Genomic DNA, 57,108 nt, shown 5'->3' with positions numbered 1-57,108 from the left:
CGTGCGGCTGCTTTGGCTTTCTGCTCTGCTTTCTTCTGCTCGGCCTTGGCTTTCTTCGCCAGCTTGCGTTCGTGATCACGCAATTTGGCTTTGAAGTTGCGCTCAGCCGTACGCAGTTTCTTCACTTCGCGGGCAACCACTTTCTTGGCGGCCTGGATCTCGGCACGAATCAGTTTTGCTTCGCCACGAATATCCTGAAGTTTCAGACGCGCAGTGTTCATACGCCCGCGTGCAGTTTCAACGGCACGCTTGGCTGCGGCAGTGGAGGTCTTTTGCGCTTTTTCACGCTTGGCGGCAACATCGGCACGCAGTTTCGACAGCTTGGCGTTCTCTGCGTCGATTTTGGCGCGATGCTTATCGAGTTTGGTTTGCGACTGGGTGACTTTCTTTTCAGCCTGGGCTACTGCCTTGTCCTGCAATTTAACCTTGGCTTCAGCGTTAGTAACAGACTTGGGAACGGCCGGTGCTTTTGCAACGGCGGCTTTCTTCGCTGCGGGTTTGCGCGCCGCAGTTTTCTTCGCGGCGGCTTTCTTTGCTCGAGCCATGATTGATCTCCTAAGCTATGGCATTGTCATCAGTACTGCGACAAGTGGAAAATAGCATAAAAAAAAATCAGTTGGTACATTATTTAATCAACCTACTTTTAATTTTTCTGATTTTTTTCACAGCCGTTGATCATCACTCTTTTGTTTCGTTTCTCTTTTAGCCTTCTGCGTTTTCTTTTTTAAGTGGTTTAATTTACTCGCCAGCGACGACGGAATCTTCTTGGGGCAGTATTTCTGCACGTTTTCTACGCTCTCTGTTGTGAACAATACGCCCTGTTTCACACAACAACACAAATCTATTCCCATGTGAAAAGGCGCTTTGCCAGGGCCTGTTAACACTACCGAGATAACGTCTTTACGTATAAAAGACACCGCCGGAAAGAAACGACGCCACCGCTATCGCGCCAAGAAAAGACAGATTCTCCCCGCCAAATACGCAGCCCTTGCCGGGCTATTCGCAGGAAACCGATAAGCTCGATTGTGTAGAACCGTTACAACGTGTCAGAAAAAACAGTCCCATTGCTTGGCGAGAAACGCCGTTCATTCTTCACTCTTCAAGGCCCGAGACTGAGTCGCCCCCTCCATGGGCTGGCTTTCTAAATAAGCAAAGACCAATCCCCGCACGAGCTTCTTTCTTCTTGCTCAAGGCACTCGCAACAGGACGCCAACCCTTTTCTGAACGCGGAAGAAAATACCAACACGCCGCAATGCGGCTTACTAAAGAAGGTTCACTGAAGGGAGAAGGCTTCATCTTCGATATACGGCCCACAAGGCCCTGCCACTTGCTGGCTTAATGGATTTCGGAGCAGCGACGGCGAAGACCGTCGCCAGCGCAGGGGTGATATTCACACTATGAAGGGCCGTGAGGGCGCTACGGGGAAATCATTACTACCGGGCCTCATGGGGCCAGGCTCGCTCTATCCGCCACAGTGCGCGCGCATAAAAAGGCTCATCGCAGAATTAGAGAATGGTGAGGATATTTGATGTCTTGCCAGACGAGTACACCGCACAGAGGCGCTGGCGCCTGATACCCGGTGCCTGCCTGAGAGAATAACCCCCTCCGCTTGACGGTGAGCAATGAGGACACTTTCCCCGTTGCTTTAATCGCCAGGCAGCGGTGATCAGGCAGGCGCCCGACGTTATCTGCAGAACAAGCCAGCCTGCTGGGAATTCCCTCGCTTCGCGAGGTTCGGCCCTCAAGAGGAACGCCTACAGCGGCGCGGTAGCAGGGTTTGGTTTCCTGTTTGTGTGGTTTTCGCGTCTGGCATTCGGCGTTGAGCGTCCTACGCAGTGCGAGAGGCTGGAACGTGCTTTTCGCTCTAATCCGCGATACACCCCAAAAAAAACGGGAAGCCGAAGCTTCCCGTTTTTGATCATCAGCACCTGATCGGTACTGACAAGCGGATAATCAGCCTTTCAGGGCGGACAATACCCGATCGCGGATGTCATCCACGGAGCCCACGCCAGCGACGCGCACATAACCCGGCGCTTTTGTCTCAGCGTTCTTGGCCAGATCCTGATAGAAATCCACCAATGGGCGAGTCTGCGCCTGATAAACCTCGAGACGCTTGCGTACGGTCTCTTCCTTGTCATCATCACGCTGAACCAGCTCATCACCGGTTTCGTCGTCTTTGCCTTCCACTTTCGGCGGGTTGTACTTGGTGTGGTACACACGGCCGGAAGCAGGATGAACGCGGCGACCGCTCAAACGCTCAATGATTTCCTCGTCGTCCACGTCGATTTCCACCACAAAGTCGATATCGACGCCCTGCTCCACCAGAGATTGCGCCTGGGGGATGGTGCGGGGGAAGCCGTCGAACAGGAACCCGTTGGCACAATCATCTTCCGTAATACGCTCTTTCACCAGGCCGAGGATGATATCGTCGGAGACCAAACCACCCGCATCCATCACTTTCTTGGCTTCCAGGCCCAGTGGAGTGCCTGCTTTGACCGCAGCGCGCAGCATGTCACCGGTAGAAATCTGAGGAATATTGAACTGTTCCTTGATGAACTGCGCCTGGGTGCCCTTGCCCGCACCGGGGGCACCAAGCAGGATGACACGCATAGGATTCTCCATCTTACTGTCGTCAGAAGAGGCAAAAAGTCCCTCTGATTTATTCACCCCCATCGCCACGGCCAGATGCCTTACGGCTCTGGATACGGCCCACGCTCACCCCACGAGAGGGCGCAATGCCCGCTGCAGACAGCGTAAACTGGCGTAATTTCCAAGCGTATGGGTGTACAAATCAGAGGAACCCTGCCTCCGAAGGGGTGCAACTTTACCTTGAGGCCCCCTTCATCACAAGGGATAGGGGCTGCGACCTAGGTCGCAGCCCGGGGCGGCAAGCCCCTATTGGCGGGACAAATTGAGGGTTGCAGGCTGCGCCTGGGGAAGTTGTAACGAAACTGGTACGGCGGTAATCGCCGCCTGATCCACCGAGGCACCCGGCGCTGGCGTATAGCGGGCACCAATGACCAGGTCCGCCTGCTCGTCTGGATAGCCCTGCAGCCAGTTGGCCGCGGTCAGCGACACCGTGATGGGGAAATGCGTGACCACTTTGCGTTGCGCCGCCAGCGGCTGGCCGGCACTGCCGGCCTTGCGCAAAAACACAAACAAGGTGCCGCCAGCCGGCAGGCCTTCACCGTTGACCGTAGCCGCAAGGTTGGCAAAAACGCCTTCCCGCTGCTTCTGTTCCCGGGCCCGATCCAGACCGCGCTGCAACAGCTCTGCGGTTTCACCTTCGCTGTGCCGCGACAACAGGGATGCCCAGGCCTGCTCTGACAGCGCATAACGCCCGGCCCGGTCTGCGGACATGGCGAGCAACATCCAGGCACCATCGTGATTCGGTTCACGGTCCAGCACCCAGCGGATTTCCTCCAGCGCCGGATCGGTCAGCCGTGCTTCGTTCTTTTCGATCAAGGCGCGAGCCAGCAGCAAGTGCATGGCGGCATCATCCGGGTTCAGCTGCAGGGCCTTGCGAGCCGCTTCTTCGGTCTGCGCCGGCGCGCCCAGTTGATCGTACAGAGCGCCCAGGGCGTACCAGCCCACGGCAGAGGGCGTCTGGGAGAGCTCGGACTGCAGCACCCGCACCAGCGCCCCGGCGGGCACTTCCGAGGCCGCTTTCTCCGGCGGCTGGCCGGCAATAATCTGCCGGGCCACCTCACCGTATTCCTGCTGGTGCTCCAACCAGGTGGCGGTGTGTTCGTTAAGGCCGATCAGCCCGTAACCGGCACCGGCCAGAACCGCCATGACCAGCGGGATACCTAGCGCCCCCTTCATATTCTTGCCGGCCTTGCGACCTTCACGGCGCCACATCATCCACAGCACAGCGGCCATCACCAGCAACAGAACCAGCGCCATTACCCACAACATCATTTCGTGCCCTCTTCCGGTTCTTTATCCTGGGATGCCTCATCGTCTGCTGCCGCTTTACGGCTGGCGTTACGCAGCAAAATGACGATCAGTACAGCGCCCCCCAGTAACAGCAAAATAGGCCCCAGCCACAGAATGGATGTACCGGCATTCACTGGCGGACGATAGCTGACAAAATCACCATAACGGGACACAAAGTAGTCGACGATGTCCTCATCGCTTTTGCCTTCCAGGATCATGGTATGCACTCGCGTTCGCATATCCTGGGCAATGCCGGCATCGGAATCCGCGATGCTCTGGTTCTGGCATTTCGGGCAACGCAATTCCTCAGAGAGGATACGAAAACGCTGTTCCTGCTGTTCATTATCGAACTGATAAACATCAATGGCCGCAAAAGCCGGCATGGACAGCATCAGCAGCAACACAATACGCAGCATTATTCTTCTCCCTCACCCTGCCCCGGCGCTGGCGCCTGTGTGGGCAATAAAGGAACAAACTTTTCGTCCCAGACGCGGGCGTTCAAGTCACCCGCATGGCGTAACACGATCTCCCCTGCCGGGTTGATCAAGAAGGTTTCCGGGGCCCCATAAACCCCCAGATCCAGCCCCAGTTGACCGTCGGCATCCACAATCACATGGGTGAAGGGATTGCCCAGATTGGCCAGGTACTCGCGGGCAGCCGGCAGCTCGTCCTTGTAGTTCAACCCGGAAATGGCCACACCTCGTGCCGCCAGTTCCAGCAGGTACGGGTGCTCCACATGGCAGGTCGGGCACCAGGTGGCCCACACATTCAATAACTGCCAGCGCCCTTTCAGGGAATCCTCGGTATAGGTTTCTTCGGTCAGCAAGGACGGCAGGGAAAATGACGGCACCGGCTTGCCCACCAGGGCTGAAGGCAGCTCCTGCGGATCACGGCCCAGGCCACTGGCCAACAGCACCGCCAGCAGCACAAAGCCGACCAGGGGCAGAAACACCCAGGGTGAATTAGCTTTCATTGGCAGCTCCTGCGTCGTTGGTCGCAAAACGGTTGCGGCGATAACGTTTGTCCGTCAACGCCAGGGCGCCACCGAGAGCCATGATCAAGGCGCCCAGCCAGATCCAGCGAATCCCCGGTTTGAAGTAAATGCGCACTGCCCAGGCATTGCTTTTATCCAGCGGCTCACCCAGGGCCACATAAAGGTCGCGCCAGAAACCGGCATCAATCGCCGCCTCGGTCATGACCTGACGGCTGGCGTGATAGGTGCGTTTTTCCGGGTGCATCACCGCCACCGGGTCACCGTCATGGCTCACGTGGAAATGACCACGGGTGGAATCGAAGTTGGGGCCACGGTATTCATCCAGGCTGTCGAACACAAAGGTGTAGTCCCCCAGTTTGGCTGTATCCCCCGGCGCCATGCGAATATCACGCTCCACTTCGTGGAAGCTGACCAGGGTAATGCCGGCAATCAATACCGCCAGGCCGCAATGGGCCAACACCATGCCCCAGTAGCCGCGGCCCAGTTTGCCCAGCCCGGAGACAAAACCTTGCTTGTAGGCACGGGCCCGGCGAACCACATCGTCCACGTGGGCAAACACCAGGAACAGCGCCAGCATGATCGCCAACACGCCCTGCCAGGGGCTTGGCTCTGGCAGGCGGGAGCCAAACCAGCCGGCAATAATGGCAGCGGGGGCCAGCAACGCCATGCGCTTGAGCAGGGTGTTGCCGTCCTGGCGTTTCCAGTTGCTGAACATGCCCGGCACCATCAGCAGAATCAGCACAAAGGCCAATGGCACAAAGAAGCCATTGAAATAAGGGCTGCGGATGGAGATTTTCATGTCCAGTGCTTCGCCGATCAACGGGAACAGCGTCCCCATCAGCACCACAGAGGTGGCCGTAAGCAGAATCAGGTTGTTACCCAACAGGAAGGCTTCCCGGGATACCGGCTTGAATCCGGTATTACTGCGCAACGCCGACGCCCGCAGGCCAAACAGGATCAATGCCCCACCGGCGACCACAATCAGGAAACCGAGGATAAAGGCCCCTCGGGCCGGGTCATTGGCAAAGGCATGGACCGACGTCAGCACCCCGGAGCGCACCAGGAAAGTCCCCAGCAAACTCAGAGAGAAGGTAATGATCGCCAGCAACACCGTCCAGGCGCGGAACATGTTGCGCTTTTCGCTCACGGCCAGGGAATGAATCAGGGCGGTGCCCGCCAGCCATGGCATCAGGGAAGCGTTTTCCACCGGGTCCCAGAACCACCAGCCACCCCAGCCGAGTTCGTAATAGGCCCACCAAGAGCCCAGTGCGATCCCCACGGTCAGAAAGCTCCACGCCACCGTGGTCCACGGCCGCGCCCAGCGGGCCCACGCCGGGTCCAGATTGCCCATCAGCAACCCTGCCACCGCAAACGCGAACGCCACGGAGAAACCGACATAGCCCATATAAAGCATGGGCGGGTGAATAATCAGCCCGGGGTCTTGCAGCAGCGGGTTCAGGTCGGCGCCATCCAGCGGGAACCAGGGCAGGTTGCGGTCAAAGGGGTTGGAGGTGAGCAGCATGAACAACATGAAGCCCACGGAAATCATCCCCATGACCGCCAGCACCCGCGCCACCATCGGCAATGGCACACTGCGGCTCAACAACCCGACCATGGCCGCCCAGCCGGACAGCATCCAGCCCCACAGCAACAGGGACCCTTCGTGGCCGCCCCAGATAGCAGACAGACGATACTCCAGCGGCAGCGCAGAGTTGCTGTGTCCGGCCACATAGGCCACGGAAAAATCATTGATATAGAAAGAATAGCCCAGCGCGACCATGGCAACGGTCATGGCCAACCACTGCACCCAGGCCAACGGACGGGCATACCACTGCCAGGCAGGCAGGTTGCGATAAACGCCAATCAGGGGAAAAACTGATAGGCACAGGGCAGCAGCCAGTGCCAACCACAGGGAAAGATGCCCGATTTCTACCGCCACGAGAGCTCCTTACTTATACGACTGGATATACGACTTGCGTTTTTGACTGGTCAAGGGGCGGCCGGACGCGGCTATTTGGCGCGATCCGGCGCGCATAGCATCGGTAGATGGTCCGGCAATTGCAAGTCCGTGGCGGTGCCGCAATGAAAAGACCCCCTGAGCGGTACAAGAAGATAGACCACGGTCATTTGACTCCGTTCATCGGTCATTTTCGGTAAAACGGCGCCAAGACATATTTTGAGACGGTTGCTATTCGTATGCTCTCACTTCGCTTTGCTACTATCAGCGCTTACATGACAGGGTGTCACCGCGCTGAAGATAAAACGTCACAAATAATCCATATACTCAAAATGCGCCGCCCTGGCCTGCATGGAGTAAGACTTTGAGCACTACGACAACACAGAAATCTTCCTATTCTCGCGAGGACCTCCTCGCCTGTGCGCACGGTGAGCTGTTTGGCCCCGGCAATGCGCGACTGCCTTTACCCAACATGCTGATGATGGACCGCATCACCCATATCAGCGAACAGGGCGGCAAATACGGCAAAGGCGAAATCGTTGCCGAGCTGGATATCCGGCCGGACCTCTGGTTCTTTGATTGCCACTTCGAAAGTGACCCGGTGATGCCGGGCTGCCTGGGCCTGGATGCCACCTGGCAATTGCTGGGCTTTTTCCTGGGCTGGGTGGGCAACCCGGGCCGTGGGCGCGCTCTGGGCGTGGGCAATGTGAAGTTTTCTGGCCAGGTGCTGCCCACGGCCAAGAAACTGACTTACCGAATCGACCTGAAACGGGTCATTTCCCGCAAACTGGTGCTCGGCCTGGCCGATGCCACCGTGTCCGTGGACGGGAAAGACATCTACCAGGCCGACGACCTGAAAGTTGGCCTGTTCACTTCCACCGACGGTTTTTAGGAGCGACTCATGCGCCGCGTAGTAATCACCGGGATGGGCATTGTCTCCTGTCTGGGCAACGACACAGACAGCGTCACCCGTTCATTGCGGGAAGGCCGCTCCGGTATTCGCTTTAAAGAGGAATACCAGGAAATCGGCATGCGCAGCCAGGTAGCAGGCACACCCACTATCCAGCTGGACGACTTCATTGACCGCAAGCCACGCCGCTTTATGGGCGATGCGGCTGCCTACGCCTACGTGGCCATGCAAAATGCCATTGCCGATTCCGGCCTCAACGACGAACAGGTCAGCAATGAACGCACCGGTTTGATTGCCGGCTCCGGTGGCCACTCCTCCCTTAACCAGGTGGAAGCCGCCGACATTGCCCGCAACCGGGGCGTGAAACGGGTTGGCCCCTACATGGTGCCCCGGGTGATGGCGTCCACCGTGTCGGCATGCCTGGCGACGCCGTTCAAGATCAAAGGGGTGAACTACTCCATCGCCTCCGCCTGCGCCACCAGTGCTCACTGCATCGGCAACGCCGTAGAACAGATTCAACTGGGCAAGCAGGATGTGGTCTTTGCCGGTGGCGGTGAGGAAGAACACTGGACGCTCAGCTGCCTGTTCGATGGCATGGGCGCCCTGTCCAGCAAGTATAACGACACGCCGGAAAAAGCATCGCGCGCCTACGACGCCACCCGCGACGGTTTCGTGATTGCCGGCGGTGGCGGCATGGTAGTGGTGGAAGAGCTGGAACACGCCAAGGCCCGTGGCGCGACCATCTACGCCGAAGTGCTCGGTTACGGCGCTACCAGCGACGGCCACGACATGGTCGCCCCCAATGGTGAAGGCGCAGCGCGCTGCATGCGCCAGGCGCTGGCGACAGTCGAAGGCTCGGTGGATTACATTAACGCCCATGGCACCAGTACGCCGGTGGGGGACGTGGCAGAGCTGAAAGCCATCCGTGAAGTGTTTGGCGATCAGTGCCCGTCGATTGGCTCTACCAAAAGCCTGTCCGGCCATAGCCTGGGCGCGGCCGGGGTACAGGAAGCGATTTACTGCATGTTGATGATGCAGAATGACTTCACCGCCATCAGTGCCAATATCGAAACACTGGATGAAAAAGCCGAAGGCATGCCGGTGCTGGTGAAAGGCAAAGACAGCGGCCCGACCACCGTACTGAGCAACAGTTTCGGTTTCGGCGGCACCAACGCCAGCCTGGTGCTGCGTAAATGGGAAGGCTGAGTTCGACCTTGTGCAGTAATGGCTGACGATGCCAAAAGCGTTATTCGGCCCTCACCAAAAAAGCCCGGCACTTACCGTAGCCGGGCTTTTTTGTGGTTTCCGCTCCCAGTGGGACAGGCGCCGAATCAGAACTTGTGGATCATGCCCACGGAAAACGCCATGCCGGACTCGTCCACGTCATTGATGGTGCCCGCCGGATCGAAATCCGTGTCTGAGGCAGAGACCAGGCCATAAGCAGTGGTGAAATCACCCAGCTTGTAGTCAGCCCCCAGCGTCAGCGTGGCCACATCCAGATCCAGATCGCTGCTATCGAGCATACCCGCCTGCGCCTTCAGGGCCACACGCTCAGAGACACCAAACTTGCCACTCAGCAGGTACGACATCAGGTCGCCGTCAGCGCCACCATAAGGATCCAGATTGCTGCGTTCTACAATGGCACCGAGTGCCACATTGCTGCTCACGTTCAGGCCCAGAGAGCCACGCATCGTTTTCAGGTCAGCACCAACGCCAAGCGGCCCGACGGCCACCTCTGTATAGCTTTTTTCATACGCCAGAGCCGCATAAAGCGCATCTTGCTTGTAAGTGGCAGACAAGCCCCAGGTATCGGTAAGACCATCCTTGGTTTTCGTGTTGGGAACGCTGCCCACCACATCGTCTTCACCCGGTGCCACCTGTGCCCGCACCACAATGCCGCCCAGATCCATGCTTTCCCAGTTCAGGCTGTTGCTGTTGCGGCGCTGGCCGAGAAACACGGTATCCATATCCGCCACGGTATCGTTGAACTGGTCAATTTTTCCTTCTGCCAGTTTCACCACGCTGTCGTAGCGGCCGGCAAAAATCTTGCCCACCTGGGTGCCCAGACCAAGAAAGCTGTTCCGCGTGGAAAAGGTCGCACTGCTATCACCGTCCGCGTCGTAGCCCACTTCCATCTGATAGATCACCGACAGGCTGTCGTTATACAGCGGCTCTTCACCTTTCACCCCCAACCGGGAGTTGTTGCTGGACACAAACCAGGCATCAGACAGATCATCCTGACTAAATACCAACGCGCCATCCGGATAATCACTGGTTTTATCCACGCTCAGATTCAGCTTGCCATAGAAGGTCGGCGCCGCCATGGCCCCCACAGGCAACATGGCCGTAGCAACCGAAGCCGCAAGTAGCATTTTTTTCACGTTAATTCCCCGCTCAATGAGTCGCTCGCAATTCATGACGACTATATGACTGTTTTGTGTCACCAACAAGAACAAGCAAGCACGGCGAGCCCCTGGTGTTGCGTGTTGTGTGAACTCCGTTGTGGCCACAGAGCGGCAAAAAAACGGCAAAAAAAAAGCCCCCTGGCGGGGGCTCAAAAATACCGTCATAGCATCTCCTGCCAAAGGCAGGTCCCGAGCCTGATGACGATAGGCACACTCGGTTGGTCCAGTGACCACGGCAAAGCCATGATCAGGACATAATCAGAACCAGCCTGGATCCATCTCCATAAAGGTATCGTCGCCATTAATCAGCTGTTGAGCATCCCATTCCACCCGGGGCAACTCCCAGCGGAAGAAATAACGTGCAGCCTGCAATTTTCCTTTGGCAAAAATCGCATCGTCAGGATTGCTCAGCGCCACCGCCGCATTGGCCTGGCGTAACCACATCCACGCGGCCACAGTATGACCCAGCAACTGCAAGTAGGCGTTGGCATTGGATAATGCCGCACGCGGACCATCGCTGGCCATTTGCTTGCCCACCGCCTGGGTGGCCTTTTCAATGTTCGGCAGCATGGCCTGTAACGCCTCGGCCATGGGCTTGCAGCGTTCATCCGTGGTGGCTTGCACATCGGCCATGATGCGACTGGCCAGCAGCATCATGCCCTTGCCATTGTCCATCCACACTTTACGGCCCAGCAAATCCAGCCCATGCACACCCGTCGTACCTTCATGAATCGGGTTAAGGCGGTTATCACGCCACACCTGTTCCACCGGATATTCACGGGTGTAACCCGCGCCCCCGAAGACCTGGATCGCCATATCATTGGCTTTCAAACCAAACTCAGAAGGCCAGGTTTTCAATACCGGAGTCAGCAAATCAAGCAGTAGCTCTGCCTCTTTGGCGGCCGCCTCTTCCCCGGTCTGGATCTCGTCAACCAGACGGTAGCCGTACAGGCTCATGGCAATTGCCGCTTCCGCATAGGCTTTCTGGGTGAGCAGCAGCCGTTTCACATCAGCATGCTCAATGATCGGCACCTGTGGCTTGGAAAAATCGGCATCATCCGGATGGCGGCCCTGCACACGGTCACGGGCATAATCCAGCGCAAACCGGTAACCGCGATAACCCAGCAATCCCGCACCAAACCCTACACCCACACGGGCTTCGTTCATCATCTGGAACATGTAACGCAGGCCCTGATGAGGTTCACCCACCAGATAGCCATGGCAATCATCGCCGTCACCAAACGTCAGAGCGGTGCTGGTGGTGCCACGGTAGCCCAGCTTGTGAATCAGTCCTGCCAGAATCACATCGTTGCGCGCATCCGGATTACCGTCGTCATCAAGACGGTATTTGGGCACCACAAACAGGGAAATTCCCTTCACCCCTTCCGGGCCGCCGGGAATCTTTGCCAACACCAGATGGACGATATTATCCGCCAGTTCATTTTCACCGCCGGAAATAAAAATCTTGTTGCCCTTGAGCCGGTAGCTACCGTCATCCTGGGGCACCGCACGGGTGCGGATATCGGTAAGGGAAGAGCCGGCATGGGGCTCGGTCAGGGCCATGGTCCCGGTGAAACGCCCTGCCATCATTGGTTCCAGGAAGCGGGTTTTCAGGGTGTCACTACCGAAGTTGCGGATCACGTTGGCCGCCGCCGCTGTCAGGAAAGCGTAGCCGGTAGAACTGGGGTTCACGCAGGTGAACATACCTTTACAGGCCGCAGCAGCAATTTCAGGTAGCTGCATCCCGCCTTCTTCAAAGCTGGCCCGGGAAGAGAGAAAACCGGCGTTGATATAGGCGTCGAAAGCCTCCTTCACTTCCGGGCGCATTACCACTTTGCCATCCACAAAAGTAGGCTCTTCCTTGTCGGACAGCGCGTTGTGGTTGGCGAATTTTTCCCGTGCCAGTTTTTCTGCGGTATCAAGTGCCGCTTCGATGGTCTCGCGGCTGTGATCTTCAAAACGCGGGCGGGCGAACAGGCTGTCGGTGTCCAGCACCTCAAAAAGCTGAAAGCTCAAGTCACGGCGGTCGAGAATCACATCACTCACAATAGCGCTCCGGTTATTTTGGACAACAGCTTGCCATCGTTAGGCTGTGTCTGGCATTGTCGCCTATGACTAATTCATGGTGGAACACGACATATGTTCACGGTAGCAGTATTAGCCTTTGACGGCGTTTTTGCCTCTGCCCTCACCGGGGTGGTAGATCTCCTCAATCTGACCGGGGTGACCTGGAACCGCATCCACGGGCAACCCCTGGACCAGCAGTTCAAGGTTCAGATTGTGTCTCGCGGCGGCAACCCGGTGCGCTGCACCAATGGCATTCGCATGGCCGTGAATTGCTCCCTGGAACAGATGGATCAGGCCGATCTGGTGGTGGTGCCGACCATTGGCGGAAAAATTGAAACCGTGCTCGCCCAGGAACAGGATGCACTGCCCTGGCTGCGTTTTCTGCATCAAGGCGGCGCCGATCTGGCCAGTAACTGTACCGGCGCTTTCCTGTTGGCTGAAGCCGGTTTACTGGATGACAAAACGGCCACCACCCACTGGGGCTTCAGCCAGGAATTTCGCCATCGCTACCCGCAGGTGAATCTGAATGAACGGGAATTGATTACCCGCGACGGCAACATTTTCTGCGCCGGGGGCGGAACCGCCTGGCGTGACCTGACGATCCTGTTGGTAGAACGTTTTTGCGGTGCCGATCTGGCCCGGGAACTGGCCCGGGCGTTTGTCATCGATGTGCGTAACGATCTGCAAAGCATCTACGCCGGGCTGCCGGCACATACCTATCATCAAGACGATCAGGTGCAGGCCATTCAGGGCTGGATTCATGAGCACTACAAGGAAAATACCAGCCTAGGGCAATTGGCCGAACGCGTGCATTTAAGTCCGCGTCAGTTACAGCGCCGCTTCACCACCACACTGGGCGAACCACCATTGCAGTACCTGCAACGAGTGCGCATCGAGGCTGCCCGAAAAATGCTGGAACGAGGTACCAACAACCTGGCCAAACTCTCCGAGCAAGTGGGCTACCAGGATGTCAGCAGTTTTTCACGGTTATTCAAACGGCATACCGGCCTGTCCCCCAGCCACTACCGACAGCGCTTTGCCCGCACCGGCGCCCTGAATGACTAAGGAACCTCTGAATAACTCCTTGGTGCTGTTTCTGTTCGACCGTTGATCGCCTGCGGATTGCGCGGTGGAAAGAAACCGCTGAAAGTGGACCGATCGATGCGCGTGAAGACAATTGACGGAACCTTGACGCGCAAGCCGTGAGGATACTCACAGATAAACAAGGAGAGTCCTGTGAATAACCTGTCCATTCTACTGGTAGAAGACCATCGCCAACTGGCCCAGACCGTACTCGAATACCTGGAGCAGGAAGGCGCCAGTGTGGATTATGCCGGCAACACGCGGCTGGCCCGGGAGCTGGTTCAGGAACATCACTACGACCTGATGCTGCTGGACGTCATGCTGCCCGGCGAAGACGGTTACAGCTTCTGCCAGTACCTGCGCAAGGAGCTGGCGCTGGATATGCCGGTGATTTTCATGACGGCCCGGGATCAACTGGAAGACAAGCTGGAGGGGTTTGATCGTGGCGGCGACGATTACATCGTCAAACCCTTCGCCCTGCCGGAGCTTTCTGCCCGTGTTGCTGCCCTGGTACGCCGGCAGCGCAAGGAAGTTACCGCCAACACCCTGCAGATTGCCGATCTTGAACTGGACCCGGCCCGCCAGGAAGTACGCCGTGACGGCCAGTTGCTGAAACTTTCCCCCACCGCCTTTCGCATTCTGCGCATTCTGATGCGCGAATCCCCCAAGGTGGTCAGCCGGGAACAACTGGAGCACGAACTGTGGGGCGACCTGGTGCCCGACTCCGATGCCTTGCGCAGCCACCTGTATAATTTGCGCAAAGCCGTGGACAAACCTTTCGAGCATGCATTGCTCAACACCTTGCCCGGTGTCGGCTTCAGCATTCAGGCAACACCGGAAACCGCACAGTAAGGCGCTGCGCACTTGCACATTGATAGGAACCCGGCTGAGAATAGGGAAAAAGCCATTTTCCCTATTTATGCCAGCCGACCAAACTGACACACCGTTAGCCAGCTATTCTTCCTGCCAGGAATTACTGGACGCCCACCTTGCCGAACTGCAACAGCGCTTCGGCATGGCCCTGTGGATGATCACCCGCCTGCGCGACGACGATCTGGTGATACTGCGTGCCCGCGACGATCACTATGGGCTGGCACAGGGTCACCGCCTGCAATGGCAAAAAAGCTACTGTGTCCGGATGGTGGAACTGGGCGCCCCCTGCATTGCCACCGATGCTCAGCATACCCCCAGCTACAACGATGTCCCCATCAACAGCGACCTGACCATCGGCGCCTACATCGGGTTGCCGCTTGTGGATCGGGACAACCAGCTGTTCGGCACCCTTTGCGCGCTGGATCCCAACCCTCAGGATCCGTCACTGGAGCAGGCTCTGCCCGCTTTGCAGCACGAAGCCCGCCTGATCGGTTTTCTGCTCAGTAATGCCCTGCAGGAAGCACAACAACAGCGGGTCAGCATTTTTGTGGAACACCCTGATCGCTGTGCCGATACCGGCCTGCCCGGAGAACAAGGCTGGGCGGACATCAAGGCACAGGAGCAACAGCACAGCCGGGATTTCGGCATGGAATCATCAACGCTCTACCTGCAAGCGCCAGAGGACAGCGACAGCATGATGATCGCCGATTCCCTGGCAGCGCTGCTGCGCGAGCAAGACAGCATCGCCCATCTGGGCAAAAACCATTTTGGTATTCTTCTGGCCGACACCAACGAAGAAAAAGCCCAGCGCGTGATTCATCGTATTCGCGACGCCCTGAACGCCAAGCAATTACTGGTGCGCATTGATCCTTCATCACAGGCTTCGGCGCAGTAACGTTAACGGTGTGCTGAAACGCGCCTCAGGAAAATTGCACCCGAACCTCGGTTCCCTTACCCGGCTCACTGGCAACCATCAGCTCCCAGTCATAGCGTTCACACAAGCGCTGCACAATGGCCAGCCCCAGGCCATGCCCCCCTTCCAGGCTTCCGCCGCGCTCAAAGGGTTGCAGCACCCGGGCCAGTTCATCCGCATCCATGCCCGCGCCATAATCCACAACCTGCACGGCCTTATCCATCACCACGATGGTGACATCACCAGAACCACTGTAGTTGATGGCATTGCGGACCAGGTTCGTCAGCACGATCGTGAGTGCCGCCTCCGGGCAGTTCACGCTCAGTAGCGCCGTCTGCCTGACCTGCAAGCGAATTTGCTTACGCTCGGCCAGCGGGTTCAGGCGTTCAATCAGGTTCACCGCCAGATCGTTGACGATCACATCCTCACTCTGCTGGCTGTGTTGCTCCGTGCGCGCCAGCATCAGCAATGTTTCCAGGGTCGCTTCCATGTCATCGACGGTATCATCCATACGCCGAATCAGAGGGCGGTCACCCACCTGTGTCACCAGTAATTCCAGATTGGCGCGAAACACTGCCAGTGGCGTGCGTAATTCATGGCTGGCATCGCGGGTAAACTGACGTTCACGCTCCACAAATGACACCAGCCGGTCGGCATAGCCATCCAGCGCCGCCACCAATACCGCCACTTCACTACCCGAATCCGCAGCAATGTCACTCAGGTCCGGGCGGGCCACACTGGGGTCATTCACCGGGGTATGCCGCAACGCATCAGAAAGCTGCACAAGAGGGGACAATAAATCGCGGGATTTTTTCCAACCGAGAAACGAGGTGATATAGATCACCAACAGCACACCGGTTAACGGCAGGATGCCAAACAGGAACGCCAGCACCGACACCCGTTTTTCATCAAAAATCAGATACAGCCGGGCGCCGTCGCGATGCTCGATATACACAATGGGCCGCTCACCGGCCAGATCCACACGCTGATAGCCATCGGGCAAATCCGCCAACACGTCAGGAACCGGGTCCTGCACCGCATCACTGCTCAGCAGGCCAAGCAGATGCCGGGTATTGGGACGCGGCTGGGTGGGATTTTCCTCCACCAACGACCAATAGTGGTCGGCTTCCTTGATCAGTGCCTGCTTGACCAGCACATGCTCGATGATATTGGCCGTCGCCCACACCCCCAGCACAGTGGCCAGGCTGATCAACAGCAATTGAACCAGATAGACGCGGGTAAGACGGTGCTGAACGCCGGTTTTTTTCATGCCTTGCTCGTTTTATGGCTATTCACCATGGCTCGCGAAAACAGCGCTCAATTCGCCACAGGCTTGGCGAAACGGTAGTGCGCAACGAACCACTCTTCGCCCCCACCATAGTTAAACAGCTCCGCACACGCCATGAAAAACATACGCCAGCGTTGCAGCCATACCTTCCCCTGTCCTTTACCGTAAAGGTCGTCCAGCAGCCGGGTCAGCGCGGCCTGTTTTTCATCGGCTAGTACCAGCCAGGCCTCCAGAGTGCGCGCATAGTGGGTGCCATTCACTGCCCAGCGCTGCTCCTCCTGAAGATCACCGGCACAATGTGGCAGCCAGTCATAGGCCGGCATCATGCCACCGGTAAAGAAGTACTTGGCCATCCAGTCCTTGCTGCCCTCGGTTTCGAACAGGTAGGTCAGATCACGATGGCAGAACACATGAATGAAAAGCTTGCCACCCGGCTTCAACCAATCATGAATACGCGACATCAGGGTTTTGTGATTACGCATGTGCTCGAACATTTCCACCGACACCACCCGATCATAGGGCTGCTGCGGCTGGTACACGGAAGCATCCGCAGTGATCACATCCACATTGCTCAGGCCCCGCTCTGCGGCACGGCCAAGAATAAAGGCCCGTTGGGATGACGAATTGGAAATCGCGGTAATCCGGCTGTTGGGATACTGCTGCGCCATCCATAATGTCAGCGATCCCCAGCCACAGCCCATTTCCAGCACGTCCTGGCCATCTTCCAGCTCTGCCCGCTCACAGGTCATTGCCAGCATGGTTCGTTCTGCGTCTTCCAGGGTGCTTGAGGCATTCGGCCAATAACCGCTGGAATATTTCAGATAGGGGCCCAGCACCTGCTCATAGAAACGGGCATCCACTTCATAGTGCTGCTCATTGGCCTCGTCCTGCCCCACCGCAACAGGCCCCTGTCGCAAGGCCTCTTCGAACGTCTGGCGGTTACTGCGTTGTTTTTCCTGTTCCAGGCGCTGCCCCAGCAGGCGGCGAATACCAAAACGCACCAATCCATCGGGCAACAGCCCGGATTCCGCCATTTGAATCATCATGATTTGGGTCTCCAGGGAAAGAACGCACTGGTTGTGCGCTGATAATCGCGGTAGTCATCGCCGCGGGATTTGAGCGCCTGCTTTTCGGTATAAGGAATCCCCGTGACGAACCACAGGAACACGAACATGGCCAGGGGCAATACCCACAGCCAACCCGCATGCGGCGCACCGATGGCAATCACCGGGTAACTGACCCAGTGCAACCACTCGCAGAAATAGTTGGGATGGCGACTGTAGCGCCAGAACCCTTCACGGCAGGTTTTGCCCTTGCTGTCCGGGCGCTTTTTGAAAGCTGCCAACTGTTTGTCTGCCAGCGCTTCCCCGGCGATGGCCAGCAATCCGATCGCAACGCCCAGCAGCACAAGGGGGGGCGCAAACTGATCCTGCTCGGCCACTACCCAGAAAGTAAGTGCAAAACCCCAGGCCAGTAGTGCCTGACCCCAGTAAAACACCAGAAACACCGGCTGCGCCTTACTGCCCAGCGCCTCGCGCATGGCGGCGTAACGGCCGTCCTCCGCGCTTTCCTGGCTAACCCGCTGAAAAATATGGCTCCCCAGACGCAATGACCACAACAATAACAGCACGCCTGCCGCCACACGGGGAACCAAGGCTCCGTTTCCGGTCACCAGAAAACTCATTCCGACAATGCCCACCGACCAGGCCCAGAACACATCCACCCAACCGGCGTTGCGTGTCTGGCGTTGTTGCAGCCACAGTACGGTGGACACAATCAGCAAGGCGATAAGCAACAAGTAATGGATTTCAGGCATGTTTGGTTCCCTGTTTTGTGATCGTCGCAACCTGCGCCAGCAACGGTACCGCTATCGCCCAACTGACACCGTAAACCATTGCCAGCAACAGCCAGCCCTGTGGCGCAGTCGCCGCCCCCAGGCGAATGCCCATGGTGACGGAAAACACGCCTCCCAGGGCGCCTAACAACGCGGCCAGTACCGGTCGGCCACACAGCCAATTCAAGCTATAGCGAAAACTCACCGCAAAGCCCAGCCACAACGTCCATACCCAATGTGGCGCCCACCAGTGTTGCTCCCAGTTGCGGTACTGCAATACCTCCGGCCGTAACCACAGCGGCTCCATCAACACACACAACAGGCCACCGGCAGCGATCAACAGCAGGTCCTGGCGCCACTGGCGTGTCAGCGCGACTTGCGCGACAACCATGACGCCCAGCACGCCCCAGGCCAGCACACTCACACCCTGCGCCGCCCCCAACACCGCGGCCGCCCAGAGCAACTGGAACGAAATGACGTTAACGATGACGGCGCGTGCATGAAGTCTCATCGCCTTACATTGCGGCATCCCTCGTCAAAGCGCTGTGAATCGTGGCGCAACGCCTGTTGCCAGCCCCACTCCTGACTTCAGCGTTTACAGCTTCACAACCGATTCACCACCCCCGCGCCAAAGTCAGCTTATGAATGCTCCCATGACATTATCGTTGTCACTGCTGCTGACGCTGCTATTAACCGCCTGCAGCAGTGCCCCCAAAGGCCCTTACGGGTATACCGACCGGTATCAACAGGCGCTCACGTCTGCCCCCAGCGGCCACCCGGTTGATTCAGCGACAATTGATCGCTTTATTGCGTTCTTCAACCCACTGGATGCCAGCACCATCCCTGCACAGATCGACACCCTCTATGCTGATCCCCTGTATTTCAACGACACCCTGGTCACGCTGACCGAGCGCGACCAGCTGGCAGAGCATTTACAAGCCACCGCCGAAGGGCTGAACAGCATGTCCCTGACCGTCAACCACATCATCAAAGACGGTAGCGATGTGTATCTGCGCTGGGTCATGGAGGCACGCTTCAGCCTGCTCGGCAGCGAACGTCTGTCTCGCACCATTGGCATCAGCCAGCTGCGTTTCAACGCGCAGGGGCAAGTCGTTTTTCAGCAGGATTTCTGGGACAGCAGCCAGGGCGTGGACCAGCATTTGCCCGTAATAGGACCGATGACACGATGGCTAAGAGAGCACGACTAACCCCGGCCGCGCTGCTACTGGCTGGTGCGGCAACTGCCGCACCAGGTTATGCCAACGCCAGCGACCAACCCTGGCAGGTTTGCACCCGCAGCGATGTGAAAGCCCTGCGCTTCATCACTGTGGGCGAAGCCACCCTGTCCCGGCACGACTGCCAGACCGACGACCTGCAGTCACCGCCGTTGCGGCTGACTTTCCGTTATTTTCGCGACGTTCCTGGCGATGCCTTTGCCAAAGCCGCACTGAACTTTCTGGAAAAAAACCTACAGGCAACGGAATTCAACCGGTACCAGGCCCGTTTCCAGGCATTCAACAGTCATTACCAGGACATCACCGATGGCGACGCCTACAGCCTGACCTATCGCGAAGACGGCCTGACCCTGGCCCTGAATAACCAGCCCCTTGCCAGCGAAACAGGCGCCACGTTTGCCCGCTACTACCTGCGTATCTGGTTTGGCGAAACGCCCTATTCCCAGTCGCTGAAGGAAAACCTGCTGGATCAATGACCTCCCCTGCCTGCTATTGCACGGCATGCACGCAAACGTGATACTGAGAGGCATAATAATCAGCACGTTTATTGGGGATTACCGAGCATGGCCAAGCTTTTTCATGTGGTAGCGACGTCCGCCAGACTGGTCAGTCGTAGCGACCGCCGTTCCGCCCTGAAAGGCACCGCCGTCATCACCTTGAGCTCCATTCTTGTCTCCCTCGTGCTTACCAGCATCGCCATCATGCTGGTGGGTGAACGCGACTGGCTGTCACCCCTGGTACTTGCCGCCCTGCTCCCTCTGTTACTGGTGGCCCCGCCACTTTATCTATTCAGCTGCCGATTGATCGCACTGGACCGGTACAACCATCAGCTGCAGCAGCTGGCCCGCGAGGATCACCTCACCGGCCTTTTCAACCGCCCCCATCTGCTGGGCATGTTGGAGCGGGAGCTGGCCCTTAGCCAGCGACACAATTACACCGTCTCTATCCTGCTCATTGAAATCGAGGATTTTACCCAGCTGCTGGATAGCTACGGCCGCCACACAGGGGAAAAAGCGCTTCGTCTGTTTGCCGACTGCATTCGTGAAAAAATCCGGGAAAGTGATCTTTTTGGTCGGTTTGATGGGGCCCAGTTCCTGCTGGTACTTCCCCACACCAATTTTGATGATGCCGCCCGCATGGGTGAGGGCTTGAAGGCCCTGGCTGGCAATCTCAAGCTTTCCAGCCCGGGCACTGCCGCACAGCCCGAGGAAGCGGTTACCGTATGCGCCCGTATCGGGGTCGCCAGCACAGAAAACAGTGGACGCAGCCTCAACCCGCTACTTAACGAAGCGGACTACGCGCTTTACCAGAATCGCAACGAAGGACGTGAAAAAACGTCGCCGCCAGCGCTTTCCTGAACAGCCATCAACCGGCGACGTGACCAGCCTAAGCCCGCCCTAGTATTAAGGGCCCACCAAACCTTACCCCGTTAATACTTTCACACTACAACATTACAAAAAAGTGTCTTCCCGCTACCAAATAAATTCCATATTTGTAAATTTTTTTATTAATCTCTGTAGTGAGGATTTACATGGGAGACAGGCTAGCCAACACTGGCACCGTGTTTGATCTGCCTACTGAATAAGACAAGGAAGGAGCTTATGAACGCTAAACGCTTTTTAGCGGCGAGCATTGCTTGCGCATCGGTCACCGCGACCACCACTGTCATTGCTGACGAGATCCCCGAACAGTACTTCTACTTCGGTGGGCACATCAGCGAAAACTGGCTGGATGTGGGCGACCACATTGACCAAAACACCAGCGAAAACGAAGTTACCCTTCCCGGTGCCCAAATGGGTTACCGTTTCAACCGTGACTGGTCTGTTCAAGGTTGGTGGGAGCGTAACAACTCCAACACCGATCTGCTTGGCGACGCGGACATCAACATTGCTCACGGCGCTATCCGCAAACACTTTGCCGGCAACTCCGCATTCGAACCCTACGTGGGTATCGGTGCCGGTGAGTTCCGCACCGAGCCGAACAGCGACAGCTCCAACGATTTCAAAGAAACCATCGGTACGCTGGAAACCGGTTTTCAAACCATGCTGCACCCGCATTTCCTCTTGGACGTGGGCGCTCGCCCTTACTATAGCTTCCGCACCGAACGCTGGGATGCAGAAGTCTATGCAGGCCTGAACTTCATCATTGGCGGTTCCAGCGAGAAAGAAGAGCCGGCGCCGGTTGAAAATGTCGTTTCCGACAGCGACGGCGATGGTGTACCGGACGAGCGTGATCAGTGCGCCAACACCCCGGCAGGCGCTCAAGTGGATGCGACGGGTTGTGAGCTGGACGACGATAACGACAGCATCGTCAACAGCATGGACGAATGTCCCAACACTCCGGCCGGTGCACTGGTTGACGACAAAGGTTGTCAGAAGTACCTGGACAAGGACGTAAAAGAGACCCTGTACGTTGAATTCGGCCACGACAAAGCCGAAGTTCGTCAGACCTCTTACCCGTCTCTGGAAAACCTGGCCGAAGGTATGCGTCAGTACCCGTCCGCCAACCTGGTACTGGAAGGTCACACTGACAGCACCGGTTCTGCGGCTTACAACAAGAAACTGTCCCAGCAGCGTGCAGATGCTGTGAAGACCGTACTTGTTGATCACTACAACGTAAGCGCGGACCGCATCACCACCGTAGGTTACGGCGAAGAGAAGCCCATCGCTGACAACAAGACCAGCGAAGGCCGCGCCGAGAACCGTCGCGTGGAAACCATCATGAAAGCCACCACCAAGGAAGCGCAATTCCAGTAAGGAATCACGCTGACTGAAAAAAGGGCCGGTTTTTACCGGCCCTTTTTTTGTGCCGCGCTGCGGCCGCAACACGCTTCACGCGGGCATGCAACACGCTAAAAACGTGGCGGCCATCCGCGTTGTGGGAACGAAGCCGCTAACCGGTTTCGCTCAATCTCACCTATCGCTACTTTTTCCGGCGTTCAGCAAAAAAACCTTTGAGCAGTAGCGCACTCTCTTCTGCCAACACGCCCCCCTCCACGTCCATCCGATGATTGTAGAAATCCACCGACGGCAGTTGTAGCTGGCTTTCGCACACCCCTGCACGCGGCTCACTGGCGCCATACACAAGCCTGCCGATACGCGCATGAACCATGGCACCAAAACACATGGTGCACGGTTCCAGGGTGACATAGAGCGTACTGCCACTAAGCCGGTAATTACGCTCCGCTTGCGCAGCGCTACGCATGGCCACTATTTCCGCATGGGCGCTGGGGTCGCTGGCGATAATGGGCTGGTTATACCCTTTACCCAGTAACCGGTTATCCCGGACAACCAGGGCACCCACCGGCACTTCCCCGTTATCTGCAGCCTGGCGCGCCAGGGCCAGGGCTTGCTGCATCCAGTATTGATCGTCCACCCGCTCTCCTTATCCTGTCTCCAGGCCCGCAAATGCGCGCTTGGCACCGCACAGGCGAAGTGTACCGCAAGCCCTACCTGCACAGAACGTGGCGCTCCATTCCCGACGACGCCGTCAGCCGCTGGCACCGGCTCCGCTTTTCATTACAATCAGGGCACCGAACATATTGAGACCTGTTATGACTGTCATTGGCACCCCTTTCACCGACAACGCCACCCGCGTCATGCTGCTGGGCTCCGGCGAGCTGGGCCGCGAAGTCGCCCTGGAATTGATTCGCTATGGCTGCGAAGTCATCGCTGTAGACCGCTACGCCCATGCCCCCGCCATGCAGGTGGCGCAACACAGCCATGTCATCAACATGCTCGATGGCGCCGCCTTGCGGGCACTGGTCGAACAGGAGAAACCGGCACTGATCGTTCCGGAAATCGAGGCCATTGCCACCGATGAACTGGTCAAACTCGAAGAGGAAGGCTATACCGTGGTGCCCACTGCCCGGGCAACCCAATTGACCATGAACCGCGAAGGCATCCGCTGTCTGGCCGCTGAAGAGCTGTCACTGCCTACGTCCCCTTATCGCTTTGCCGATAACGAAGCAGACTATCAACAGGCCGTACGCGAAATTGGGTTTCCCTGCGTGGTGAAACCGGTCATGAGTTCGTCTGGCAAGGGGCAAAGCACGTTAAAGAACGACGACGACGTTCTACCCGCCTGGGAATACGCGCAATCCGGCGGCCGCGCCGGCCAGGGTCGGGTCATCGTGGAAGGCTTTGTGGACTTCGACTACGAAATCACCCTGCTGACGGTTCGCCACAAGGCCGGCAACGAAATAAAGACCAGCTATTGTGCACCCATCGGCCACCGGCAGGAGAACGGCGACTACCAGGAATCCTGGCAACCCCAACCCATGAGCGAAGCCGCCTTGCAGGGCTCCCGCGAGGTGGCGCTGGCGATTACCGATGCATTGGGCGGCCAGGGCATCTTTGGGGTCGAGTTATTTATCAAGGGAGACAAGGTGTACTTCAGCGAAGTCTCACCCCGCCCCCACGACACCGGCCTGGTAACACTGATATCCCAGACCCTTTCCGAATTCGCCCTGCATGCCCGGGCCATTCTCGGCCTGCCTGTGCCGGCGATCGAGCAACGGGGCCCTTCAGCGTCATCCGTGCTACTGGTACAGGGCCAATCAGCGGCCATGCGTTACCGTGGCCTGGACACCGCCCTTGCCGACACGGATACCGAAGTGCGCCTGTTCGGCAAGCCGGACATCAACGGCAGCCGCCGCCTGGGTGTAGCGCTGGCCAAAGCTGACAGCATTGAAGCCGCACGCAATAAGGCAAACACCGCCAGCGCTGCACTCAACGTCGACCTGTAATCCCTACTAACAACAAGGAATCGCACATGCAGAATCAGGACACGCACAGCAAGGTGATCGGTTACTTACTCTGGATTTTCGGATTCATGGGCGCTCACCGTTTTTACTATGGCCGCCAACTCACCGGCACGCTCTGGTTTTTTACTCTCGGGTTGTTCTTCATCGGCTGGATCATCGACCTGTTCCTGATCCCCGGCATGGACGACGCGGCCGACACACGCTATGAAGCCGGTAGCGTCGATTACAATATCGGCTGGATTCTGCTCACCTTTCTCGGCATTTTCGGCATCCACCGCTTCTACATGGGCAAGGTCATCACCGGTATTGTCTACCTGCTGACTGCCGGGCTGTTCGGGCTGGGGATTCTCTATGATTTCTGGACACTGAACGGCCAGATCACAGAGAAGAATCGTCTGGTCTAATGCATTTCGAGGCCTGATACCAAAAGCCCGATGCCTGACGAAGAAAAGAACGGACGAAACCGTCTTATCTTTTAGCGTCCTGCATCGGGCTTGTAGTCATACAGCGTATTAATCAGTTCTTCATGGCGTACTTGCCGGCCCCCAGAAAGACCAGCGCGGCAGCGGTGAACAGATAGAACGCCTGCAACTCGATTGCCCAGCCGCCAGTGTTACTCAGGCTGAACAGTTCGCCCATATGGGCCAGAACCAGGGCGACCAGCATATTGCCGACAATCAGCGCGGCGCCAATCCGGGTCTGATAACCCACAATCACCATCACCGGCGCAATGACTTCGCCAATGAATACCCCATAGGCAAGAAACCCCGGCAAATGGTGTTCCGCCAGGACACCTGAAATCCAGCCAACGCCAGCATGCAGTTTGTGCACACCGTGTAGCAGCATCATCAGCCCCAACGACAGACGTAAAATCAACTTCCCTATATCCGGGTTATTCAGCATGGGCAAACTCCATCCGTTGCGCTTTCCGAAGAGGCCATTCTTCCCGTTATTTCTGCAAAAGAAAAGGCCGCCCAAGGGGCGGCCAGAATGGTACAAAAGTACAATTACCAAGGTCTGCGCTAGGTCGGCGTCCCCGTTACTCGGTAAATGTGGTTATCGTTCATGCTGCTGAACAGGGCGTCCTTTATCTTGCGCACTGCATACACCCGCTGCGCCTCGATACTGGCATCCTGCACGCTTTCGGCGATCAGTGCGGCAGCCACCGTACTGTTACCGTTCACGCCATTGATCTGGACCTGCAGGTTCTGTTCTCCGGCCCCGGTGCGGCCCTGAACATCCACTCGGACCAGCCCTTGGTTGACGATAGTGCCGGCACCGCGCCAAACATCAGCAAAGTCGATGGCATTAATGGCAAGCCGGGCATCATGCCCCTGGTTTGCATTCATGTTGCCAAACGCATTATTAATATTGCCCATACGTTGTACTTGTAGCATAGCCGACTCCTAGCGGGGGTTAACCACCCAGTTAGTACCCAGACCAATCACCGTGCCCCAGTTACTGCTGGAGGTGCAGGTAATGGTTTCGCCATCCACTTTCACCGTGCCCTTATCGCTGTCGGAACCACCAGCGCCACCAAACTCAAACGGTCCGATGAAGAAGCCACCTTCACCGCGAATGGTTTCAGTCACTTGCTGGGCAAACTCGGAACCGGCATTGATAGTGATGGTTGGGCGATAACCAACGATCATCTGTGACACGATACGTGCCAGGTTGCCGCCCTTACCAAAGTAATAGGCATCGTCGCCGTTTTTGAAACCGGAACGACCCGGCATGAACGGACCATTCAGGTAGTTGGCCGGCATGGCCGCGTTAAACCAGTTGCCCGGGGTCACCGTGACGATGGAGACATCTTCAAAGGCAAAGCTGATGTCGTACTGGCTGGAGAAGTGTTCTGTCGACACTTTCTTGTATTCGCCCCCGGCTTCAAAGCCAAAGAAATCGAACAGCCCGCCCAGTTCTGTTTCACCATAGACGGTGCTGTCTGACCATTGCTTGGTGGAGGAATCCAGAGAGAAGGTTTTGGCAGAGCCGGCGGTAGCGGATCCACCAAAGTTGTTACCGGTAATCCGGTTAACATAGTCCCAGGGCGTTTCACTGATTTGAAACGCCGACTGGTCTTTCACCGGGTTACCATCCTGCCCCATCACCGTCACCAGGTTATCGTCATAACGTTTGGTCGCGTCCTTGATCGGGCCTTGCAGCTTCTGCAAGTATTCCGTGTAATTGCTGTTGGCTTCCTTGAGTTGTGATTTTGCCTGATTCAACTGCGATGCGGATGCCAGCCCTTCGTTGGCCAACCAGTCATCGAATGACTCGCTGCTGCTGGTCTGCTGTTTGAAGTTCTGATAAGCCACATTCACGCTGGACTGGATCTGAAACAGGTTGTGCGAGGCATCCGATATCTTCTGCTGCAACGCCTGACCTTCTTCACCGCCATCGGCCATCAGGCAGTTCAGAAACATGCGGTACTGGTCGCCGAATCCCTGCTTCATGCCATAAGTATTCGGGTCCACCTGCGGGCTGGCGGGCACAATATTGAGAAACTGTACTTGCTGATACGGCAGCGAGCCCATCGGCGGGTTCTTGCCACCCCAGTTCCACGGGGTCGGCCCGGTCAACATTTGCGGTACGCCTTCGATCTTGATCTGATCCTGGAAGGCGGTCATGAATTGTCCCCAAAGCGTTTTCGTCATATCGCTCATAATCATTCTCCTGATGATATTTTTTATCGGGCATTTCCATGCCTCACGATGTGCCATTTGGCGCAATCAGTATCAGAGCGAAATATCAGCGTTGGGAAATTATGGATGGTGATGAAATCCATCATCACAGATGCATTATCCGCGATGATCACAACCATCATTAACGATAATGAATCGGGGAAAAATTACCGGGTAGGATGGAGACTACCCGGCAACCAGGGAAGCGATCCACAGCGTACCTTGGGGGGAGCCGGCAATAAAAAGAGAACAAGGACGATTCATGAGCCTCGACGCATCTCTGGTACCCGAGACCCTGCTCAACGCGCAACGCATCATGGCGCTACCTGAAAACCCCGATCATCTGCCTGCGGTGGACTGGAAGAACCTGGGCGCTCCGGATAGCCGGATCCCTCATACTGAAACAGCCACAAACCACCAACCCGATTCTCCCTTACCCAAAGCCGACGTGGTCGTGATGACCTGGACCCTGGCAGAGTGGGCCGCCATGAATCAGGTACTCACCAACCGGCGTGATCCACTCACACCGGATCAGTTGCACAGCCATGAATGGCAGGAAGGCTGGCTGTCTTACCAACGCGACTACTACCAGATTTATCAATATATGGTGGATGTCTCCAAGACCTTCCAGGGCGGCGCGCCTTCGTTGTACAACGAAAGCTGGGGCAGCTTCCGCCAGGTCCGCATCGGCGACTTAAACGTCTTGCTGGTCAAATCCGGCATGCACCTGGCCCAGGATGGCAGCCAGCTACCGCTAATACGTTTTGTTGAACAGATCTGCCAGGAAGCCCGACCCTCATTGCTGTTGTCCATCGGTACCGGCGGCGGCGTACGCAGCGAAGACGCCCTGGGCAGCGCCTTGATTACCAACCAGGCCTATTTCCATTGCCTGAAACACTTTGCCAATGCCCGTTTTAATCACAGCACGGTGACGTCCACCTGGCAGCCAGATAACCGTTATCTGTCCCTGGCCCAGAAAGCAGTACTCCAGACTCGTGGGCCACAGATCCTGCCAGTGAGCCCACAGTACCCCGCCGGTTCCCACATTGACCCTGACCCGGCCGCCGCTCAACTGAAAGTGGTCACGGAACAGCCCATCATCACCACCGACACCTTCCTGTTCGGCACCACCGATAACGGCCTGGAAAAGCTGGGTTGCCTGGTGGAAATGGACGATGCCGTGGTCGGCATGGCATGCCAGCAACAAAAAATCGCTTTCGGCTTTGTGCGCAATGTGTCCGACCCGGTTATCAATGGCGCCCTGCCCGCCTCACTGCAGGACAGCTGGGCCGGTTACATCTACCGGGAGCAGGGCCTCTACACCAGTTACAACGGCGCACTGGCCACCTGGGCCTTGCTGGCCGCCGAAGCTGACCGAAAGGAGAAAGGATAATGAGTACAGCAATTCAATGGTTTTCCGCGTGTGCCCAGGAACAACGGGACCGGGTCACCCTGACGCCACTGGCACCCTTCAGCGGCGAACAGATTCTGGGCAACGCCAGCAGCCTGTGTGCACGTGGCAGCGAGCTGTTCATCAGCCAGCACAATGGCATGCTGTCCATGGTTCTGGTGGATGAAAAAACACATACCTTTAGCCCCATTATCGAGCTGGATGCGGAGAAACCGTATCAACAACTCAGCCCTTTTATGCTGGGTAACCAACTGCATCTTCTCGCCTACAACGATTCAGACGGTATTTTTGATTTCTTCCGCGTGATGCCCGACCACTTCGCGCACCAATGTCGCTTCCAGAAAACCTACGGTGACATTACCGCCGGATTTAGCACCGTACATGCCTTTGCTTACAGGGATAGCTGCCAGTTCATGGCCTACAATAAAAGCACCGGCACCAGCCGCCTTTATCAACTCACTGTACCTCCCAACACCCCGCTTGGCGTGGACATGACCTGGCAAAAGGAATGGGCAAAAGGCTGGGAGAATTTCAGTTTTTTCACGTTGGGCGGGGAGAATTTCTTCTTCAAGATGAACCCACGCTACAACGCGGTGAACATCGACCATTACATGGACGATCCCTCCCAGGGATCGCACCCGGTGGGCACCAAGCTCCCCTTGTCCATGGACACCACGCAGACCGCTACGGTTGCCCTGCAGGAAGGACCCGGCTTTATTGCCTATGAGACCGGTAATGGCCAGCTCACCGTTAATCGTTTTCACACGGACTGCCAGGGCTGGACCTGTCAGGCCAAACAGGCGGTGAACGCGGGAAGCAGTCGGCTGCTGGTAATCAACAGCATACAGGGGCCATTAATCGCACTGATCTGATCAGTGTGTCATGTCGAAAAACCAGTCGATTACCTGTTCCACCCGGGATGGGTAATCGTGGCCTTTAATGGTGGTGATATAGATATTGTTCATCAGTGGCTTGCCCGTTTCCACGCGATGAAGGGTCCCGTCTTCCAGCTGTGAAGCAACGCAATGGCTGGGCAGAACAGCAACACCCAGGCCGCCCACCACCATATCAATGGCACCGTGAATCGAGTTAATTTCCCCGGCATAGGTCAACGAATAGGCATTCAGGTTACAGCGCTCCGGCAGAGCATGCTTGAGCCAGCGATCATAGTAATACCCTGAGCCTGGATAATTGATAAATGCCTGCTCCAGTATCACGCTTTCGCTGGGCCGTTTGCCATCAGACGGATCACGGCTTACCAGCACATATTCTTCCTGGCAGAACAGCCGGTACTCCAGCAACGGGTGATCATTTTTTTCCGTCACAAAACCAAAATCGGCCCGGTCATCCAGCACCATCTGCACCACATCCTGGGTGGAGGTAAGGGAAATTTTCAGCTCGATATCCGGGTGTGCAAGGCGTCGCTCCAGCAACATGGGAAAGTGCGGCGACATCAGGCAACTGGGCGGCATTGCATAGGACACCAGCCCCACAATTCGGGTTTCCATGGCATGCACTTCATCCATGAACTGCTGGGTGGTGAGCATCTGGTGGCGAATGTACTGGGTCAGCGCATCGCCCGCATCGGTGAGCACCACCTTCTTGCCGATCCGCTTGAACAAGGTGACCCCAATCTGCTCTTCCAGCTTGGCAATATGCTGGCTCACCCCGGATTGCGTCATGTGAGCCCGCGTGGCCGCGTGGGTAAAACTGCGCGTTTCTGCTGCTGCCATAAAGGCCTTGAAAAGACGCGTGTCCAGCAAGGTGAAATCCCGGTTGGAGAACCCCATCAGCCGGTCTCCTCCGACGGCGCAGACACCGCGAGACGCGTGGCGAACTGCAGATTCAGGCTATCGCCTGCCTGCACGTGCAGCCCGGCATAGCGAGCAAAGGGGGAAGGTGGCACAGAGCAAGGCACGGATTCGCTCAGCAACGCTCGTTCGCCCAGCCCCTCGGCCAGCGGTTGCGGGTTCCTTGTCCAAAGCGACCAACAGACACAGAGATCATCGTCCAGGTACAGGAACACGCCAGACAGCCCTGTGGGCAATACCTCCCGCAAGCCCGTAAAGCGGTTACAGACCGCGCCCCGGAATACCTCTGGCGTCTGCTCTGTACGCACCATCACTTCGCTGATGACCCGCCCGGATTGCCAGCTCTCACCGTGATCAAGAACCTGCATGGCCCCGGTCTGGGAGGGGTCACCGCGAAACTGCGCCGGGAATGCACTGTGGCTCGCCGGCCGGCCCGCCTCTGTACTGAAACTGAAAACCGTACTGTGCAGCGATGCATAGGCACGCCCGCCACAGCTTTCATGGCACGCCGACTCGTAGGTCGCCTGGTCCGGGTAAAACACCAGGGCAATTTCGTCAGGCACCACCGCATGGCGGCTGGTCGGTACGATGGAAGGAATATAGGCCTGTAATCCCAACGGCCCCATAAACTGAACCGTGGCCGGAATAAAAATCTGGCCAAGCTGGTCATACAGTTTCTGCCGATGCGGAGCCGGAGCCAGTGTCGGCAAGGCATAGCCCAGCCAGACGCGCACCGCTCGTCCCTGTGGCGACGTTTCCATGTCGTTATTCTCCTTGTTGTCCGCCGGCAATCGGCTGACATAGATCCAGGGTAAAGACTGACATGAAGAAACCTAGGCAACAAGATGAATATGCAACGTATGACTCCCATTCTGCGGAGAGCTTGAACAAGCCCAGCCCCTGAATCCCACACGCATTGAGCCCCAGCCTGCGGCACCGCATACTGAACGTTTCACCGTCGGAAACCACCATGCCAAAGGTAACGGTTTGGGAAACGCCCAAGGCAGGCAGCTTGGCCAATCTGGTTCAAAAACAGCGGCCATTGCCTCCTCTGTCCGCCGGGCACCTCCGGGTGCAGGTTCATGCCGTGGGGCTGAATTTTGCAGATATTTTCGCCCTTACCGGTCTTTACTCCGCAACCCCGGAAGGGGCCTTCATTCCCGGGCTGGAATTTGCCGGCACGGTCATCGGCACAGGCTCTGACACCGACAATACCGACAGCGCCTTCCAGATTGGCGACCGGGTGATGGGCGTCACCCGCTTCGGCGGTTATTGCTCCATTATTGATAGTGAACCGGATTACCTGATCCCCCTGCCCGACGACTGGAGCTTCGCTCAGGGCGCCGCCTTCCCGGCCCAGACCCTCACCGCCTGGTATGCTCTGACCACCCTCGGCGCCATCCAGCCGGAGCAGCGTGTGCTGATTCACAGCGCCGCCGGCGGAGTCGGCCTGCAGGCCATGAAACTGGCGACACTGCTGGGCGCCAACCCTGTTGGAACGGTAGGCAGCCCCGACAAAGCCGCGATGCTGCAGGAAATGGGTTTTGAGAATGTGCTGGTACGCCAACCGGATTTTTCCCGACAACTCACCGAAACCGGCCACCGTTTCGATCTGGTGCTCGACGCCATCGGCGGCACCGTCCAACAAGCCAGCTTTGCCGCACTCAAGCCGATGGGGCGTTTGGTGGTTTTCGGCGCTGCGGAATTCACCCCCACCGGCAACCGTCCCAACTACCTCAAAGCTGCCTGGCGCTACCTGCGCCGCCCCCGCTATGACGTTATGGATATGATCAGCAGCAACCGGTCGGTGATGGCCTTCAATCTGATCTGGCTATGGGAACAGAAAGCCAGCATGAAGGCCTTGCTCAGCGAACTACAGACCATTGCCCTGCCCCCACCCCATGTGGGCCATCGCTTTGCCTTCGACGATGCCCAGACGGCATTGGCGCTACTGCAATCGGGGAGATCGGTGGGCAAGGTGGTGCTCGAACGTTTGTGACACCAACAGCTCTGAATTTCTGCCCTCTTTAAACTGCCACAACGATCACACCCTCTGACATTAACGTGATGGCCTACAGCATTGTCCGATATATCGCACATTCCCGGCCCTGGCGATTCCTATACTCCTTGTGACACCGGTATCAAACCAGACCAAGACCACACAAGGGGGAACGATGAAACTGACGTTAATGAGCCTTTTGCCTTGCATTCTGGCGCCCGCAGTTGCCACAGCAGGAAGTGCAATTCACCTCAACAGCGAACCAGGGGATTATATTGGAGGCGGGATTACGCAAACTCTCTCTGACAGTACCGGAACCATCAGCCTGGATTACACACAATCCCAGCTGACCCTGGGATACGAAGATACGAACACCGACCTGGACATGGTTTTTTCTTCACCGGACAACCAGGTACTGGAAGAAGAGCACTATTTGAATGCACAACGAAATGCCTTTAAAGGTGCCTTGCGAGCAGGCCTTTCCGTCTCCATGGATCACCGCGGTTGCAACACCATTGACGGTGACTTCTTCATTCATGAACTGGATCTCGCAGCAGCGAATCCGGTCATAGCACTGGACTTCGTACAGTACTGCGGCAATAACGATGCCCCACTGAACGGTAGCATCCGCATCAACTCCACCCTGCCAGAAAATTTACCGCATCCCGTTGCGGTTATTGAGCGCCCCATGCGCCAGCTCACTGACGACATCCATGTAACCCTGTCTGCCGAAAAATCCTATTCCGATAGCGGTGTTATTGCCGGCTACCAGTGGGAGCAATTGAATGGCCCGGCCATTACGTTGACGAACACGAACAGCGCAACACCATCTTTTACCGTTCCTTCCCTGCCCCTGGATGGCGAAGAGCTCACACTAAAACTCACCGTCACTGACAGCCTTGGGCAAAACAACTCCCAAACACTAACGCTTCCACTGGTGAGTAAAAGTGCGCCATTAACCTATATGCAGATTAACAGCCCTGAAGGTGACTATATCGGGCAAGGCGAACAGCTGTACTTCGATGATGCTTTCAGCACCTTCAACTCCAGCATTAACTACGACAATGGAGTGTCCGTACACATTGATGATGGCGATAACTGGCGGGCCGATTTTGCCGCGCCCTACAACGCGGCGTTACAACCTGGCAACTATCAGGCCGAGCGCTTCCCCTTCCAGAGCGATGGCCTTGGTGGACTCAGCATTTCCGGCGACGGCCGAGGGTGCAACACGATTTCCGGTGGCTTTACCGTTCATTCCATTGAACAACAGGAAGACCAGGTCGACAGCTTCATGGCCAGTTTTTCCCAGCACTGTGGAGGCACTCAGAACCCTGCCCTCCTGGGAACCATTGCGCTTAATGCTCGCCACCCCAGCGTCCCGACAGCCAATGCTGGCCCTGGATTCTCAACAGGCCAGAACCAGACGTTCACCCTGCACGGGCAATTTTCCTCCGACGACAGCAACATCGCAGAATATCAATGGACACTGGATCAACCTGATATTGATATTACCGGCGCAGACCAGGCCGTGGCACAGTTTGAAACGCCCAACCTTGGTGCCAATGACGATGACATCATCATAACGGCGACGCTGACCGTGACAGATGACGAAGGGTTTAAAGACCAGGACTCCACCACAATCACCGTCTCCTACCAAAACAGTGCCCCCCAGGCCAATAACGACAATCTCTCTATCGGCTATTGGGGCTGGCAGTACCTGAGCCCACTGGAAAACGATACCGATGCGGAAAACAACATCGATCCAGCGTCTCTTGAGATTACACAAGGCCCGAGTCGGGGCTACGTAGAGAATCTTGGAGATGGCCAGCTACGGTATTTTCCCTTCTTCTTTGGCAATAAAACTGACTCGATTACATATCGGGTGAAGGATCAGGCGGGCGCCTGGTCCAACACGGCCATCATCACGCTTAGCCACTAAGTCACACGGCGGGGCCCTGCCCCGCCATCTTGCTCGCGTTCAACAGCTGCGAAGAAACTCCTTCAGATCTTTCTCACTCTCCGGCCGGACAATACGCCCGGTTTCTTCACCGTCCCTGATCAGAATCAACGTCGGCCAGAGCTTAACCCGGAAACTACGCCCCAAGGGCCTTCCCGGCCCATCCGCTATTTTTATATGCGGAAGCTCGCGGTGCTCCGCAAGCGCCGCTTCGATATCCGGCTGGGCCGCAATGCAGTAACCACACCAGTTGGCGCCGAATTCAAGCAGTCTCAACCCGTCACTCTGATCCAGCTGCTCGCGGGTAATGCTCTCATCTTCGTACTCACGCACATACGCCATCACCGTCTCCAACAAACTCGCCCGCTACCGGCAGACATACCGGCAAGTCTTATGCTTAGATGTTCCCACCTGTAGAGAACCCCACTGTAATGATTCCCCTGTGGCAGACAACCAAGGTGACCTTGTGAGCGACCCGGTTTTAACAGAACAACGCGACGGCCTTTATATCATCACCCTGAATCGCCCGGAAAAACGCAACGCCGTCGACCGGCCCACCGCCGATGCGCTGCGTGCGGCCTTCGACCACTTCGAGCAGGACCCGACTCTGCATGTGGCCATTCTCCATGGCGCTGGCGGTAATTTCTGTGCCGGGGCCGACCTGTCGGCCATGGGCGACCCGGCACTGCGAAATGAGGTGGAAGCCACAGGAACAGGCCCCGGCCCCATGGGGCCGTCGCGCATGCTGTTAAGCAAACCGGTAATCGCCGCCGTATCCGGCTACGCGGTAGCAGGAGGACTTGAACTGGCCCTGTTCTGCGATCTGCGCGTGATGGAGGACACCGCCACCTTCGGCGTATTCTGCCGGCGCTGGGGAGTGCCTCTGATTGATGGCGGCACCGTCCGCCTGCCCCGCCTGATCGGGCATAGCCGCGCCATGGACATGATTCTCACCGGCCGTCCGGTTAACGCGGAAGAAGCTCTGCAGATTGGCCTCGCCAATCGGGTAGCCCCGGAAGGCAAAGCCCTGGACGAAGCCATCACCCTGGCCCGCCAGATCGCCGCCTTTCCACAACGCTGTCTGCGTGCAGACCGGCTATCCGCCTACCAGCAATGGGATAAGGACCAGGAAACCGCCCTACGTGACGAAGGTGCCGGAGGGTTCCCGGTAGTGTTTGAAGAAGCCCTGGCCGGCGCAGAACGCTTCGCAAAAGGCGCAGGCCGCCATGGAAGCTTTGAAAAAGATGACACGTAAAGCGTCTTAAAGTAGGTCGGATTAGGCGTAGCCGTAATCCGACAATCGGCTTTATTTCGGGCTACGCAACAACCCTGTCGGCTTACGGCTACGCTTAAGTCGACCTTGTGTCTCTCCGGCGGAAGGATTTGCTACCCTTTCGCCACTGCTGGCGGGCAACCCGTAGTCGACCTGAGGCCCTGAGCCTGTGATGTAGATAGGTCCCGCCAGCATTTCTCTCAAAACTTGAACGGTATCCGAGCCCGCCGTTGACCGGATGAGGCTGCACGAACAAGGAGAAGTGGAGAGATGGCTACCATCGGTATTGATGTCAGTAAGAAAAAGCTCGATCTATGCTGGTTGCGTGATGCACAGGCCGGCAAGGTAAAAACCCGGGTATTTCCCAATGCCCACGATCACTATCCCGCGCTGCTGGCTTGGTTGCTCAAACAAACCAACGAGGAGGCAGGCGACCTCCAAGTGTATCTGGAAGCGACGGGCATCTATCACGAACCCCTGGCGTACTGGCTGCACCAATCTGGCGTGACGGTCTACGTGCTGAACCCTGCGCGCGTGCGTTATTACGCCCGCTCCTTGGGCGATCAAGGCAAGAGTGACAAGAAAGACAGCAAACGGATCGCTTATTTTGCGCAGGCCAACCCTGAGCTGACACCTTGGCAGCCTGAGCCAGAGGAAGTGCGAACCCTCAGGCAGCTAGCCAAACGCCTGGAGACTGTGCAGAAGGACATTCAGCGCGAACAGAACCGGTTAGAAAAGGCGCAGTTCAACCGTGACACGCAAGCGGAGCACTCGATTACGCATGTGCTGGCGTTGCTGCGACGGGAGGCCAAAAGGCTGATCAAGGAAGTGGATGATCATATTGATCGCCATGACGGCCTTAAGCGCGACAGGCGCTTGCTGGAAAGCATTCCGGGTATCGGCGAGGTGCTGTCGGTGCATTTACTGGTGACGCTGCGATCAAGGCGCTTCAAAAGCGGCCGACAAGTGGCAGCCTTCATGGGTCTAGTGCCGGTGGAGTGGACCTCGGGCAGTTCGGTCAGGCACGCACCGCGACTCTCGAAAAATGGAGGTCCAGCCTTGCGGCAGAAATTGTATATGGGTGCCGTTGTGGCGATGCAGCATAACCCCAGCATCCGGCGGCAATATCAACGGCTGTGTGCTGCAGGCAAACGAAAGATGTCAGCACTGGGCGCGGCGATGAGAAAACTGGTGCACATTGCTTATGGCGTGCTGGCACACCAGAAAGAATATGAACCACAACCCACTTGAGAGGGGTTGTGGCTCATTGGGAGAGACGGTATCTACGAAAACTGGAACGCCCACAAAAAAGCCGGCAATTAATGCCGGCTTTTTGATACAGCTTATATGGTTAGTCGATCAACGTACCACCACAAAGAACACACCGCCGTTGCGGTTAACCCGCAGCAACAGAGCCGCTTCTTTATCGTTCACGGCCTTGCGTAACTCGTCCATGGTGTCCACGTCCTGGCGGTTCACGTTAATGATCACGTCACCATTACGCAGCCCGGCGCGCCAGGCCGGGGAGCCTCGCTCTACTTCATCCACCAGCACGCCGGCGTCGGCATGTTGCAGCTCGCCCTTGCGCAGGTCGCGCAGGTTGGCGCCTTCCAGGAATTTGGAGACAGCCTCACCGCCAGCGGTTTCCCGTGATGACTCACTGATCACGGCGGTGACGTCTTTTTTCTTGCCATCACGCAGGATGCTCAGCTCGACCTTCTCACCGACCGGCGCCATGCCCACCTTGTTACGCAGGTCGGCCGCGCGGTTTACCGGTCGACCGTCCACGGCGGTAACTACATCACCGCTCTTCAGGCCCGCTTTCTCTGCCGCACTGTCTTCCACCACCTGAGTGATCACCACGCCGCGCTGGCGCTCAACACCAAAGGCTTCCGCCAACTCCGCCGTCAGGTCCTGAATGGTGACACCGAGCATGCCACGGCGCACTTCACCGTGTTCGATAAGCTGCTGCATCACGTTCTCGGCCATCTCGGTGGGGATGGCAAAGCCGATGCCCACATTGCCACCGGCCGGCGCCAGAATCGCCGTATTGATACCGACCAGCTCACCACGCAGGTTGACCAGTGCCCCACCGGAGTTGCCCGGATTAATGGACGCATCGGTCTGGATAAAGCTTTCATAGCCTTCAATGCCCAGGCCTGTGCGACCCAACGCGGAAACGATGCCGCTAGTCACCGTCTGGCCGAGCCCGAAGGGGTTACCAATGGCGACCACAAAATCGCCAACCCGCAGACCGGTGGAATCGGCAATGGCAATTTGGGTAAGTCGGTCCGACTCTTCCAGCTTCAGTACCGCCAGATCCACTTCCTCATCCACACCCACCAGTTCCGCTGACAGTTCACGGCCATCGGTAAGGGTGACTTCGATATTGTCCGCGTTCTTGACCACATGGGCGTTGGTCAGCACATAGCCTTCAGCAGCATCCACAATTACCCCGGAGCCGGCACTGGCAGCGCGGCGCTCAGAGGGCCGCTGGCGTTCCGGCATGTCGAAAAAGCGACGAAAGAAAGGATCATTCATCAACGGATTGCGCGCCGCCCGTACCCGGGTTTCGATGGCAATATTCACCACCGCCGGCGAGGTTTTTTCCAGCATGGGCGCCAGCGAGGGAAGCGCGTCCCCTTCTGCCGTGACAGCAGGCAAGGCAGCCTGAACCGGGGAAAAGGCAACGCATAACAGCGTCAGCACCCAGACGACGGGAAGGATTGGTTTTTTTTGCGTAGACAACGTTTTTTCAAACAACGGTTGTTCCTCCTGTTTCAAGGAAAACATCATCGATAAAAGGGATGATGGGCTAAAAGTCCAGTACCGGATGCCACCCAGAAATGCCCGGCCCCCAATCGCTGGTACCGGGGATTGGGCGTCACCCACTTTTTTCTGACCAGCGCAAGCGTCTACGGTTCCGAAGCAAACAGACGAACGCCGTTATACTCCCGCGATTCCCCCAGATCCGGCCAGGTACAGGACTGCCACTCCCCTAGCAGTCGGTAGCCCGGAGGGTTCAGGTCCGGTACCCGGGAATCCGCCAACAGCACCGCACCCGCGGCCTGGAACCGGGCCAGTAACGGCAGGTTATCGCGGTCATAGAGAATATCTGCCGCCGTCACCAGGTCCGCCTCTGCCAAGGCGGAGTCCAGATCATTGCTCAGTACCACCTCGACGCCGTTCTCCCGGGCGTTCACGGCCGTGGCGGTGAGCGCATCCTCGTCCAGATCACAGGCGATGACCTTGCGTGCCCCAGCCAGGGCCGCAGCAATGGCAACCACTCCGGAACCCGGTCCCACATCCACCACACAGCGCCCGGCTACCTGCTCGGGATTGTCCAGCAGATACTGCGCCAGCACCTGCCCGGACGCCCAGCAGAACGACCAGTACGGCGGCTCTTCCATGATCGCATTGACAATTTCCGGGTCCAACGCCTGCTCCGGAAACAACTCGTCCAGCAGCCACAGGCGCAGGCCGGGGGTTTGCGGCAAAGCCTGGCAAGACAGGGACACCGCCGGCAATACGCGATGGAGCCGCTCGTGCAAGGCGTTGAGGCCTACTTTTTCCTGTTCTGTTGTCATACTCTAGGGCCTTCATTTTCCTATCCGAAATCGTCGAAGAGAATAACAAAATGACCGGCAGACAGGGATGGATTGGCGTTATCGCGCTACTGCTCAGTGTGACCAGCCCCCTCAAGGCAAGGGAAATCTGGACAGACGGCGTACCCGACGCCTATTTCAAACATTTCGTGGAGTTCTACAAGGCCGATCCCAGTGCCATGGGCCGCTGGGCCACCGGGTTGACTCGCATCTCCACCGAACAGCTGGATTACACCCTTAAAGCGCTGGATACCACCCAGTTCACCTACCTGTACCCCATGGAAATCAAGGGCTACGACCTGCCCCGCCACAACGGCATCCCTACCGAGGAACTGTCGTTAATGGCCGTGCGGGCCGGCAAGCTGATTCCGGTGCCCTACCAGATAGACGAGTTCGACAAGACCGGCCTGATCTGGATTGAGGGTGAAAACGACAGCAAGGCGGAAGGCGAGCCCGGCATTTTTGACGATTTCGATGAACTGGTTTTCATGTTCCGCGATGGCGGCTGGGACCGCTTCGATCCGGCGCAACACACCCTGGCCGAAGGGCAGATGCTGGAAGAAATCCGTCTCGACTCGCCGCGTAACAAACCCCGCTATCTGTATCTGGTGCGCAATAACAGCGAACGTTCACGGGCGGATTATGTGGAGGTGAATCTGGACGAAGGCTGGATCCAGACCACCCTGATGCGCATGGAGTATGAGCCCAAGGATTTCACCCAGATCCAGTCCATGGCACCGCGCCTGGGCCCCCACAAGGACGAAAATGTCTTTGATAATGTGTATGTGAATATCAGCACCGGCATCCTGAACCAGAACCTGCGCGTTGACCTGGATACCCGCAAGAACATCAAGGCCACGCCCCTGGCCGTGCGTGACGGCGCCGTGCGCGCCTCCATGCTGGTCAAGGCGCGGGTCTGGTATGCCTACCTGCCCACCTTTTTCAGCCAGAAATTCCAGGTGGATTTCTACGAACAGTCGGTGACCATTCCCTCCCGGTTCGCCATCGGCAGCATGAAGGTATTGAAGTTTTTCCTGATGTTCCTGCGTGAGCCGCGCATTCACTTTGCCATTGATTTCCAGAACCTGGATGGCGCCCGGCTGACCTTTGATTCCGTCTACAACGACAAACAATACGGGATCGTGGACGGCACCATGAGCGACTTTGAAACCCGCATGAATGCCACCCGCCTGCCCGGTGACTGGCTACACCTGGATTCCAATCAGGGCTGGGAAATGTTCTTCAGCAATCACATGCCGGTAGTGCCCAACGGCCTGTTCGATGCCTTCCTGGATGGCGTGACCATGAACATGTTCTACGAGGATGATGCCAACAGCACCACCAAGTACGAACACGATCCAGGCGCCACCCCACGGCTGGGTTTCCAGAGCGAAGGCATTCCCGATACGGTGATCGACCTGATGGGCGCGATCCCCAAGCTCGACTTCCAGAACATGGACAGCCTGGGCGAAGCCATTGTGGCCCTGGCGGCAGCCGAACAGGACGGCGCATTCGAGAAATACGATGAAGTGGTCAACAAGAAGCTGGCTGAGTTGAAAGCCGATGGTCGCATCGGCACCGTGGATGAGCTGGCCGATGCCTTTATTGCGGATCTGGACCGGATGAATTTCTCCGGCATTCCCCGAGACACCTTCAACCAAATCGTCCACCAGGCCATTGTCGACACCACCCCGGCGGTGGACCAGATTCATCACGGTCAGGTATTGGCCCGAATGATCACCCTGGCCAGCGATCAGGGCATCGATATCCGCCGCCTGCGCTATGCCACCATGGACAACACCCTGTGGTTCCCGGCCTGGGTAGGCGAAGGTGGGGCCAGCGACTTTCAGTGGCAGGTCAGCCACGCCCCGACAGCGACGCCGCTGGGGCCAGTTGCAGTGCCAGCCAGCAAGCCTGCGCATCCCCCCGAGGCGGCACCTGCAGCGGCCGCCCCCGCCGCTACGCCTCTGTCTGGGTCTTCTGCAACAGCGCCGTAAGCGCGGCGCTGTCTTTCACCTGCCCCTCTTCATCCAGCTCGGGATACGGCACCCCGTGGGCATCACACAAGCGGGCAATCCGGGCATAGCCCCAACGGAAAAGCAGCTCGTGGTAGCGATCCGCCGCCACCCGCGGCTGATCATAAAACCCTTTCGCCCGGCGCTGCTCACAGGCTTCGGAAAGAATAATTGCCGCCGCCACACTCACATTGAATGATTCCACCATGCCCATCATGGGAATGGTCACATTCTGATCCACCACGCTGGCCACCTCGTCGCTGACGCCGAATTTTTCGGTCCCCAACAACAGCGCCGTTGGCCGGGTGTAATCCACTTCACGATAGGGGATCGCATCATCGGACAAATGCGCCGCCAGCACCTGTACGCCCTGCCCCTGCAATTCACGGATCACATCGGTGCTTTCATCACGCTTGTGTACCTGTACCCAACGCTGTGATCCCATCGCCGTGCCGGCGGCCATACGCGCCCGGTTTTTGGGTAACACTGCATGCACATCGAGAATTCCCACCGCGTCGCAGGTACGCACAATGGCAGCAATATTATGGGGTTTGTGCACGCCATCCATGATCACAGTCAGGTCAGGCTGGCGGCGGTCCAGGGTCTCGCAAATGCGGCGGTAACGTTCCGGGGTCATGGCTTTTCCTCGTAGCAGGCCGCGGATTGTATAGGGCGCAGCGCGGATGGCAAAACTTCAACCCTCGCTCTGTACCGGTGGCTGCCACTGTTGTCCCCATGACTGTTACGCCAGACTGACGCCAAACAACCGGGCGCGGGCACTTTGGACACTGCCACTCTCCTGCCCAATCCGCTAGGCTTGTGGGCTTGAAAAAACACTCTCTGGAGGCTCCATGACTCAACCCTCATCACGCCGCCTGCCCCTGGACGGAGTACGCGTTATCGAACTGGGACAGCTACTCGCCGGGCCTTTTACCGGCACCCTGCTGGCCTACTTCGGCGCCGATGTGGTGAAAGTGGAACCCCCCGGTGGCGACCCGATTCGCGGTTGGCGCAAACTGGATGAGGACGGCACCTCGTTCTGGTGGCGCAGCCTGGGACGCAACAAGAAATCCGTCACCCTGGATCTGAAAACTGACCAGGGCAAAGCGCTGGCTCGCAAGCTGATGGTAGGCGCCGATGTGGTCATCGAAAACTTCCGCCCGGGCACCATGGAAAACTGGGGCTTGGGCCCGGACAGCTTTGCCACCGACAACCCGGGGCTGATTTATACCCGCATTTCCGGCTACGGCCAGACCGGCCCCTACGCCAGCAAACCCGGCTATGCCTCGGTGTGCGAAGGCATTGGCGGCCTGCGCTACGTAAACGGCTTTCCCGGCGAGCGCCCGGTGCGCCCCAACCTCTCATTGGGCGACACCATTGCCGGACTGCACGCAGCGCTGGGCATTTTGCTCGCACTGTTCGAGCGACAAAACAGCCAGCAAGGCCAGGTTGTCGATGTGGCCTTGTACGAGTCCGTGTTCAATCTTCTCGAGGGAGTCATACCGGAATTCGACGGGGCCGGAGTCATTCGTGAACCCGCCGGCTCCACTGTCACCGGCATTGTGCCCACCAATACCTACCGCTGCGCCGATCGCAAGTTCGTGGTGATCGGCGGCAATGGCGATTCCATTTTCAAACGCTTGATGACCGCCGCCGGCCGTCCCGATATGGCCAAGGATCCCGCCATGGCCAACAACGCCGGTCGCGTGGAGCACGAAGAGGCCATCGACGCCGCGCTGGACAGCTGGTGCCGCAGCCTGCCCAGCGATGAAATCCTGGCCATTCTCGAAGAAGCCCGGGTGCCCTCCGGCCCTATCTATTCCGTGGCCGACATGATGCAGGACCCACACTTCCAGGCCCGCGGCCTGTTCCAGCAGGTGGAAATCAACGGCAAACCGCTCAAGGTCCCTGCCATTACGCCACGGCTGGCCGACACCCCCGGCGAAACCCGCTGGCCCGGTGGCGAGGTGGGCAGCCATAACCACGCCGTGCTCCGTGATGAGCTGGGATTGAGTGACGCAGAATTTGCAGACCTGCAGGCACAGGGCATTATTGGCTAACGCCAACGGCATTATTGACGGCGACATAGCCACAGCGTTAAAAATAAAAAACGTCATCGAAAGCAGGACATCATCATGACCCAGATTCTCTGGATTGGCGTGTGCGTTGTTGCGGTGGGCTTGCTGGCCACGGGCCTGTATTTTCATCTCCGGCGCCAGGCTCTCGGTTCCGACCCCATCCTGATCGGGAGTTGCTACCTCAGCGGCGCCGGCCTGTTGGCCGGCAACATGGTGCTGCCGCTGTTCTGATCCGCTTGCTGGCGCCCGGCACCGAATGCCTGATGAGAAAGGCCAAAAGCCTGGAATCGGCTCATCACCCCATTCCGCGGTGAGCCCACTTTTCAGCCCTCTCCAGAGCCATGGCCCCGTCGGGCACTGAGCTGCATATACAGATTATGCATGACACGCTGGGCGATCAGCCGAGCGCGGTCGGTCATCGGCCCGGCAAAGCGCCCCTCCAGATTCGCCATAAAATGGCCCAGCCACCGCTCGTGATGCTCCCCGGTAAGCGGCTCGCGATCATCCAGTGCCCGGTGTTTTGCCATCATATGGCGCTGATAGTCCTGCTCGCCCAACAACATTTTGTACCAATACTGGCAGATGGTGGGCAGGTGCTGTTGCAGATCAATTCCCGCCACCTCCAGAAACACCGGCGCCATGACCGGATCCTTCAGCAAGCGCTGATAAAACCCGTGCACCATGGCGTCAATATTTTCCCGGCAATCCAGGTCAGGCAGGTCACTATCCTTGGCCGCCGTTTCTCCCGGCCGAAAAACCCCAACCGCGGTCATTACTCCCTCCGCGTGCCAGCGTGAAGCGTGGTGCGGGATGCGTCTCCTGCTACCACTCAATACGCCCGATGAGGATATCCTTGAACATGACAAAATCACCGGCAAGGCTGTACCAGGGGTGTTTGAAGGTAGCCGGGCGATTTTTTTCAAAAACATAGTGCCCCACCCAGGCGAAGCCATAGCCCACCACCGGTAACAGCAGCAGCCCCCAAAGATTGCCGGTCATGAACACGCCGGCCAGCACGCCAAACAGGCCCAGGGTGCCGAAGAAGTGCAGCCGGCGACAGGTGGGGTTGCCATGCTCCTGGAGGTAATAGGGATAAAACTCCGCGAAGCTCTGAAAATCAGATTGCTTGATGGTCTCCATGGGACCTCCTGTTAAATGCTCTTGTTCTCAGTATTAAGCTTGCCACAGCGCTCAGCCCCATTCTTGTAACCAGCGGCTGACGGGTAAACATTCCGCTCCAGTGTAACGCAATGGCAGGGTTTCAACGGGTCAATTTATTGTGATTTGACGCCAATCGGATGGCACAGCCAGCCATTGCAGTCCCCCCTTGATCATGGACAATGGCGTACTTTCACAATAAATATAGTGTCGACCTTTATACTCGGCGCCCTGCACTCCCCATTTTTTGCGAGACTTTTATGGCCCTTCGCCCGCGTGTACGCCGCCTGATCAGCAAACATGGCAACCCTATTCCCCGCAGCCTCGACGGGCTGATTCAGCACGGTGATGAAGCGCCACTGGACAAGACCGGCATGGGCTCCGAACAGGTTGAGTCTATCTGGCGAGCCACACGCAAGCTCTATCGCAGCGGCATGAGCCCGGCGATCAGCCTCTGCCTGCGCCGCCACGGCGAGATCATGCTAAACCGCAGCATCGGCTACGCCGACCCGACCACCCAGCGCATCATGACACCGGATACCCCCGTATGCCTGTTCTCTGCTTCCAAAGTGGTCAGCGCCATGCTGGTACATCATCTGGTGGAACAGGGTCAACTTGATCTGGACGACCCCGTGACACGCTACCTGCCCGCTTACGGGCAGAACGGCAAGGGCCGTACCACGCTGCGCCACCTGCTTACCCATCAGGCCGGGATTCCCCGCCCGCAGGAACCGGTGGAAGCCGACATTCTCTATCGGCCCCAGGAGATTATCGACATCCTCTGCGCCGCCAAGCCCAGTGGCTTCAATACCCAGGCCTACCACGCGATAACCGCCGGCTTTATTCTTGGCGCCGTGGTGGAAGCGGTAACCGGAGAATCGCTGAACGCCACCCTCGACCGGGTCATTCGCCAGCCCATGGGAATGAAGTATTTCACCTTCGGGAACACCGGCGCCGAACGGGCCGTCGATGTATCCACCGGGCTCCCCCTGAAACTGGTGGACCTGTTCCTCAGCTACGCGGTGGGCGGCAGTATCGATGAAGTCGTGGAAGTGACCAACGACGACCGTTTCCAGGAAGCCACCGTACCGGCAGGCAACCTCTACGCCACCGCGGAAGAAGCCAGCCGCTTTTTCCAGATGCTGCTGAACGGCGGCCGCTATGGCGACCAGCAGATTTTCCAGCCAGACACCGTGGCCCGCGCCCTGGAGCCAGCCTACCATCGCCCCCGCTTCGACCGGACGCTGATGCTGCCACTGAACTTCTCCAACGGCTTTATGCTCGGCAACCGGGGCATGGGCATGTTCGGCCCCGGCGCCCCAAAATCCTTTGGGCATTTGGGCTTCATCAGCATTTACTGCTGGGCGGATCCACAACGGGCGTTAAGCGGCGCCCTGCTGACCACGGGCAAAGGCGTGATTGGCCCGCACCTGCCGGCCCTGTTTGGCTTGCAGCACACCATCAACCGGCATACCAAGTTACGCTGAACGCCTGACGCCTGACGCCTGACGCCTGACGCCTGACGATCGCGAGCCTGCACAAGGGGAACAGACAGTTTCGAGCTACGAGTTTCGAAAGGCAAAACCAGCCGCCTAATTCATGGGGTAGGGTTTTGATCTTCGAAACTCCTTACTCGTAACTCGCTTCTGCTATTTCGCTGTCGCTCGGATCACTTGCAGCCAAGCTCCTACAGCGGCTTCGCCCCCCCCCCGCGTTTGCGCAAGGGATCTCCGCCTAAAGCATCGCGGTGGAACCACCGCTCCTAGAGGGCGTACCGGCTTTCACGGGTTTTACGGGTTGCGTGAAGCGTGGAGCGTGCAGCGGCTCATTCCGGCACTGGCATGCCCCGCTGACACTGGGTGCAGGTCACCACCATATCCAGATGCTGCCGGCGGCCCTCCTCGCTCACCGCCCAGGGGCGGTTAATAAAGGGCGGCTGGTGACGAACGTGCTGGCGGTGGCCGCAGGACAGTAACATGATCCAATCCCCCACCTCGTCCTGCTCAAACCCGTTGACCGTTACCTGAAAAGACATGCGTGCCTCCTCTGTCAGTCTTCCCGTCATGCGCTCGGCATTCGCATATGACACCCAAAAAAATGCCCGCATCAGCGGGCATTTTTAGGGATCAACAGAACGGGATCAAGCCAGTTTAAGGCGCTTGCGTTCCGCCGACAGGGCAATAAACAGGCTGACGCACATCAACAACAACACGATGGTGAACGGCAACCCGGTTGTGACAGCCCCTGATTGCAGAGCCTTCAGGGCTTCCTTGCCACCGCCATACAGCAGTACACCCGCAATCAGGCCTTCCATAACGGCCCAGAAAATGCGCTGGGGCACCGGTGCATCCACCTTGCCACCCGCCGTAATGGAGTCGATCACCAGAGAGCCGGAGTCCGACGAGGTCACGAAGAAAATCAGGACCAGTGCAATCGCCATAAAGGAAATGATGCCGGTCCACGGCAGATGCGCCAGCATCTGGAACATAGCCAGCGATGCATCACTCACCCCGTTGGCCAGTTCACCCACGCCGTTGATGGATTGTTCCAGCCCTGTGCCACCAAAGGTGCTCATCCAGATAATGGTAATCACCGTGGGCACCAACAGCACCGCCACAATAAACTCACGCACGGTGCGTCCCTTGGAAATGCGGGCAATAAACATCCCCACAAACGGTGACCAGGAAATCCACCAGGCCCAATAGAACACGGTCCAGCCATGCATCCACTCACTGTCTTCACGGCCAAACCAGGTACTCAGCGGAATGATATTACTGATGTAATCCACCGCAGTGGTGCCAAAGCCGGTGATGATCAGCATGGTAGGCCCGGCGACAATCACGAAGAGCAGCAAAAAGACGGCCAGGCTCATATTGATGTTACTGAGCAGCTTCACGCCGCCATCTAGACCGCGCACCACCGAGAGCACCGCGACAGCAGTAACACCGACAATAATACCGACCTGAACATTGATCGCATTGGGCGTATCAAATAGGAAATGCAGGCCACCGGCCGCTTGCTGAGCACCCAGACCCAGCGACGTCGCCAAACCGAAGATGGTGGCCAGCACCGCCAAGATATCGATGATATGGCCCGGCCAGCCCCAGCACCGTTCACCCAGTAGCGGGTAGAACGCAGAGCGGATCGTCAGGGGCATGCCCTTGTTATAAGTGAAGAAGGCCAACGACAACGCCACTACGGCGTAAATCGCCCAGGGGTGCAGCCCCCAGTGATACATGGTCGCCCCCATGGCCGTATGTCGCGCCGCTTCCGACCCGGCTTCCACCGCCAGCGGCGTGCCGTACCACTGGCCATTCAGGTAGGCCACCGGCTCCGCCACACTCCAGAACATGAGACCAATCCCCATGCCCGCCGCAAACAACATGGCGAACCAGGAAAGCGTGGAAAATTCCGGTTTGGCACTCTGCCCGCCCAGGCGGATTTTACCCAGCGGCAGCACCGCCAACAGCAGGCAGAACAATACAAAGAAATTGCCACTGACCATGAACAGCCAGTCGAAATGCTCAATCGCCCAGCCCTTGGAGCCATTCAGCAAGGCGTTGGCCTGTTCCGGGAAGATCAGCGTGCCGATCACAAAGGTAAGAATCAGTACAGCACTGATAAAGAAGACAGGATTGTGCATGTCCATTCCCATGACCTGCACATTGTCCTGGCCGACGTCATAGTCGGTCTCGTAATCAATTTTCATTTAAGCTCCGTATTCCGTCTTGCTTCGAGGGGCAGATTATCTGCCTTTCAGCCAGTCGGTCCGGACGATGCGAGGAAACCGGGTTGGGCTCCTCTATAGCTTCACAGCCAGACATCACCTGAACGCGAAGCGACCCTTCTGGTCGCAGCCTTGATCAGATCGTCAACAATACAAATGCGCTGCAATCCCTTGGACAAGGGAGCCATACGGGGCCCCGGTAACGTTTGGCGTCGCCAATAACGATGCTTTCATCAGTCTCTCCCTTCTTTGTCGTCTTTAAACAGACTAAATAGTGGTCGACCAATGTCAAATACCTCTCTGTGGCTATGCACCAGCACGCACAAAGTTCGGATCAGCAGAGAGCAAGACATCAGTCAGGGGTTGGCCGGGAAGAATCCAGCCAAGGCATGGGCGCAGTCAGCCCAGAGAGGAGGTGTTACACGTAGGTGGTTTCAGTAATCTCGACACCGGGTCGTCGTTCCTTTCGCCACAAAAGAGCGCGCATGGTAGCACATCGTGACGATGCCTGCCTTTTCCCCGCGCACCCCTGCAGGCACCAGCGGCAGAGATAACTATAAAAAAACGGAGCCGAAGGCTCCGTTTTTTTATTACGCCTGAAGCGATCAGGACATGTTGGACAGGATCGCGCCTTTCACCGCATCCAGATCCGCATCGATGGTGACCATGCGGCTATCCTGGCACTGGGCAATGGCGGTATCCGGGTCTTTCAGGCCGTTACCCGTCAAGGTGCAGACGATGGTAGAGCCTTCCGGAATCTTGCCGGCCTTGATGTCGCGCATGGCGCCACCGATGGAGGCCGCAGAGGCGGGTTCACAGAAGATCCCTTCTTTCTCGGCCAACAATTTCTGTGCTGTCAGGATTTCGTGATCGCTAAGCTCGTCGAACCAGCCTTTGGATTCTTCCTGCAGTTTCCAGGCCTTGTCCCAGGACTGCGGGTTGCCGATACGAATGGCCGTTGCCACGGTTTCCGGATCGCTCACTCGCTCGCCACGCATGAACGGCGCGGCACCTTCGGCCTGGTAACCCACCATTTTCGGGGCGGCATTGACGATGCCAGACTTGTGGTATTCGCTGTAACCCATCCAGTGCGCGGTGATATTACCGGCATTGCCCACCGGCAGGCAGTGGTAATCCGGGGCGCGGCCCAGCTCTTCGACGATTTCGAAAGCAGCAGACTTCTGCCCCTGCAGACGGTACGGGTTAACCGAGTTCACGATGGTCACCGGTGCCTTCTCGGCCACCTGTTTCACCAGTTCCATGCCTTGGTCGAAATTGCCACGGATCTGCATGATTACGGCACCGTACATCATTGCCTGGGCCAGCTTGCCCATGGCAATTTTGCCTTCCGGAATCAGTACAAAAGCGGTAATCCCGGCACGGGCGGCATAGGCAGCAGCGGCCGCAGACGTGTTGCCGGTGGAGGCACAGATGATGGCATTGCTGCCTTCTTCCACGGCCTTGGTCACCGCCATGGTCATGCCCCGGTCCTTGAAGGAACCGGTGGGATTAAGGCCTTCGTATTTGACGTAGATATCTACGTCCTTGCCCAGCAGCTTGGGGATATTCTTCAAGCGAATCAACGGGGTATTCCCCTCGCCCAGGCTGATGATCGGCGTGTCATCATTCACCGGCAGGTGGTCACGGTAACGGTTGATCAGGCCGGTGTAACGGTCACGAAAAGGCATGGTTTTGGTCTCTGCTGCTAGTGTAAAGCCTCTAAGCTAGGCTCTGCGGTTCTCAAAAATCAGGGGTTCTTGCCAGACTGCCCGACGCCGGAAGCCAAACGCCTGACGGTGAACCTTGGGTGGATTCTAACGCGTCTGGCCTCCGGCGTCTGGCTTCCGGCGTTTAATCAAGCGTCCAGCGTCTCTACCCTGATACGCATTATATCGCTATTCACGGCTTCAAGGGCACCGATCTTGGCCAGGGCTGCGCTCATGTCCCCTTCGCGCACCACGTGAGTCATCATCACGATAGGCACCAGGCCCTGGTCCACTTCACGCTGTACCAGTGCATCAATGCTGACATTGTTATCACTGAGGATGCGAGTCACGTCGGCCAGCACGCCGGTCTTGTCCTGCACGTGCAGGCGCAGGTAGAAGCTGCAGGACACGTCATCGATGGTCAGAATCGGCTCATCGGACATCTGGTCGGTGTGGAAGCCCAGATACGGTACACGCTCGTCGTGGTCCACGGTCAGTGCGCGGCCCAGCTCGATGATGTCAGCCACGACAGCGGAAGCCGTCGGCTCGGCACCGGCGCCGGCGCCGTAGAACAGGGTCGGCCCCACCGCATCGCCATCGATCATGATGGCGTTCATCACGCCATTCACGGCAGACAGCATGGTTTCCTTGGGAATCAGGGTCGGGTGCACACGCAGCTCGATGCCGTTACCGGTGTCCTTGGCAATCCCCAGGTGTTTGATGCGGTAACCGAAATGCGCGGCGCTGGCCACGTCTTCGGTGGTAATCCGGCTGATCCCCTCGGTGTAAACCTTGGAAAACTGCAGCGGAATACCGAATGCAATGGAAGCCAGAATCGTCAGCTTGTGGGCTGCATCAATACCTTCTACGTCGAAGGTGGGGTCCGCTTCCGCGTAACCCAGCGCTTGCGCTTCTGCCAGCACGTCATCAAAGGCCCGGCCACCCTCTTCCATTTCGGTGAGGATGAAGTTGCCGGTGCCATTGATAATGCCCGCCAGCCAGTTCACATGGTTCGCGGCCAGGCCTTCACCCAGTGACTTGAGGATCGGAATCCCGCCGGCCACAGAAGCTTCGAACGCCACGTCCACGCCATTATCCTGGGCGGCCTGGAAGATTTCGTTGCCGTGCTCGGCGATCAACGCCTTGTTGGCGGTGACCACGTGCTTGCCGTTCTTGATGGCGGTAAGCACCAACTCACGGGCGGTCTCAATGCCGCCAATGAGCTCTACCAGAATGTCGATATCCGGGTCTGTCGCCACTGCAAAAATATCGCGGGAAAGACGAATATCACGGGTATCACAGGCCGCATTGTCGCGGCGGGCACCGATATGGGTAATTTCAATCGGACACCCCACGCGGCGAGCAATATCCCGCGCGTTACGCTTCAGTACATTCACGGTGCCTGAACCCACCGTGCCCAGACCAGCAATACCCACCTTCACCGACTTCACGTCATTTCCTCTCTTTATGCAGGGGCGCACAAGGCGCAGCCTGTTAGCCCAGCAGCCCATCCTGACGGAACATCTTCTTGATGCCGCGCATGGCCTGCCGGGTACGTTGTTCGTTCTCGATCAGCGCAAAACGCACATGATCGTCACCGTAGTCGCCAAAACCAATGCCCGGCGACACTGCTACACCCGCTTCGGTGAGCAGCTTCTTGGAAAACTCCAGCGAGCCCATGGCCCGATAGGGTTCGGGGATTTCGGCCCAGACAAACATGGTGGCACGGGGTTTTTCCACCGGCCAGCCAATGTCGCCCAGCCCTTCCACCAGCACATCCCGGCGCTGGCGATACATTTCGCAGATTTCGGCAACGCAACTCTGGTCCCCTTCCAGCGCGGCAATGGCCGCCACCTGAATCGGGGTAAAGGTGCCGTAATCCATGTATGACTTGATGCGTGCCAAGGCGTGGATCAGCTCTTTATTGCCGCAGCAGAAGCCCACCCGCCACCCGGGCATGTTGTAGCTCTTGGACAGGGAAAAGAACTCCACCGCCACATCCTTGGCGCCTTCCACCTGCAAAATGGAGGGGGCCTTGTAGCCATCGAAAACGATGTCCGCGTAGGCGATATCGTGCACCACCCAGATCTGGTGCTCACGGGCAATGGCCACCACTTTCTCGAAGAAATCCAGCTCCACACACTGAGCCGTGGGGTTACCGGGGAAATTCAGCACCAGCATTTTCGGCTTCGGCCAGGATTCCTTGATCGCCCGTTCCAGCTCCACAAAGAAATCCACGCCCTTCACCATGGGTACGTGGCGGATATCCGCATTGGAAATCACGAACCCATAGGGGTGAATCGGGTAGCTGGGGTTCGGCACCAGCACGGTGTCCCCGGGGCCCATGGTAGCCAGTGCCAGATGCGCCAGGCCTTCCTTGGAACCAATGGTGACAATGGCCTCGGATTCCGGGTCCAGCTCCACGTCATAACGACGCTGGTACCAGTCCGTCATGGCCTTGCGCAAGCGAGGGATCCCCCGGGACTGCGAATAACGGTGGGTATCGCCCCGCTGGGCGGTTTCTGTCAGCTTATCGACAATATGCTTTGGCGTGGGCTGATCCGGATTGCCCATGCTGAAATCGATAATATCCTCACCCCGCGCTCGCGCTGCCGCCTTCATCTCTCCAACAATATTGAAGACATAGGGAGGCAAACGACGGATTCGCTGGAAATCGGTTTCCACGACAGCACCTTGGGTGGGAGTAAAAGAAGGCCGACACATTAACGGCGCAACCCCGCGTCGTCAATGTGCCGGCACCGTGTTTACGGCAGCAAAGCGCCGTAATACGGGGGATACAGGCGAATCAGTCCAGCCGCTTGAGCATATCTTCCGGGGTCAGATAGCCGCCCAGCTGCTTGCCTTCGGTGGTGTAGATCGCCGGTGTACCGCGAACCCCGAATGTGAGGCCCAGCTCATATTGCTCATCAACCGGCTTGGCGCACTCGCCCAGCTCTGCATTGTTGATCTTGTCATTGAGTTTGGCATCCGACAGCGCCTGCTGGCGGTCTTGCGCACACCAGATATGACGCATGGAAGCCGCCGCCTTGGTGGTCGGGCCACCGCGGGGGAAGGCCAGGTAGTGGACCGTCACGCCGGACGCCATGTATTCGTCGATATGGCGATGCAGTTTGCGGCAATACCCGCAGGTAATGTCGGTGAACACGTACACTTCCACTTTCTCGTCTTCAGCGGCGTAAGTGATCATGTCGTCCTTGTTCAGCTCCTTGATACCTTCAGCGCGAACCTTTTCCAGGCGCTGCTCCGCCGGATTGACCACCTCTCCGTCTTTCAGCTCAAGCAACTTGCCGATCATGATAAAACGGCCGTCTTCGCTCATGTAAACGGTTTCACTCCCGTTTACTTCCAGCGCCAGCATGCCCGCCATGGGCGCAGCACGCACATCACTGACTTCAACAGCAGGAAAAGCTTTCTCGAAAGCCGCTTTCGCCTGTTCACCATCGATCTCGGCGTTACCCTTGGCGGTTTCAGAACTGGCGCCACATGCGGTCATCAGCCCCAACAATACAAACAGCAAAACCTTTTTCATTGTGTCGTTACTCCTTCTCTTACCTGTGAGAACCCGCCAGCTGGCTCAGGTTCCCGATCGGGGGTGATGTTTCTGGTAGACGTCTTGTAACCGCTGTTGTGCCACATGGGTGTAGATCTGGGTCGTCGACAGATCCGAGTGCCCCAGCAGCAGCTGTACCACCCGCAAATCCGCGCCGTGATTCAACAGGTGCGTGGCAAATGCATGCCGCAGTGTATGGGGAGAGAGCTTTTTTTGCACCCCCGCGACCACTGCCAACTGCTTGATTCGATGCCAGAATGTTTGCCGTGTCATACAGGTGCCACGGCGGCTGGGAAAGAGCAGCTCCTGATTGCCACCCTGCTGATCCGCGGCCAGCAACTGGGGGCGACCCTCCTGCGCATAACGAGCCAGCCAGTGCAGCGCCTCTTCCCCCAGCGGCACCAGCCGCTCCTTGTCGCCTTTGCCGATCACCCGGATCAGCCCCTGGCGCGGATTGATCTGGCTCTGGGTCAATGTCACCAGTTCCGTCACCCGCAGGCCCGTGGCATAGAGCACCTCCAGCATGGCACGGTCACGCAGGCCCAGCGGCGTGGACAGGTCCGGCGCCGCCAGCAGGGCTTCCACATCCGCTTCGCTCAAGGTCTTTGGCAACGGCCTGCCCAGCTTGGGTCGCTCGATCAGCAGTGCCGGATCCTCCGCAATGCGGCCTTCCCGCTTGAGCCAGCGGTAAAAGCTTTTCACCGCCGACAGCTGCCGGGCAACGGAGCGTGCACTGAGGCCTTGCTGGTGGCGGGCGGCAAGGAACTCCAGCAATTGATACCGCTCGCAGGCCAGCAAAGTCGCCTGTTGATGCTGCAACCAGACAGCGAGCTGGCTAATGTCCCGACGATAATTGGACAGGCTGTGCTCACTCAGGCCTTTCTCCAGCCACTGCTGGTCCAGCCAGCTATCAATCAGCCGACCATGCGCATCCGTTGGTTGCCCGTCCGTTTCCGTTCCCATTACGCCATGAAGCCTTATTCAAAGAGAAAAAACAATGAGTTACCCAGCACCAACGCCTTTCCGCCCCTGCGGCTCTTTTACCAAATATTACGCATAGCGCCGACGTCATTAACGACAAACACCGCGATTTAGGGCAACAATGGAGACCAGCAAAATTTCAAGAAATCGTCACCAAGGAGAGGAATCGTGGGAATTTTATCCTGGATTGTATTCGGCCTGATCGCCGGCATCATCGCTAAATGGATTATGCCGGGGAAGGACCCGGGCGGCTTTATTGTTACTACGCTGATCGGTATCGCTGGTGCCGTGGTCGGTGGCTGGCTGGGCTCCATTACCGGCCTGGGCGGTTCCGTCAGCGGCTTCAGTCTGGGCAGCTTCATCACCGCCATCGTCGGCGCGCTGGTGCTGCTGGCCCTGTACCGGATGGTAAAGAAAGGCTAGAAGCCTGATGCCAATGATGGAACCGTAGGGCGGAAATACCCTGTCGGAGATGGGCTCACGCCCATTTCCGACCTACAACGCAGCGGAAGACGTTGCAGGTTTGTCTTGCGTCTTGCGTGAGGCAGCCGCAGAGCGACCAACAAAAAAGCCGCTTCCTTCCGGGAAGCGGCTTTTTTGTTGGAGCAATCTACCGGGCCAGAGGTTGATTTCGCATGCCCTACAGCAAAGGCTAAACCAACATTCGCTCGCGGTAGAAGGAATCCGCAATCTACCGGATTTTTTCTTTGATCCGTGCGGACTTACCAGAGCGATCACGCAGGTAGTAAAGCTTGGCGCGGCTCACATCACCACGACGGTTCACCTGGATGGAATCGATCAGCGGGCTATGCAGCTGGAATACACGCTCAACGCCCACACCGTGAGAGATCTTGCGCACGGTAAATGCAGAGTTCAGGCCACGGTTACGACGAGCGATAACCACACCCTGGAACGCCTGCAGACGCTCACGGGTACCTTCCTTTACTTTCACTTGCACGGTAACGGTGTCACCGGCGCCGAATTCCGGTACTTCGGTTTTCAGCTGGGCATTTTCGATGCCCTGGATAATAAGGTTCTTGCCACTCATGGCAGTGCTCCTAATCAGAGTTTTTTGCTGTACGCGACGACTGCTCGGCGATGTATTCGTCCAGCAGTTGTTGCTCTTCATTGCTCAAGCCCCGCGCCCGGCGGGCCTCCAGCAGGTCCGGACGCTGTTTCCAAGTCCGTCCCAACGCCTGCTTAAGGCGCCAGCGGCGAATCAGCGCGTGATTGCCACTGAGCAGTACCGGTGGCACTGCCTGCTCGCCATACACCTCCGGGCGGGTGTAATGCGGGCAATCGAGCAGGTTTTCGAATTCACCCGAAAAAGAATCCTGCTCGGCGGAATCCTGGTGACCCAGCACTCCGGGAATCAATCGGCTGACCGCATCGATCAGCACCAACGCCGGCAGTTCGCCGCCGCTTAGCACGTAGTCGCCGATGGATATCTGCTCATCCACCTCGGCATCAAGCAACCGCTCGTCTACGCCCTCGTAACGCCCCGCCAACAAGATCAGGCCGGGCTGCTCCGCCAACGCCGCGGCCTTGGCCTGGGTCAGCGGCTGCCCTTGCGGGGACAGATAAACCACTTTCGCTGCCGGGTTGGCAGTGCGTGCAGCCTGCAGGGCTTTCGCCAAGGGCTCCACTTTCATCACCATGCCGGGGCCGCCACCAAAAGGGCGATCGTCCACGGTGCGGTGGCGGTCTTCAGTGAAATCCCGAGGATTCACCGTTTCCACCTGCAGCTGGCCGTTTTCCACGGCCCGCCGGGTCACGCCGAAGTCAGTAATCGCCTGCGCCATCTCCGGAAACAGTGTTACCAGAGTGACGGCAAACGGAGGCTTCGTCGCCATCATTTAAAAATCCGGGTCCCAATCCACTGTCATCTGCCCTTCTGCAAGGCTGATGGCAGTAATCACGTCATCCGGGAGCCAGGGAATCAGCCGTTCACGCCGATCCAGGCTATTGCTGTCACCGCGAACCACGACAACGTCGTTGGCACCGGTTTCCAGCATTCGCGTCACCTTGCCCAGGTCCATGCCATTCACATGTTTTACCCGCAGGCCAATCAGGTCACGCCAGTAGTACTCGCCCTGCCCGGATTGTGGCAGCAAATCCGCGGGTACGCCGATCTCCTGCCCCACCAGGGCCGCTGCCGCTTCCCGGTCGGTAATCCCTTCCAGTTGCGCAATCAGGCCTTTCCCCTGAGGGCGGAATCCGGTCACTTTCACCGGTTTCCACTCTCCACCTGAGGGCTGACCACTTGAATGCGGGCCACCCTGTTTCAGGTGCCAGGGCTGGTACTGCTGGAGGTTGTCCATCGGATCGGTATGGGAATACACCTTTACCCACCCTTTGACGCCGTGCACCCCGAGGATGCGGCCGACGACCTCCAGCCTGGAGGACGCGCCCTCTTCAGAAGAGGATTGTCCTCGCTCTGCCATCAGGCTGCCTTACGGGCCTGCTTGGCGAGGGTCTTAACACGGTCAGACAGCTGTGCACCCTTGGCAACCCAGGCATCCAGGCTTTCCAGGTTCAGCTTGAGAGGGATTTCACCGCCACGGGCGATGGGGTTGTAGAAACCCAGTTGCTCAATGAAACGACCATCACGTGAGTAACGGCTATCAGCAACAACGATGCTATAGAACGGACGCTTCTTGGAACCGCCACGAGCGAGACGAATAACTACCATGGTTTACGTACCTTTTTATCAATCCGGTTTCCCGGCCGGACTATCGGGAAAGACAGCCAGACCATCGTATCCGCTTGAAAGCCACCCGTGAAAAGCACGGAGAGGCCGCGAAGGGCGCGAATTATACAGGGAGATGCACCACGCAACAAGCTCCACGCAACACGGTTGCACAGCAGC

General features: G+C 57.7%; 57 protein-coding genes (1 of these 57 only partly in view). 22 read left to right on the top strand and 35 right to left on the bottom strand.

From position 1 onward, the window contains the following. The 6 genes from ADG881_RS16220 to ADG881_RS16195 all read right to left on the bottom strand — a co-directional run. On the bottom strand, positions 1–545 hold the 5' portion of the coding sequence (locus ADG881_RS16220) for a hypothetical protein (RefSeq protein WP_007148872.1). 220 nt of this gene lie to the left of the window's left edge; only the first 545 of its 765 coding nucleotides appear in the window; its start codon is at positions 543–545; its stop codon lies off the left edge, out of view. A gap of 1,408 nt (positions 546–1,953) precedes the next feature. After that, positions 1,954–2,610: an adenylate kinase gene (gene adk, locus ADG881_RS16215; RefSeq protein WP_007149590.1), complete on the bottom strand. Its 657-nt coding sequence runs from the start codon at positions 2,608–2,610 to the stop codon at positions 1,954–1,956. 285 nt (positions 2,611–2,895) lie between these two features. Next, positions 2,896–3,921 (bottom strand): tetratricopeptide repeat protein, encoded by a 1,026-nt coding sequence (locus ADG881_RS16210; protein ID WP_007148597.1) that lies wholly within the window; start codon positions 3,919–3,921, stop codon positions 2,896–2,898. Next, positions 3,918–4,355, bottom strand: a complete 438-nt coding sequence (locus tag ADG881_RS16205) for a cytochrome c-type biogenesis protein (protein WP_007149386.1) — start codon at positions 4,353–4,355, stop codon at positions 3,918–3,920. The genes ADG881_RS16210 and ADG881_RS16205 overlap by 4 nt, the downstream gene beginning before the upstream one ends. Then, positions 4,355–4,912, bottom strand: coding sequence for a DsbE family thiol:disulfide interchange protein (locus tag ADG881_RS16200; protein WP_039926984.1), 558 nt, complete (start codon positions 4,910–4,912; stop codon positions 4,355–4,357). Before ADG881_RS16200 ends, ADG881_RS16205 begins: the two co-directional genes overlap by 1 nt. Next, a complete protein-coding gene (locus ADG881_RS16195) occupies positions 4,902–6,872 on the bottom strand; it encodes a heme lyase CcmF/NrfE family subunit (RefSeq protein WP_007149991.1) in 1,971 nt (656 codons plus the stop codon). The genes ADG881_RS16200 and ADG881_RS16195 overlap by 11 nt, the downstream gene beginning before the upstream one ends. 382 nt (positions 6,873–7,254) lie before the next feature. Between ADG881_RS16195 and fabA the strand changes: the two genes are divergently transcribed. Both fabA and fabB read left to right on the top strand, forming a co-directional pair. Further along, positions 7,255–7,782, top strand: a complete 528-nt coding sequence (gene fabA, locus ADG881_RS16190) for a 3-hydroxyacyl-[acyl-carrier-protein] dehydratase FabA (protein ID WP_039926983.1) — start codon at positions 7,255–7,257, stop codon at positions 7,780–7,782. A gap of 9 nt (positions 7,783–7,791) precedes the next feature. Then, positions 7,792–9,006 (top strand): beta-ketoacyl-ACP synthase I, encoded by a 1,215-nt coding sequence (fabB, locus tag ADG881_RS16185; RefSeq protein ID WP_039926981.1) that lies wholly within the window; start codon positions 7,792–7,794, stop codon positions 9,004–9,006. A gap of 125 nt (positions 9,007–9,131) precedes the next feature. Here fabB and ADG881_RS16180 read toward each other — a convergent pair whose 3' ends face one another. Both ADG881_RS16180 and ADG881_RS16175 read right to left on the bottom strand, forming a co-directional pair. Continuing rightward, a complete protein-coding gene (locus ADG881_RS16180; protein ID WP_232211774.1) occupies positions 9,132–10,172 on the bottom strand; it encodes a porin in 1,041 nt (346 codons plus the stop codon). Between the two features lie 291 nt (positions 10,173–10,463). After that, positions 10,464–12,251 (bottom strand): acyl-CoA dehydrogenase, encoded by a 1,788-nt coding sequence (locus ADG881_RS16175; RefSeq protein ID WP_007148725.1) that lies wholly within the window; start codon positions 12,249–12,251, stop codon positions 10,464–10,466. Between the two features lie 93 nt (positions 12,252–12,344). Here ADG881_RS16175 and ADG881_RS16170 point away from each other — a divergent pair, with 93 nt between their 5' ends. The 3 genes from ADG881_RS16170 to ADG881_RS16160 all read left to right on the top strand — a co-directional run bounded on the left by ADG881_RS16170 (position 12,345) and on the right by ADG881_RS16160 (position 15,123). Then, positions 12,345–13,337, top strand: a complete 993-nt coding sequence (locus ADG881_RS16170; RefSeq protein WP_007148430.1) for a GlxA family transcriptional regulator — start codon at positions 12,345–12,347, stop codon at positions 13,335–13,337. Between the two features lie 171 nt (positions 13,338–13,508). Then, positions 13,509–14,207, top strand: a complete 699-nt coding sequence (locus ADG881_RS16165) for a response regulator transcription factor (protein WP_007149056.1) — start codon at positions 13,509–13,511, stop codon at positions 14,205–14,207. A 67-nt stretch (positions 14,208–14,274) separates the two neighbouring features. Beyond that, a complete protein-coding gene (locus ADG881_RS16160) occupies positions 14,275–15,123 on the top strand; it encodes a GAF domain-containing protein (RefSeq protein ID WP_007150305.1) in 849 nt (282 codons plus the stop codon). A gap of 25 nt (positions 15,124–15,148) precedes the next feature. Here ADG881_RS16160 and ADG881_RS16155 read toward each other — a convergent pair whose 3' ends face one another. The 4 genes from ADG881_RS16155 to ADG881_RS16140 are packed head-to-tail and all read right to left on the bottom strand — an operon-like array spanning position 15,149 to position 18,774. Then, on the bottom strand, positions 15,149–16,411 hold the full coding sequence (locus ADG881_RS16155; RefSeq protein WP_007151100.1) for a HAMP domain-containing sensor histidine kinase: 1,263 nt from the start codon (positions 16,409–16,411) through the stop codon (positions 15,149–15,151). 47 nt (positions 16,412–16,458) lie between these two features. Further along, positions 16,459–17,475 (bottom strand): cyclopropane-fatty-acyl-phospholipid synthase family protein, encoded by a 1,017-nt coding sequence (locus tag ADG881_RS16150; RefSeq protein ID WP_007149214.1) that lies wholly within the window; start codon positions 17,473–17,475, stop codon positions 16,459–16,461. Continuing rightward, entirely contained in the window at positions 17,472–18,245 is a 774-nt protein-coding gene (locus tag ADG881_RS16145; RefSeq protein WP_007149313.1) for a DUF1295 domain-containing protein, read from the bottom strand. The genes ADG881_RS16150 and ADG881_RS16145 overlap by 4 nt, the downstream gene beginning before the upstream one ends. Then, positions 18,238–18,774, bottom strand: coding sequence for a DUF2878 domain-containing protein (locus ADG881_RS16140; protein WP_007149750.1), 537 nt, complete (start codon positions 18,772–18,774; stop codon positions 18,238–18,240). Before ADG881_RS16140 ends, ADG881_RS16145 begins: the two co-directional genes overlap by 8 nt. A gap of 142 nt (positions 18,775–18,916) precedes the next feature. On the opposite strand from ADG881_RS16140, the gene ADG881_RS16135 reads away from it, so the two are divergent. The 4 genes from ADG881_RS16135 to ADG881_RS16120 all read left to right on the top strand — a co-directional run bounded on the left by ADG881_RS16135 (position 18,917) and on the right by ADG881_RS16120 (position 22,254). Continuing rightward, positions 18,917–19,471 carry a nuclear transport factor 2 family protein gene (locus ADG881_RS16135; protein WP_230457751.1) on the top strand — a complete coding sequence of 185 codons (555 nt, stop codon included), beginning with the start codon at positions 18,917–18,919 and terminating at the stop codon, positions 19,469–19,471. Continuing rightward, a complete protein-coding gene (locus ADG881_RS16130; RefSeq protein WP_007151065.1) occupies positions 19,450–19,974 on the top strand; it encodes a chalcone isomerase family protein in 525 nt (174 codons plus the stop codon). The genes ADG881_RS16135 and ADG881_RS16130 overlap by 22 nt, the downstream gene beginning before the upstream one ends. An 87-nt stretch (positions 19,975–20,061) precedes the next feature. Continuing rightward, positions 20,062–20,856: a GGDEF domain-containing protein gene (locus ADG881_RS16125; RefSeq protein WP_007150492.1), complete on the top strand. Its 795-nt coding sequence runs from the start codon at positions 20,062–20,064 to the stop codon at positions 20,854–20,856. Between the two features lie 243 nt (positions 20,857–21,099). Beyond that, positions 21,100–22,254 carry an OmpA family protein gene (locus ADG881_RS16120; protein WP_007150491.1) on the top strand — a complete coding sequence of 385 codons (1,155 nt, stop codon included), beginning with the start codon at positions 21,100–21,102 and terminating at the stop codon, positions 22,252–22,254. A 166-nt stretch (positions 22,255–22,420) separates the two neighbouring features. Here the strand turns inward: ADG881_RS16120 and tadA are convergent, their stop codons facing one another. Further along, the gene (gene tadA / locus ADG881_RS16115; RefSeq protein WP_007150869.1) at positions 22,421–22,873 is read right to left on the bottom strand and encodes a tRNA adenosine(34) deaminase TadA; all 453 of its coding nucleotides are present in this window, start codon (positions 22,871–22,873) and stop codon (positions 22,421–22,423) included. A gap of 178 nt (positions 22,874–23,051) precedes the next feature. On the opposite strand from tadA, the gene purT reads away from it, so the two are divergent. Both purT and ADG881_RS16105 read left to right on the top strand, forming a co-directional pair. Beyond that, positions 23,052–24,245 carry a formate-dependent phosphoribosylglycinamide formyltransferase gene (gene purT, locus ADG881_RS16110; RefSeq protein ID WP_007149696.1) on the top strand — a complete coding sequence of 398 codons (1,194 nt, stop codon included), beginning with the start codon at positions 23,052–23,054 and terminating at the stop codon, positions 24,243–24,245. Positions 24,246–24,271: 26 nt separating this feature from the next. After that, positions 24,272–24,667 carry a TM2 domain-containing protein gene (locus ADG881_RS16105; protein ID WP_007151631.1) on the top strand — a complete coding sequence of 132 codons (396 nt, stop codon included), beginning with the start codon at positions 24,272–24,274 and terminating at the stop codon, positions 24,665–24,667. Positions 24,668–24,779: 112 nt separating this feature from the next. Here the strand turns inward: ADG881_RS16105 and ADG881_RS16100 are convergent, their stop codons facing one another. The 3 genes from ADG881_RS16100 to ADG881_RS16090 form a co-directional block, all read right to left on the bottom strand. After that, positions 24,780–25,166, bottom strand: a complete 387-nt coding sequence (locus ADG881_RS16100; protein ID WP_007149099.1) for a DoxX family protein — start codon at positions 25,164–25,166, stop codon at positions 24,780–24,782. 119 nt (positions 25,167–25,285) lie between these two features. Continuing rightward, positions 25,286–25,660, bottom strand: coding sequence for a hypothetical protein (locus ADG881_RS16095; protein WP_156790439.1), 375 nt, complete (start codon positions 25,658–25,660; stop codon positions 25,286–25,288). Between the two features lie 9 nt (positions 25,661–25,669). Continuing rightward, positions 25,670–26,929 carry a hypothetical protein gene (locus ADG881_RS16090; RefSeq protein WP_007150521.1) on the bottom strand — a complete coding sequence of 420 codons (1,260 nt, stop codon included), beginning with the start codon at positions 26,927–26,929 and terminating at the stop codon, positions 25,670–25,672. A gap of 280 nt (positions 26,930–27,209) precedes the next feature. On the opposite strand from ADG881_RS16090, the gene ADG881_RS16085 reads away from it, so the two are divergent. Further along, positions 27,210–28,340 carry a hypothetical protein gene (locus tag ADG881_RS16085; RefSeq protein WP_007151436.1) on the top strand — a complete coding sequence of 377 codons (1,131 nt, stop codon included), beginning with the start codon at positions 27,210–27,212 and terminating at the stop codon, positions 28,338–28,340. Next, complete coding sequence (locus ADG881_RS16080) at positions 28,340–29,230, top strand: hypothetical protein (protein ID WP_039926979.1); 891 nt, start codon at positions 28,340–28,342, stop codon at positions 29,228–29,230. Before ADG881_RS16085 ends, ADG881_RS16080 begins: the two co-directional genes overlap by 1 nt. On the opposite strand, the gene ADG881_RS16075 is transcribed toward ADG881_RS16080, so the two are convergent. Together ADG881_RS16075 and ADG881_RS16070 are read right to left on the bottom strand one after the other, a co-directional pair. Beyond that, positions 29,231–30,148: a LysR family transcriptional regulator gene (locus tag ADG881_RS16075; RefSeq protein WP_007151201.1), complete on the bottom strand. Its 918-nt coding sequence runs from the start codon at positions 30,146–30,148 to the stop codon at positions 29,231–29,233. Beyond that, positions 30,148–30,930, bottom strand: a complete 783-nt coding sequence (locus ADG881_RS16070) for a hypothetical protein (protein ID WP_039926978.1) — start codon at positions 30,928–30,930, stop codon at positions 30,148–30,150. The genes ADG881_RS16075 and ADG881_RS16070 overlap by 1 nt, the downstream gene beginning before the upstream one ends. 209 nt (positions 30,931–31,139) lie before the next feature. On the opposite strand from ADG881_RS16070, the gene ADG881_RS16065 reads away from it, so the two are divergent. Continuing rightward, on the top strand, positions 31,140–32,168 hold the full coding sequence (locus ADG881_RS16065; protein ID WP_039926976.1) for a medium chain dehydrogenase/reductase family protein: 1,029 nt from the start codon (positions 31,140–31,142) through the stop codon (positions 32,166–32,168). A 175-nt stretch (positions 32,169–32,343) separates the two neighbouring features. Beyond that, complete coding sequence (locus ADG881_RS17285; protein WP_007149811.1) at positions 32,344–34,107, top strand: Ig-like domain-containing protein; 1,764 nt, start codon at positions 32,344–32,346, stop codon at positions 34,105–34,107. A 39-nt stretch (positions 34,108–34,146) separates the two neighbouring features. Here ADG881_RS17285 and ADG881_RS16055 read toward each other — a convergent pair whose 3' ends face one another. Then, entirely contained in the window at positions 34,147–34,467 is a 321-nt protein-coding gene (locus ADG881_RS16055; protein ID WP_007148925.1) for a thioredoxin family protein, read from the bottom strand. A gap of 124 nt (positions 34,468–34,591) precedes the next feature. Here ADG881_RS16055 and ADG881_RS16050 point away from each other — a divergent pair, with 124 nt between their 5' ends. Further along, positions 34,592–35,380: a crotonase/enoyl-CoA hydratase family protein gene (locus tag ADG881_RS16050; protein WP_007151606.1), complete on the top strand. Its 789-nt coding sequence runs from the start codon at positions 34,592–34,594 to the stop codon at positions 35,378–35,380. 288 nt (positions 35,381–35,668) lie between these two features. Further along, the gene (locus tag ADG881_RS16045) at positions 35,669–36,649 is read left to right on the top strand and encodes an IS110 family transposase (protein WP_007149346.1); all 981 of its coding nucleotides are present in this window, start codon (positions 35,669–35,671) and stop codon (positions 36,647–36,649) included. Positions 36,650–36,757: 108 nt separating this feature from the next. On the opposite strand, the gene ADG881_RS16040 is transcribed toward ADG881_RS16045, so the two are convergent. Beyond that, on the bottom strand, positions 36,758–38,191 hold the full coding sequence (locus ADG881_RS16040) for a DegQ family serine endoprotease (RefSeq protein WP_369699531.1): 1,434 nt from the start codon (positions 38,189–38,191) through the stop codon (positions 36,758–36,760). A 122-nt stretch (positions 38,192–38,313) separates the two neighbouring features. Beyond that, positions 38,314–38,985, bottom strand: coding sequence for a methyltransferase (locus ADG881_RS16035; protein ID WP_007151327.1), 672 nt, complete (start codon positions 38,983–38,985; stop codon positions 38,314–38,316). A 50-nt stretch (positions 38,986–39,035) separates the two neighbouring features. On the opposite strand from ADG881_RS16035, the gene ADG881_RS16030 reads away from it, so the two are divergent. Beyond that, a complete protein-coding gene (locus tag ADG881_RS16030; RefSeq protein WP_007149544.1) occupies positions 39,036–41,000 on the top strand; it encodes a hypothetical protein in 1,965 nt (654 codons plus the stop codon). Here the strand turns inward: ADG881_RS16030 and trmH are convergent. Continuing rightward, positions 40,963–41,655, bottom strand: a complete 693-nt coding sequence (gene trmH / locus ADG881_RS16025; protein WP_007150788.1) for a tRNA (guanosine(18)-2'-O)-methyltransferase TrmH — start codon at positions 41,653–41,655, stop codon at positions 40,963–40,965. The two genes, ADG881_RS16030 and trmH, sit on opposite strands and share 38 nt — an antisense overlap. A 214-nt stretch (positions 41,656–41,869) precedes the next feature. Between trmH and ADG881_RS16020 the strand changes: the two genes are divergently transcribed. Together ADG881_RS16020 and ADG881_RS17635 are read left to right on the top strand one after the other, a co-directional pair. Further along, a complete protein-coding gene (locus ADG881_RS16020; RefSeq protein ID WP_007148726.1) occupies positions 41,870–43,078 on the top strand; it encodes a CaiB/BaiF CoA-transferase family protein in 1,209 nt (402 codons plus the stop codon). Between the two features lie 75 nt (positions 43,079–43,153). After that, positions 43,154–43,327: a hypothetical protein gene (locus ADG881_RS17635; protein WP_007148446.1), complete on the top strand. Its 174-nt coding sequence runs from the start codon at positions 43,154–43,156 to the stop codon at positions 43,325–43,327. A gap of 92 nt (positions 43,328–43,419) precedes the next feature. Here the strand turns inward: ADG881_RS17635 and ADG881_RS16015 are convergent, their stop codons facing one another. Further along, complete coding sequence (locus tag ADG881_RS16015) at positions 43,420–43,869, bottom strand: group III truncated hemoglobin (RefSeq protein WP_007149312.1); 450 nt, start codon at positions 43,867–43,869, stop codon at positions 43,420–43,422. Between the two features lie 49 nt (positions 43,870–43,918). Further along, positions 43,919–44,236, bottom strand: a complete 318-nt coding sequence (locus ADG881_RS16010; protein WP_007150782.1) for a DUF962 domain-containing protein — start codon at positions 44,234–44,236, stop codon at positions 43,919–43,921. Between the two features lie 278 nt (positions 44,237–44,514). On the opposite strand from ADG881_RS16010, the gene ADG881_RS16005 reads away from it, so the two are divergent. Beyond that, positions 44,515–45,741: an EstA family serine hydrolase gene (locus ADG881_RS16005; RefSeq protein ID WP_007149425.1), complete on the top strand. Its 1,227-nt coding sequence runs from the start codon at positions 44,515–44,517 to the stop codon at positions 45,739–45,741. Between the two features lie 338 nt (positions 45,742–46,079). Here the strand turns inward: ADG881_RS16005 and ADG881_RS16000 are convergent, their stop codons facing one another. The 7 genes from ADG881_RS16000 to xerD form a co-directional block, all read right to left on the bottom strand. Beyond that, on the bottom strand, positions 46,080–46,289 hold the full coding sequence (locus ADG881_RS16000) for a DUF3565 domain-containing protein (protein WP_007151029.1): 210 nt from the start codon (positions 46,287–46,289) through the stop codon (positions 46,080–46,082). A 105-nt stretch (positions 46,290–46,394) separates the two neighbouring features. Continuing rightward, positions 46,395–47,963 carry a BCCT family transporter gene (locus tag ADG881_RS15995; RefSeq protein ID WP_007148772.1) on the bottom strand — a complete coding sequence of 523 codons (1,569 nt, stop codon included), beginning with the start codon at positions 47,961–47,963 and terminating at the stop codon, positions 46,395–46,397. A gap of 623 nt (positions 47,964–48,586) precedes the next feature. Continuing rightward, positions 48,587–49,669 (bottom strand): threonine synthase, encoded by a 1,083-nt coding sequence (thrC, locus tag ADG881_RS15990; protein WP_007150588.1) that lies wholly within the window; start codon positions 49,667–49,669, stop codon positions 48,587–48,589. Between the two features lie 167 nt (positions 49,670–49,836). Next, the gene (locus ADG881_RS15985; RefSeq protein WP_007150774.1) at positions 49,837–51,138 is read right to left on the bottom strand and encodes a homoserine dehydrogenase; all 1,302 of its coding nucleotides are present in this window, start codon (positions 51,136–51,138) and stop codon (positions 49,837–49,839) included. 43 nt (positions 51,139–51,181) lie between these two features. Continuing rightward, positions 51,182–52,372, bottom strand: coding sequence for an alanine transaminase (alaC, locus tag ADG881_RS15980; RefSeq protein ID WP_007151620.1), 1,191 nt, complete (start codon positions 52,370–52,372; stop codon positions 51,182–51,184). 121 nt (positions 52,373–52,493) lie between these two features. Further along, positions 52,494–53,237, bottom strand: coding sequence for a DsbC family protein (locus ADG881_RS15975; RefSeq protein ID WP_007148481.1), 744 nt, complete (start codon positions 53,235–53,237; stop codon positions 52,494–52,496). A 45-nt stretch (positions 53,238–53,282) separates the two neighbouring features. Next, complete coding sequence (gene xerD / locus ADG881_RS15970) at positions 53,283–54,221, bottom strand: site-specific tyrosine recombinase XerD (protein ID WP_007151399.1); 939 nt, start codon at positions 54,219–54,221, stop codon at positions 53,283–53,285. 186 nt (positions 54,222–54,407) lie between these two features. Between xerD and ADG881_RS15965 the strand changes: the two genes are divergently transcribed. After that, positions 54,408–54,662: a GlsB/YeaQ/YmgE family stress response membrane protein gene (locus tag ADG881_RS15965; protein WP_007148494.1), complete on the top strand. Its 255-nt coding sequence runs from the start codon at positions 54,408–54,410 to the stop codon at positions 54,660–54,662. Between the two features lie 268 nt (positions 54,663–54,930). On the opposite strand, the gene rplS is transcribed toward ADG881_RS15965, so the two are convergent. The 4 genes from rplS to rpsP are packed head-to-tail and all read right to left on the bottom strand — an operon-like array spanning position 54,931 to position 56,931. Then, positions 54,931–55,287, bottom strand: coding sequence for a 50S ribosomal protein L19 (gene rplS, locus ADG881_RS15960; RefSeq protein WP_007150853.1), 357 nt, complete (start codon positions 55,285–55,287; stop codon positions 54,931–54,933). Positions 55,288–55,297: 10 nt separating this feature from the next. Next, a complete protein-coding gene (trmD, locus tag ADG881_RS15955; protein ID WP_007151604.1) occupies positions 55,298–56,095 on the bottom strand; it encodes a tRNA (guanosine(37)-N1)-methyltransferase TrmD in 798 nt (265 codons plus the stop codon). Continuing rightward, positions 56,096–56,683 carry a ribosome maturation factor RimM gene (gene rimM / locus ADG881_RS15950; protein WP_039926972.1) on the bottom strand — a complete coding sequence of 196 codons (588 nt, stop codon included), beginning with the start codon at positions 56,681–56,683 and terminating at the stop codon, positions 56,096–56,098. Further along, a complete protein-coding gene (rpsP, locus tag ADG881_RS15945; RefSeq protein WP_007149040.1) occupies positions 56,683–56,931 on the bottom strand; it encodes a 30S ribosomal protein S16 in 249 nt (82 codons plus the stop codon). Before rpsP ends, rimM begins: the two co-directional genes overlap by 1 nt. Between the last annotated feature and the right edge of the window lie 177 nt (positions 56,932–57,108).

The organism is Alcanivorax sp. DG881 (genome assembly GCF_000155615.1).
GTDB lineage: Bacteria > Pseudomonadota > Gammaproteobacteria > Pseudomonadales > Alcanivoracaceae > Alcanivorax.
Note: the sequence above shows the minus strand (reverse complement) of the source record. Positions and strands in the feature narration are given on the sequence as shown.

Coding starts and splice junctions, on each gene's coding strand:
- ADG881_RS17285 (WP_007149811.1), top strand. CDS start 32,344: ATGAAACTGACGTTAATGAGCCTTTTGCCTTGCATTCTGGCGCCCGCA.
- ADG881_RS16100 (WP_007149099.1), bottom strand. CDS start 25,166: ATGCTGAATAACCCGGATATAGGGAAGTTGATTTTACGTCTGTCGTTG.
- rpsP (WP_007149040.1), bottom strand. CDS start 56,931: ATGGTAGTTATTCGTCTCGCTCGTGGCGGTTCCAAGAAGCGTCCGTTC.
- ADG881_RS16095 (WP_156790439.1), bottom strand. CDS start 25,660: ATGCTACAAGTACAACGTATGGGCAATATTAATAATGCGTTTGGCAAC.
- ADG881_RS16040 (WP_369699531.1), bottom strand. CDS start 38,191: ATGTTTTCCTTGAAACAGGAGGAACAACCGTTGTTTGAAAAAACGTTG.
- ADG881_RS16180 (WP_232211774.1), bottom strand. CDS start 10,172: ATGCTACTTGCGGCTTCGGTTGCTACGGCCATGTTGCCTGTGGGGGCC.
- ADG881_RS16160 (WP_007150305.1), top strand. CDS start 14,275: ATGCCAGCCGACCAAACTGACACACCGTTAGCCAGCTATTCTTCCTGC.
- adk (WP_007149590.1), bottom strand. CDS start 2,610: ATGCGTGTCATCCTGCTTGGTGCCCCCGGTGCGGGCAAGGGCACCCAG.
- ADG881_RS17635 (WP_007148446.1), top strand. CDS start 43,154: ATGACCCAGATTCTCTGGATTGGCGTGTGCGTTGTTGCGGTGGGCTTG.
- ADG881_RS16045 (WP_007149346.1), top strand. CDS start 35,669: ATGGCTACCATCGGTATTGATGTCAGTAAGAAAAAGCTCGATCTATGC.
- ADG881_RS16140 (WP_007149750.1), bottom strand. CDS start 18,774: ATGAGACTTCATGCACGCGCCGTCATCGTTAACGTCATTTCGTTCCAG.
- ADG881_RS16135 (WP_230457751.1), top strand. CDS start 18,917: ATGACATTATCGTTGTCACTGCTGCTGACGCTGCTATTAACCGCCTGC.
- ADG881_RS16150 (WP_007149214.1), bottom strand. CDS start 17,475: ATGATGATTCAAATGGCGGAATCCGGGCTGTTGCCCGATGGATTGGTG.
- ADG881_RS16085 (WP_007151436.1), top strand. CDS start 27,210: ATGAGCCTCGACGCATCTCTGGTACCCGAGACCCTGCTCAACGCGCAA.
- xerD (WP_007151399.1), bottom strand. CDS start 54,221: ATGGGAACGGAAACGGACGGGCAACCAACGGATGCGCATGGTCGGCTG.
- ADG881_RS16035 (WP_007151327.1), bottom strand. CDS start 38,985: ATGACAACAGAACAGGAAAAAGTAGGCCTCAACGCCTTGCACGAGCGG.
- ADG881_RS16015 (WP_007149312.1), bottom strand. CDS start 43,869: ATGACCGCGGTTGGGGTTTTTCGGCCGGGAGAAACGGCGGCCAAGGAT.
- trmH (WP_007150788.1), bottom strand. CDS start 41,655: ATGACCCCGGAACGTTACCGCCGCATTTGCGAGACCCTGGACCGCCGC.
- ADG881_RS15975 (WP_007148481.1), bottom strand. CDS start 53,237: ATGAAAAAGGTTTTGCTGTTTGTATTGTTGGGGCTGATGACCGCATGT.
- ADG881_RS16130 (WP_007151065.1), top strand. CDS start 19,450: ATGGCTAAGAGAGCACGACTAACCCCGGCCGCGCTGCTACTGGCTGGT.
- ADG881_RS16145 (WP_007149313.1), bottom strand. CDS start 18,245: ATGCCTGAAATCCATTACTTGTTGCTTATCGCCTTGCTGATTGTGTCC.
- ADG881_RS16170 (WP_007148430.1), top strand. CDS start 12,345: ATGTTCACGGTAGCAGTATTAGCCTTTGACGGCGTTTTTGCCTCTGCC.
- ADG881_RS16020 (WP_007148726.1), top strand. CDS start 41,870: ATGACTCAACCCTCATCACGCCGCCTGCCCCTGGACGGAGTACGCGTT.
- fabB (WP_039926981.1), top strand. CDS start 7,792: ATGCGCCGCGTAGTAATCACCGGGATGGGCATTGTCTCCTGTCTGGGC.
- rimM (WP_039926972.1), bottom strand. CDS start 56,683: ATGGCAGAGCGAGGACAATCCTCTTCTGAAGAGGGCGCGTCCTCCAGG.
- purT (WP_007149696.1), top strand. CDS start 23,052: ATGACTGTCATTGGCACCCCTTTCACCGACAACGCCACCCGCGTCATG.
- ADG881_RS15995 (WP_007148772.1), bottom strand. CDS start 47,963: ATGAAAATTGATTACGAGACCGACTATGACGTCGGCCAGGACAATGTG.
- ADG881_RS16120 (WP_007150491.1), top strand. CDS start 21,100: ATGAACGCTAAACGCTTTTTAGCGGCGAGCATTGCTTGCGCATCGGTC.
- ADG881_RS16080 (WP_039926979.1), top strand. CDS start 28,340: ATGAGTACAGCAATTCAATGGTTTTCCGCGTGTGCCCAGGAACAACGG.
- ADG881_RS16010 (WP_007150782.1), bottom strand. CDS start 44,236: ATGGAGACCATCAAGCAATCTGATTTTCAGAGCTTCGCGGAGTTTTAT.
- ADG881_RS16200 (WP_039926984.1), bottom strand. CDS start 4,912: ATGAAAGCTAATTCACCCTGGGTGTTTCTGCCCCTGGTCGGCTTTGTG.
- ADG881_RS16125 (WP_007150492.1), top strand. CDS start 20,062: ATGGCCAAGCTTTTTCATGTGGTAGCGACGTCCGCCAGACTGGTCAGT.
- ADG881_RS16210 (WP_007148597.1), bottom strand. CDS start 3,921: ATGATGTTGTGGGTAATGGCGCTGGTTCTGTTGCTGGTGATGGCCGCT.
- thrC (WP_007150588.1), bottom strand. CDS start 49,669: ATGCCTTTTCGTGACCGTTACACCGGCCTGATCAACCGTTACCGTGAC.
- ADG881_RS16055 (WP_007148925.1), bottom strand. CDS start 34,467: ATGGCGTATGTGCGTGAGTACGAAGATGAGAGCATTACCCGCGAGCAG.
- ADG881_RS16070 (WP_039926978.1), bottom strand. CDS start 30,930: ATGGAAACGTCGCCACAGGGACGAGCGGTGCGCGTCTGGCTGGGCTAT.
- ADG881_RS16075 (WP_007151201.1), bottom strand. CDS start 30,148: ATGGGGTTCTCCAACCGGGATTTCACCTTGCTGGACACGCGTCTTTTC.
- ADG881_RS16155 (WP_007151100.1), bottom strand. CDS start 16,411: ATGAAAAAAACCGGCGTTCAGCACCGTCTTACCCGCGTCTATCTGGTT.
- ADG881_RS16000 (WP_007151029.1), bottom strand. CDS start 46,289: ATGTCTTTTCAGGTAACGGTCAACGGGTTTGAGCAGGACGAGGTGGGG.
- ADG881_RS16205 (WP_007149386.1), bottom strand. CDS start 4,355: ATGCTGCGTATTGTGTTGCTGCTGATGCTGTCCATGCCGGCTTTTGCG.
- rplS (WP_007150853.1), bottom strand. CDS start 55,287: ATGAGTGGCAAGAACCTTATTATCCAGGGCATCGAAAATGCCCAGCTG.
- ADG881_RS16105 (WP_007151631.1), top strand. CDS start 24,272: ATGCAGAATCAGGACACGCACAGCAAGGTGATCGGTTACTTACTCTGG.
- ADG881_RS16090 (WP_007150521.1), bottom strand. CDS start 26,929: ATGAGCGATATGACGAAAACGCTTTGGGGACAATTCATGACCGCCTTC.
- ADG881_RS16030 (WP_007149544.1), top strand. CDS start 39,036: ATGACCGGCAGACAGGGATGGATTGGCGTTATCGCGCTACTGCTCAGT.
- ADG881_RS16065 (WP_039926976.1), top strand. CDS start 31,140: ATGCCAAAGGTAACGGTTTGGGAAACGCCCAAGGCAGGCAGCTTGGCC.
- trmD (WP_007151604.1), bottom strand. CDS start 56,095: ATGATGGCGACGAAGCCTCCGTTTGCCGTCACTCTGGTAACACTGTTT.
- ADG881_RS16005 (WP_007149425.1), top strand. CDS start 44,515: ATGGCCCTTCGCCCGCGTGTACGCCGCCTGATCAGCAAACATGGCAAC.